61 protein-coding genes and 3 tRNA genes (1 of these 64 only partly in view) are annotated in these 57354 nt (G+C 48.1%); 17 read left to right on the forward strand and 47 right to left on the reverse strand.

Features of this window, described 5'->3' with window-relative positions:
• Positions 1-163 precede the first annotated feature (163 nt).
• Positions 164-460 carry a transcriptional regulator gene (locus tag VN23_RS12910; RefSeq protein ID WP_046352591.1) on the reverse strand — a complete coding sequence of 99 codons (297 nt, stop codon included), beginning with the start codon at positions 458-460 and terminating at the stop codon, positions 164-166.
• An 88-nt stretch (positions 461-548) separates the two neighbouring features.
• On the opposite strand from VN23_RS12910, the gene VN23_RS12915 reads away from it, so the two are divergent.
• The 4 genes from VN23_RS12915 to VN23_RS12920 all read left to right on the forward strand — a co-directional run bounded on the left by VN23_RS12915 (position 549) and on the right by VN23_RS12920 (position 2878).
• Complete coding sequence (locus VN23_RS12915) at positions 549-1244, forward strand: S24 family peptidase (protein ID WP_156455202.1); 696 nt, start codon at positions 549-551, stop codon at positions 1242-1244.
• 221 nt (positions 1245-1465) lie between these two features.
• On the forward strand, positions 1466-1612 hold the full coding sequence (locus tag VN23_RS21840; protein ID WP_156455203.1) for a hypothetical protein: 147 nt from the start codon (positions 1466-1468) through the stop codon (positions 1610-1612).
• A 40-nt stretch (positions 1613-1652) separates the two neighbouring features.
• The gene (locus VN23_RS21845) at positions 1653-1985 is read left to right on the forward strand and encodes a helix-turn-helix domain-containing protein (RefSeq protein WP_156455204.1); all 333 of its coding nucleotides are present in this window, start codon (positions 1653-1655) and stop codon (positions 1983-1985) included.
• A 152-nt stretch (positions 1986-2137) separates the two neighbouring features.
• Positions 2138-2878, forward strand: coding sequence for a tyrosine-type recombinase/integrase (locus VN23_RS12920; RefSeq protein WP_197432916.1), 741 nt, complete (start codon positions 2138-2140; stop codon positions 2876-2878).
• 19 nt (positions 2879-2897) lie between these two features.
• Here the strand turns inward: VN23_RS12920 and VN23_RS12925 are convergent, their stop codons facing one another.
• From VN23_RS12925 to thrS, 10 genes are all read right to left on the reverse strand, one after another.
• Positions 2898-3845 (reverse strand): hypothetical protein, encoded by a 948-nt coding sequence (locus VN23_RS12925; RefSeq protein ID WP_046352264.1) that lies wholly within the window; start codon positions 3843-3845, stop codon positions 2898-2900.
• 133 nt (positions 3846-3978) lie between these two features.
• A tRNA-Pro gene (locus VN23_RS12930) sits at positions 3979-4055 on the reverse strand.
• Positions 4056-4094: 39 nt separating this feature from the next.
• Complete coding sequence (locus VN23_RS12935) at positions 4095-4460, reverse strand: MerR family transcriptional regulator (protein WP_046352265.1); 366 nt, start codon at positions 4458-4460, stop codon at positions 4095-4097.
• Positions 4426-4767 carry an integration host factor subunit alpha gene (locus tag VN23_RS12940; protein WP_231743258.1) on the reverse strand — a complete coding sequence of 114 codons (342 nt, stop codon included), beginning with the start codon at positions 4765-4767 and terminating at the stop codon, positions 4426-4428. The genes VN23_RS12935 and VN23_RS12940 overlap by 35 nt, the downstream gene beginning before the upstream one ends.
• Positions 4768-4772: 5 nt before the next feature.
• Entirely contained in the window at positions 4773-7127 is a 2355-nt protein-coding gene (gene pheT, locus VN23_RS12945) for a phenylalanine--tRNA ligase subunit beta (protein WP_046352266.1), read from the reverse strand.
• 103 nt (positions 7128-7230) lie between these two features.
• A complete protein-coding gene (gene pheS / locus VN23_RS12950; RefSeq protein WP_046352267.1) occupies positions 7231-8217 on the reverse strand; it encodes a phenylalanine--tRNA ligase subunit alpha in 987 nt (328 codons plus the stop codon).
• A 139-nt stretch (positions 8218-8356) separates the two neighbouring features.
• Positions 8357-8716, reverse strand: coding sequence for a 50S ribosomal protein L20 (rplT, locus tag VN23_RS12955; RefSeq protein ID WP_046352268.1), 360 nt, complete (start codon positions 8714-8716; stop codon positions 8357-8359).
• A 16-nt stretch (positions 8717-8732) separates the two neighbouring features.
• Positions 8733-8930, reverse strand: coding sequence for a 50S ribosomal protein L35 (gene rpmI / locus VN23_RS12960; protein ID WP_046352269.1), 198 nt, complete (start codon positions 8928-8930; stop codon positions 8733-8735).
• Between the two features lie 169 nt (positions 8931-9099).
• Positions 9100-9645, reverse strand: a complete 546-nt coding sequence (gene infC, locus VN23_RS12965; RefSeq protein ID WP_046352270.1) for a translation initiation factor IF-3 — start codon at positions 9643-9645, stop codon at positions 9100-9102.
• 30 nt (positions 9646-9675) lie between these two features.
• Positions 9676-11580, reverse strand: coding sequence for a threonine--tRNA ligase (gene thrS, locus VN23_RS12970; protein ID WP_046352271.1), 1905 nt, complete (start codon positions 11578-11580; stop codon positions 9676-9678).
• On the opposite strand from thrS, the gene VN23_RS12975 reads away from it, so the two are divergent.
• Positions 11579-11830 (forward strand): hypothetical protein, encoded by a 252-nt coding sequence (locus tag VN23_RS12975; RefSeq protein ID WP_062654908.1) that lies wholly within the window; start codon positions 11579-11581, stop codon positions 11828-11830. The genes thrS and VN23_RS12975 overlap by 2 nt on opposite strands.
• Here the strand turns inward: VN23_RS12975 and VN23_RS12980 are convergent.
• Positions 11825-11901 (reverse strand) — tRNA-Val (locus VN23_RS12980). The two genes, VN23_RS12975 and VN23_RS12980, sit on opposite strands and share 6 nt — an antisense overlap.
• Positions 11902-12402: 501 nt before the next feature.
• On the opposite strand from VN23_RS12980, the gene VN23_RS12985 reads away from it, so the two are divergent.
• Both VN23_RS12985 and VN23_RS12990 read left to right on the forward strand, forming a co-directional pair.
• Positions 12403-13104, forward strand: coding sequence for an NF038120 family PEP-CTERM protein (locus VN23_RS12985; protein WP_046352272.1), 702 nt, complete (start codon positions 12403-12405; stop codon positions 13102-13104).
• On the forward strand, positions 13101-16238 hold the full coding sequence (locus VN23_RS12990; RefSeq protein ID WP_046352273.1) for a S8 family peptidase: 3138 nt from the start codon (positions 13101-13103) through the stop codon (positions 16236-16238). Before VN23_RS12985 ends, VN23_RS12990 begins: the two co-directional genes overlap by 4 nt.
• Before the next feature lie 66 nt (positions 16239-16304).
• Here the strand turns inward: VN23_RS12990 and VN23_RS12995 are convergent, their stop codons facing one another.
• The 19 genes from VN23_RS12995 to tpiA form a co-directional block, all read right to left on the reverse strand.
• A complete protein-coding gene (locus tag VN23_RS12995) occupies positions 16305-16661 on the reverse strand; it encodes a hypothetical protein (RefSeq protein WP_052746626.1) in 357 nt (118 codons plus the stop codon).
• Between the two features lie 90 nt (positions 16662-16751).
• Positions 16752-17048 (reverse strand): DUF2818 family protein, encoded by a 297-nt coding sequence (locus VN23_RS13000; RefSeq protein ID WP_046352274.1) that lies wholly within the window; start codon positions 17046-17048, stop codon positions 16752-16754.
• Positions 17048-18502, reverse strand: a complete 1455-nt coding sequence (gene nuoN, locus VN23_RS13005) for an NADH-quinone oxidoreductase subunit NuoN (protein WP_046352275.1) — start codon at positions 18500-18502, stop codon at positions 17048-17050. Before nuoN ends, VN23_RS13000 begins: the two co-directional genes overlap by 1 nt.
• Before the next feature lie 95 nt (positions 18503-18597).
• Complete coding sequence (locus VN23_RS13010; protein WP_046352276.1) at positions 18598-20097, reverse strand: NADH-quinone oxidoreductase subunit M; 1500 nt, start codon at positions 20095-20097, stop codon at positions 18598-18600.
• Positions 20098-20184: 87 nt separating this feature from the next.
• Positions 20185-22230: an NADH-quinone oxidoreductase subunit L gene (gene nuoL / locus VN23_RS13015; protein ID WP_046352277.1), complete on the reverse strand. Its 2046-nt coding sequence runs from the start codon at positions 22228-22230 to the stop codon at positions 20185-20187.
• A gap of 16 nt (positions 22231-22246) precedes the next feature.
• Entirely contained in the window at positions 22247-22552 is a 306-nt protein-coding gene (nuoK, locus tag VN23_RS13020) for an NADH-quinone oxidoreductase subunit NuoK (protein ID WP_046352278.1), read from the reverse strand.
• 12 nt (positions 22553-22564) lie between these two features.
• Positions 22565-23200, reverse strand: coding sequence for an NADH-quinone oxidoreductase subunit J (locus VN23_RS13025; RefSeq protein ID WP_046352279.1), 636 nt, complete (start codon positions 23198-23200; stop codon positions 22565-22567).
• A 108-nt stretch (positions 23201-23308) separates the two neighbouring features.
• Positions 23309-23797, reverse strand: coding sequence for an NADH-quinone oxidoreductase subunit NuoI (gene nuoI, locus VN23_RS13030; RefSeq protein WP_046352280.1), 489 nt, complete (start codon positions 23795-23797; stop codon positions 23309-23311).
• 12 nt (positions 23798-23809) lie between these two features.
• Positions 23810-24865 carry an NADH-quinone oxidoreductase subunit NuoH gene (gene nuoH / locus VN23_RS13035; RefSeq protein WP_046352281.1) on the reverse strand — a complete coding sequence of 352 codons (1056 nt, stop codon included), beginning with the start codon at positions 24863-24865 and terminating at the stop codon, positions 23810-23812.
• 12 nt (positions 24866-24877) lie between these two features.
• Complete coding sequence (gene nuoG, locus VN23_RS13040) at positions 24878-27175, reverse strand: NADH-quinone oxidoreductase subunit NuoG (RefSeq protein ID WP_046352282.1); 2298 nt, start codon at positions 27173-27175, stop codon at positions 24878-24880.
• A 22-nt stretch (positions 27176-27197) separates the two neighbouring features.
• Positions 27198-28487: an NADH-quinone oxidoreductase subunit NuoF gene (nuoF, locus tag VN23_RS13045; RefSeq protein WP_046352283.1), complete on the reverse strand. Its 1290-nt coding sequence runs from the start codon at positions 28485-28487 to the stop codon at positions 27198-27200.
• Positions 28487-28960: an NADH-quinone oxidoreductase subunit NuoE gene (gene nuoE / locus VN23_RS13050; RefSeq protein ID WP_046352284.1), complete on the reverse strand. Its 474-nt coding sequence runs from the start codon at positions 28958-28960 to the stop codon at positions 28487-28489. The genes nuoF and nuoE overlap by 1 nt, the downstream gene beginning before the upstream one ends.
• Positions 28960-30216 carry an NADH-quinone oxidoreductase subunit D gene (locus VN23_RS13055; protein WP_046352285.1) on the reverse strand — a complete coding sequence of 419 codons (1257 nt, stop codon included), beginning with the start codon at positions 30214-30216 and terminating at the stop codon, positions 28960-28962. Before VN23_RS13055 ends, nuoE begins: the two co-directional genes overlap by 1 nt.
• Positions 30206-30790, reverse strand: a complete 585-nt coding sequence (locus VN23_RS13060) for an NADH-quinone oxidoreductase subunit C (protein WP_046352286.1) — start codon at positions 30788-30790, stop codon at positions 30206-30208. The genes VN23_RS13055 and VN23_RS13060 overlap by 11 nt, the downstream gene beginning before the upstream one ends.
• 13 nt (positions 30791-30803) lie before the next feature.
• On the reverse strand, positions 30804-31334 hold the full coding sequence (locus VN23_RS13065) for a NuoB/complex I 20 kDa subunit family protein (protein ID WP_046352287.1): 531 nt from the start codon (positions 31332-31334) through the stop codon (positions 30804-30806).
• Between the two features lie 4 nt (positions 31335-31338).
• A complete protein-coding gene (locus VN23_RS13070) occupies positions 31339-31707 on the reverse strand; it encodes an NADH-quinone oxidoreductase subunit A (protein ID WP_046352288.1) in 369 nt (122 codons plus the stop codon).
• Between the two features lie 75 nt (positions 31708-31782).
• Positions 31783-31867, reverse strand: a tRNA-Leu gene (locus VN23_RS13075).
• A 36-nt stretch (positions 31868-31903) separates the two neighbouring features.
• Positions 31904-32224, reverse strand: a complete 321-nt coding sequence (gene secG, locus VN23_RS13080) for a preprotein translocase subunit SecG (protein WP_046352289.1) — start codon at positions 32222-32224, stop codon at positions 31904-31906.
• 52 nt (positions 32225-32276) lie between these two features.
• Positions 32277-32987 (reverse strand): triose-phosphate isomerase, encoded by a 711-nt coding sequence (tpiA, locus tag VN23_RS13085; RefSeq protein WP_046352290.1) that lies wholly within the window; start codon positions 32985-32987, stop codon positions 32277-32279.
• 199 nt (positions 32988-33186) lie between these two features.
• On the opposite strand from tpiA, the gene pstS reads away from it, so the two are divergent.
• The 4 genes from pstS to pstB all read left to right on the forward strand — a co-directional run bounded on the left by pstS (position 33187) and on the right by pstB (position 36930).
• Positions 33187-34227, forward strand: coding sequence for a phosphate ABC transporter substrate-binding protein PstS (gene pstS, locus VN23_RS13090; protein WP_046352291.1), 1041 nt, complete (start codon positions 33187-33189; stop codon positions 34225-34227).
• A 108-nt stretch (positions 34228-34335) separates the two neighbouring features.
• Complete coding sequence (pstC, locus tag VN23_RS13095; RefSeq protein ID WP_046352292.1) at positions 34336-35292, forward strand: phosphate ABC transporter permease subunit PstC; 957 nt, start codon at positions 34336-34338, stop codon at positions 35290-35292.
• A gap of 8 nt (positions 35293-35300) precedes the next feature.
• Positions 35301-36137, forward strand: a complete 837-nt coding sequence (gene pstA / locus VN23_RS13100) for a phosphate ABC transporter permease PstA (RefSeq protein ID WP_052746627.1) — start codon at positions 35301-35303, stop codon at positions 36135-36137.
• Between the two features lie 25 nt (positions 36138-36162).
• Positions 36163-36930 (forward strand): phosphate ABC transporter ATP-binding protein PstB, encoded by a 768-nt coding sequence (pstB, locus tag VN23_RS13105; RefSeq protein ID WP_046352294.1) that lies wholly within the window; start codon positions 36163-36165, stop codon positions 36928-36930.
• Positions 36931-37048: 118 nt separating this feature from the next.
• On the opposite strand, the gene VN23_RS13110 is transcribed toward pstB, so the two are convergent.
• The 5 genes from VN23_RS13110 to rlmE form a co-directional block, all read right to left on the reverse strand.
• Complete coding sequence (locus VN23_RS13110) at positions 37049-37360, reverse strand: BON domain-containing protein (RefSeq protein ID WP_052746628.1); 312 nt, start codon at positions 37358-37360, stop codon at positions 37049-37051.
• Positions 37361-37564: 204 nt separating this feature from the next.
• Positions 37565-38926 carry a phosphoglucosamine mutase gene (glmM, locus tag VN23_RS13115; RefSeq protein WP_046352295.1) on the reverse strand — a complete coding sequence of 454 codons (1362 nt, stop codon included), beginning with the start codon at positions 38924-38926 and terminating at the stop codon, positions 37565-37567.
• A gap of 81 nt (positions 38927-39007) precedes the next feature.
• Complete coding sequence (gene folP, locus VN23_RS13120; protein WP_046352296.1) at positions 39008-39832, reverse strand: dihydropteroate synthase; 825 nt, start codon at positions 39830-39832, stop codon at positions 39008-39010.
• Between the two features lie 118 nt (positions 39833-39950).
• A complete protein-coding gene (gene ftsH / locus VN23_RS13125; RefSeq protein WP_046352297.1) occupies positions 39951-41870 on the reverse strand; it encodes an ATP-dependent zinc metalloprotease FtsH in 1920 nt (639 codons plus the stop codon).
• A gap of 115 nt (positions 41871-41985) precedes the next feature.
• Complete coding sequence (gene rlmE / locus VN23_RS13130; protein ID WP_046352298.1) at positions 41986-42606, reverse strand: 23S rRNA (uridine(2552)-2'-O)-methyltransferase RlmE; 621 nt, start codon at positions 42604-42606, stop codon at positions 41986-41988.
• Positions 42607-42643: 37 nt separating this feature from the next.
• Between rlmE and yhbY the strand changes: the two genes are divergently transcribed.
• A complete protein-coding gene (gene yhbY / locus VN23_RS13135; protein ID WP_046352299.1) occupies positions 42644-42958 on the forward strand; it encodes a ribosome assembly RNA-binding protein YhbY in 315 nt (104 codons plus the stop codon).
• Positions 42959-43016: 58 nt separating this feature from the next.
• On the opposite strand, the gene VN23_RS13140 is transcribed toward yhbY, so the two are convergent.
• The 5 genes from VN23_RS13140 to VN23_RS13160 form a co-directional block, all read right to left on the reverse strand.
• Entirely contained in the window at positions 43017-43460 is a 444-nt protein-coding gene (locus VN23_RS13140; RefSeq protein WP_046352300.1) for a DUF4149 domain-containing protein, read from the reverse strand.
• A 142-nt stretch (positions 43461-43602) separates the two neighbouring features.
• The gene (gene greA / locus VN23_RS13145) at positions 43603-44085 is read right to left on the reverse strand and encodes a transcription elongation factor GreA (RefSeq protein ID WP_046352301.1); all 483 of its coding nucleotides are present in this window, start codon (positions 44083-44085) and stop codon (positions 43603-43605) included.
• 126 nt (positions 44086-44211) lie between these two features.
• The gene (gene carB, locus VN23_RS13150) at positions 44212-47433 is read right to left on the reverse strand and encodes a carbamoyl-phosphate synthase large subunit (protein WP_046352302.1); all 3222 of its coding nucleotides are present in this window, start codon (positions 47431-47433) and stop codon (positions 44212-44214) included.
• A 60-nt stretch (positions 47434-47493) separates the two neighbouring features.
• Positions 47494-48630: a glutamine-hydrolyzing carbamoyl-phosphate synthase small subunit gene (gene carA / locus VN23_RS13155; protein ID WP_046352303.1), complete on the reverse strand. Its 1137-nt coding sequence runs from the start codon at positions 48628-48630 to the stop codon at positions 47494-47496.
• A gap of 169 nt (positions 48631-48799) precedes the next feature.
• A complete protein-coding gene (locus tag VN23_RS13160) occupies positions 48800-49279 on the reverse strand; it encodes a glutathione peroxidase (RefSeq protein WP_046352304.1) in 480 nt (159 codons plus the stop codon).
• 23 nt (positions 49280-49302) lie between these two features.
• Between VN23_RS13160 and VN23_RS13165 the strand changes: the two genes are divergently transcribed.
• Positions 49303-49737, forward strand: a complete 435-nt coding sequence (locus VN23_RS13165) for a DUF1841 family protein (RefSeq protein ID WP_046352305.1) — start codon at positions 49303-49305, stop codon at positions 49735-49737.
• A gap of 12 nt (positions 49738-49749) precedes the next feature.
• On the opposite strand, the gene VN23_RS13170 is transcribed toward VN23_RS13165, so the two are convergent.
• Genes VN23_RS13170 through cyaY form a run of 3 tightly spaced genes read right to left on the reverse strand, consistent with a single transcriptional unit; the run spans position 49750 to position 51970 of the window.
• Entirely contained in the window at positions 49750-51183 is a 1434-nt protein-coding gene (locus tag VN23_RS13170) for a M48 family metalloprotease (RefSeq protein ID WP_046352595.1), read from the reverse strand.
• Positions 51184-51230: 47 nt separating this feature from the next.
• The gene (locus VN23_RS13175) at positions 51231-51662 is read right to left on the reverse strand and encodes a YqaA family protein (RefSeq protein WP_197432919.1); all 432 of its coding nucleotides are present in this window, start codon (positions 51660-51662) and stop codon (positions 51231-51233) included.
• Positions 51659-51970, reverse strand: a complete 312-nt coding sequence (cyaY, locus tag VN23_RS13180) for an iron donor protein CyaY (RefSeq protein WP_046352306.1) — start codon at positions 51968-51970, stop codon at positions 51659-51661. Before cyaY ends, VN23_RS13175 begins: the two co-directional genes overlap by 4 nt.
• Positions 51971-52032: 62 nt before the next feature.
• Here cyaY and lptM point away from each other — a divergent pair, with 62 nt between their 5' ends.
• Positions 52033-52158, forward strand: a complete 126-nt coding sequence (gene lptM / locus VN23_RS22460; RefSeq protein WP_156455205.1) for an LPS translocon maturation chaperone LptM — start codon at positions 52033-52035, stop codon at positions 52156-52158.
• Between the two features lie 79 nt (positions 52159-52237).
• Here lptM and VN23_RS13185 read toward each other — a convergent pair whose 3' ends face one another.
• A complete protein-coding gene (locus VN23_RS13185; protein WP_197432920.1) occupies positions 52238-52678 on the reverse strand; it encodes an Lrp/AsnC family transcriptional regulator in 441 nt (146 codons plus the stop codon).
• A 127-nt stretch (positions 52679-52805) separates the two neighbouring features.
• On the opposite strand from VN23_RS13185, the gene lysA reads away from it, so the two are divergent.
• The gene (lysA, locus tag VN23_RS13190) at positions 52806-54038 is read left to right on the forward strand and encodes a diaminopimelate decarboxylase (RefSeq protein WP_046352307.1); all 1233 of its coding nucleotides are present in this window, start codon (positions 52806-52808) and stop codon (positions 54036-54038) included.
• A gap of 20 nt (positions 54039-54058) precedes the next feature.
• Here lysA and VN23_RS13195 read toward each other — a convergent pair whose 3' ends face one another.
• Positions 54059-54559: a thermonuclease family protein gene (locus VN23_RS13195; protein WP_052746631.1), complete on the reverse strand. Its 501-nt coding sequence runs from the start codon at positions 54557-54559 to the stop codon at positions 54059-54061.
• Positions 54560-54769: 210 nt separating this feature from the next.
• On the opposite strand from VN23_RS13195, the gene VN23_RS13200 reads away from it, so the two are divergent.
• Positions 54770-56029 (forward strand): HD-GYP domain-containing protein, encoded by a 1260-nt coding sequence (locus VN23_RS13200; RefSeq protein ID WP_046352309.1) that lies wholly within the window; start codon positions 54770-54772, stop codon positions 56027-56029.
• 46 nt (positions 56030-56075) lie between these two features.
• Here VN23_RS13200 and hpnC read toward each other — a convergent pair whose 3' ends face one another.
• Positions 56076-56906: a squalene synthase HpnC gene (gene hpnC / locus VN23_RS13205; RefSeq protein ID WP_046352310.1), complete on the reverse strand. Its 831-nt coding sequence runs from the start codon at positions 56904-56906 to the stop codon at positions 56076-56078.
• Between the two features lie 116 nt (positions 56907-57022).
• Here hpnC and VN23_RS22250 point away from each other — a divergent pair, with 116 nt between their 5' ends.
• Positions 57023-57354, forward strand: partial view of a ComEA family DNA-binding protein gene (locus tag VN23_RS22250; RefSeq protein ID WP_046352311.1) — the 5' portion only. It continues 49 nt past the right edge of the window; only the first 332 of its 381 coding nucleotides appear in the window; the start codon lies at positions 57023-57025; its stop codon lies beyond the right edge, outside the window.

Below are 57354 nucleotides of genomic sequence, written 5' to 3' on the forward strand. Positions count from 1 at the left end.
AATCTGGCCAGCTTTCTCTTATCGAAAGAGAAAGAATCCAGTTACATTACTCATTGGGGAGGCGCAGACGCGCCGGTATAAAAAAGCCGATGGGGATCGGCAAAACCATCCAATGGGGATTGGGTGGCAGAGTAAATAGATAAACCAAGCATCCACATAAGCCTCATGCCCCCACTGCTATATGAATAAGGGCATGAGCTTCTGCGGCATGATGTGGTGATAAAACAGATTCCAAGAGCGGCTGGGTGCCGCGCAAATAAGCCCAATCCACATCGGGGCGCAACTCTTCACAAGTCACCGCACGATTAGATTCACGCTCAATAGCAATCGCTAGTTTTTCGCCCGAACTACGCGCGCCATATGCCACTTGTTGCAACATCCCCAATGAGGTGCCACAACTCTTTGCAAAGGCATTTCGCTCTGATTTTGGAATGGTGAGTATGTAAGCTCTAAGTTTCATGCCGACAATATAGCACATGCTATTTAAAATAGTATAGCAAACGTCAATTTATCATTTGCTATACAAACACCAGAATACAGATATGGACATGAACGCAATCAGAGTTGCCAACCTCACCCGCCTTGCTAGTGCGGAAAAGAACAAAGCTACTTTCGCAAGAAAGTACGGGCTGGACCCGACTTATCTGTCGCAAATTCTGACTGGACATCGTTCTATCGGTGAAAAATCAGCACGCAGCATGGAAGAGAAGCTCAACTTGGCTCCGTTTACGCTCGATAAATCTGAAGAGCATGAATCCACCAAATTAAGCTTAAGACCCGTACAGACATGGGAAAATGAAGATGAGCTGGATCCATCTCTGTATGTATTTCTGCCTGCGCTAAACATCAAGTTATCCGCAGGGAGTGGAAATCTTATTTGGGAAGTTGACCAGAAAGGCCAAAAACAAGCGTTTACCGCCAAATGGGTTAAACGCATGAGCATAGATCCAAGCTGTGCCGCAACAATGATTGCGGAAGGCAGTAGCATGGAGCCTCGGGTATTGGACGGGGATAGCCTTGTGGTGGATTACTGCCAGCAATCCATCAGAGACGGCAAAGTCTATGCAATTACCATAGGTGAGGAATATTTCGTCAAGCGCCTATTTAAAGAAATAGATAACAGCCTGCGCATCGTGAGTGACAATCCGGACAAGGCAAGATACCCAGACCGGCAAATCCCTCCCGAATTGACCCACCTTGTGAAAATCATAGGCAGAGTCGTCGCCATCAGCGGTTCCATGTAAACGGAAACGGCCAAATAAACGACTCCACCAGCCACTAAAAATATAAAGCAAGACCTGCTTCGGCAGGTTTTTTTGTGCCCGTTAAAAATTAATTTAGCTTTTGCTATTGTTTTAAACGTTAGCTTTTGCTAAATTAATAACCAGAACATTAGCACAGTGTCCAGAGAGGACTAGCAAGACTGATTCCTCTCCATTGACCACCTTCTGGCCGGGAGCCAACCATGCAAGAAATCAGACTGAATTACGCAACACTCAGCGAGTCACTTGATGAATTAAGCACGTTAAAAGCAGCAGGCTGGACCATGCGCTTTAGCAGCAATGGGGCTGAGATTATCGCTCGCAAGATAACTTCCCCACTCTCGAACTAACCCAACATATCGAAGTATAGACCTCAAAAAGAAGGCAAAAATGATTACCGCCGATGACATTATGACCACCGACATTGCTGCTCATTTTTTAAAACTCACACCCAAAGCACTCCGGCGAAAAGCCAAAGCCGGCCAAGTACCAGCAACAATTATCACCGGCAAATGGCTCTTTAATAAAATTGATTTAATTGATTGGCTACGCCAAAACTCAACTAAGCAAAGAACACCAATCCTTTACCTGGAGCAAAAACCTTGTCTATCAAAAAGCGTGGCAACATCTGGTGGGCTCGATTCACACATGATGGCCAAGAAATACAGCGATCTTCTGGGACTGAAGACAAAGCCGCTGCACAAGAATGGCACGATCAACTAAAAGCCAGCCTATGGCGCCAGGACAAGCTTAAAGAGCGTCCGGCATACATTTGGGAACAAGCTGTTGAGCGTTGGCTTACAGAGCGCCTGGATAAGCCCACTGCCTATATTTGGAAGCTGCAACTGCGCTGGTTACACCCCCACCTATCGGGAATGAAGCTCACAGATATCGGGCAAGAAAAGATTAACCAGATCAGGTTGCTGAAACAAAAAGACACGGTAAATGGCAAAACAGAAGTTAAGCCAAGAACCGTCAATGCCATTTTGAATTTAATACGCAGTATTTTACGTGCAGCCATCGAATGGGAATGGATCGACCGAGCCCCCGTATTCAAGCTGCTAGCCGAACCCACACGCCGCGTGCGCTATCTGTCGCAAGATGAAGAGCGGGCCTTACTCAATGAACTCCCATTGCACCTTAAGCAAATCTCAAGATTTGCACTAAGTACGGGCCTTAGAATGAGTAATATTTTAACGCTGGAATGGTCACAGATAGATATAGCGCGGGAAACCGCATGGATCCACGCTGATCAGGCTAAAGCGAATAAAGCCATTTCAATCCCGCTTAATACGGATGCAATGGCAATTATTAATGAGCAACTGGGGAAGCACACCAGCCATGTATTTAGCTACAAAGATAAGCCAATACTAAGAGCCAATGGCAGAGCATGGCGAGAAGCAGTAAAGCGAGCCAACATCCATGACTTTAACTTCCACTGCCTACGCCACACATGGGCCAGCAGACTAATACAGGCTGGTGTTCCCACTCATGCGCTAATGGAGCTGGGCGGCTGGTCAGATATCGCAATGGTCAGAAAGTATGCTCACTTTGGGGCAGAGCATTTAAGGGAATATGCAGATAAAATAGTAACGCAAAAAAACAACCTAGATTAACTACTAATTGAAACTGTGCTCAATTAGTAGTTTCCCGCCATTTCAAGTATTTATTCTTTATTTCTGGCTTATTTTTAAAAATTGGAATTGTTAAATCATTATCAGAATTAACTATCCAACTATATATTACAAATGATCCACTTACTAAATTCTTTATCCTATGATCCGTTCCAATATTGTTTTTGCATGACTGCTTCCAGATAACGTTAACTGATCGAACAAAGGAAGAATGAATTTCAGATTGATCTATGTTATAAACAATAGTCCGAACACAGTTATTTAAAGCCTTTTTTTTAAATTCTTCTTCGTTTTCAGGAAAGAAAACAAAATCTATATCCACCCCACTGGTCATACTATTACTGCTTTCAACAACTGCTAAGTTTTGACTTGCGACCAAATTTTCTCCCATTTGCAAATTTTTAGCAGAAAATAGAAAAATAATTGCCTGCGGAAGAAACCCTACAAATACAAAAAAACTAACAAAGAAATCCATCTTAATTTTTTCAACGAAATAATTAATTAAGAATGGCGAGAAAGATATAGAAAAAAATACAACAAACAAAATAACATATTTTATTTTTAAAAACTTTCTTTTTTCTTTACTTTTATATTTGTCTCTAAAAGAAATACATCCTTCACTCTCTAAATACTCCACATACTCCTGCCCAGCAGCAGCATATCTTTTTATCGCCTTTAATGAATTCCGCTGATTCAACAAATATGTAATTTCACTGAGCGTTGCCCCCTCTTTGCCTAAAATAACAGCTCCACCACTCTCAATAAGATAAGGGTGCAATGGGGAAAATGATTGAATATCGGCAAGAAACTCTTTCGCGAACTTATAATCATCACGACGCATTGGCTTCCAGCTTAAAGACGTGCCACGCCATATATTATAAATACTAAAAAGAACTCCCAGTATAGAAAAAAACTTAACTAAAACATCAAACCGAATAACATCAAGCATCTAAGCCCCTTCAAGTAGAGTCCCGAACAAAAAGTTATAGAGCTAATACTTAGTTTGACAACGGATACGTACAAAATCCGGTACACCATAAAGAAAAAGCCTCGCAGAAGCGAGGCTAAGTCTTTGATTCTATTGGTCGGAATGAGAGGATTCGAACCTCCGACCCCTTGCACCCCATGCAAGTGCGCTACCGGGCTGCGCCACATTCCGAACTCAGGGACGCATTATATCTTACGGCCCCTTGCTTGGCTAGTCATCCAGCCAAGCAAGTAATGCTTCTAATTCATGACGCAATTCTGTCACTGTAGTACCCTCTTCCGCACCATCAGCATCTCCTCGAAGCGCTGATAGTTGGTTGCGGGCACCGCTGATGGTAAAGCCTTGTTCGTAAAGTAGGGAGCGGATCCGACGCACCAGCAGCACTTCATGGTGCTGATAGTAGCGACGGTTGCCGCGCCGTTTTACAGGCTTTAATTGCGTGAATTCCTGCTCCCAGTAACGCAGCACATGTGGTTTTACACCACAAAGCTCGCTAACTTCACCAATGGTGAAGTAGCGCTTTGCCGGGATAGAGGGTAGATCACTGGTCGGTATGACGAGGCTGGTGCTTTGCATAGTGACTTTCGACCATTCCCTTCAGCTTTTGACTGGCGTGAAAAGTAACCACACGCCGGGCGGAGATTGGGATTTCTTCGCCTGTTTTAGGATTGCGCCCAGGACGTTGTGGCTTGTCTCTGAGCTGAAAATTGCCAAAGCCGGAGAGTTTTACCGAATCGCCCTCAGAAAGGGACGTGCGGATTTCCTCAAAGAAGGCTTCGACCATGTCTTTGGCTTCACGCTTATTTAAGCCAACCTTGTCGAATAACATATCGGCTAAGTCAGCTTTAGTAAGCGTCATCATTGTAGTGGGGGTGTACTGCATTAGCATTAGACTCTCAGCGTCGCACCGTTTGCTTCGGCAGCACGGATTACATCCGCGACAACGGCGTCGACTTCCTCATCAGTAAGAGTTTTGTGAGTATCTTGCATTAACATCTTGAAAGCAAGGCTTTTTTTACCTTCTGAAACACCTTTTCCACGGTAGACATCGAACACTTCTGATGCTATTAGGAGCGGGTTTTTCAGATTGGCGAATGCAGCTTGTAGTGTTGCCACAGACAAGCTTTCATCTGCCAGTAAGGCAAGGTCACGGCGAACAACTTGTAGCTTGGATACTGGCTTAGCTGTAAGCGTTTCAACACTTACAAGCGCTTCCACATCCAATTCAAACAAGACGGGCGCTGTGCCTAAATCGTACGATTGCACCCATTTAGGATGCAGCTCGCCAATCACTCCAACCACGATGCCATTCAGTAAAACTTCGGCAGCGCGGCCAGGATGTAGGGCCAGATGATCTACACGACGAAAATCTGCTTTGCGCGGAGCAAGCAATGCTTCTACATCGGCTTTTACATCATAAAAATCAACATGCTGCTTGGCTACGCCCCATTGCTCGGCGCTGCGGTGGCCCCAAGCCAAACCAGCGATTTTCTCTGGCTGAGCATCTGCTGCAGTGCCATTAAATACGCGGGCTAGCTCAAATAAGCGTACACGCTCTTGCTTACGCTTTTGATTGCCTTGCAGGGCCGAGATCAGGCCACCAAACAGACTGGAGCGCATGACGCTCATCTGGCTGGCAATAGGGTTAAGCAATTTAACCGGGCTGGTATTGCCCGCAAAATCGGCTTCCCATTTTTCTTCAACAAAAGCGTAGCTAATGGCTTCGAAATAGTCGCGGGAAACCATAATTGATTTCAGCGCAGCCTTTTCACGGCGATCGCCCTGCTGCGGCAGCATCACTTGGCGTGATGCAGAAGGTGCAACAGGAATATTGTCGTAGCCAAACAAGCGGGCAATTTCTTCAATCAGATCTTCTTCGATTTCGATATCAAAGCGAAATGATGGTGGCGTTACGGTAATCACATCACCAGCCAGCGATGTTGGCAGCGCCAAACGCGCCAACAAAGCGAGAATTTCATCTGCGGATAGCTGAATACCTAAGACTTTAGCCACGCGCGACACACGCAGCGCGACGGCTGGGCGAGCTGGTAGTTCAGCCTGTGCTTCGGTAACCGGGCCTGCTTCACCGCCGCAAATATCCAGAATCAGCTGTGTGGCACGCTCAAGCGCATTCACCACATTGGCAAAGTCGATACCGCGCTCAAAGCGATGCGAGCTATCTGAGCTAAAGCCAACACGGCGTGAGCGTCCTGCAATAATGCTCGGCGCAAAGAAGGCGGATTCTAAAAAGATATTGCGTGTGCCAGCCACTACAGACGACGCTAGGCCGCCCATAATTCCTGCTAGTGCTAAGGGCTGTACCGCATCCGCAATCACCAGCATATCAGCATCGAGGATCAGCTCTTTTTCATTCAGCAGCGTAATTTTTTCGCCCTGCTGAGCAAAACGAGCCTGAATGCCACCTTCCAGCTTATCTGCATCAAAGGCGTGCATAGGTTGACCGAGTTCCAACAAGACATAGTTGGTTACGTCAACAATCGCCGAGATAGAGCGTAAGCCTGAGCGCTCTAAGCGTTGCTTCATCCAATCTGGAGTTGCTGCCGCTTGATTTACATTTTTGATTACACGTCCAGCGTAGCGTGGACATGCAGCGCCGGCGTTCAGCGATACGGCAATCACATCGTCACACGTCGGTACAACGGCTTTAATTTCAACCGGATGAAGCACGGCTCCCGTTAAAGCAGCCACTTCGCGCGCAATCCCTTTAATGGACAAACAATCCGTGCGGTTCGGTGTGAGCTTTAAAGTCAGTAAGCGATCATCGAGCTGCAGGTATTCGCGAATCGGCATTCCAACAAGTGCGTCGCTTGGCAAAATCATCAGGCCATCGATATCGCTTGGCATGCCTAATTCGGTCCCAGAGCACAGCATGCCGAAGGACTCAACCCCACGAACCTTGGCTTTTTTGATATTAAAATCGCCAGGCAAAGCCGCGCCAACGCGGGCACAAGGCACTTTGATACCAGGGGCCACATTAGGTGCGCCACACACGATTTGCAGTGGCTCAGCCTCGCCCACATTCACGCTGCAAACATTCAGTTTATCGGCGTTTTCATGCTTAGTAACAGACAACACCTCTGCCACAAACACTTGAGTAAACTCAGGGGCAGCAGGGTCATTTTCTTCTACTTCTAAACCGGCCATCGTCAATAAATGAGCCAGCTGTTCAGAATTTAGTGCTGGGTTTACCCAGCTACGCAACCATTGTTCAGAAAATTTCATCACTCGCACCTACAGATGCGCGGACGGTACAACATCCGCTGTAGAAAGCCAGCCAAAACAGATCAATTAAAGAGCTGCTTTAGCTGCGCCACTTTTCAACTTATTACTTGAACTGTTCGAGGAAGGAAATATCGTTCTCGAAGAAGAGGCGTAAATCATTTACGCCATAGTAAAGCATCGCGAAACGATCCAGACCAATGCCAAAGGCAAAGCCGGTGAATTTTTCGCTATCGATGCCTACATTCTTCAGCACATTGGGGTGCACCATGCCGCAACCACCTACTTCCATCCAACCCTTGGACCACTTTACGTCGATCTCAGCCGAAGGCTCGGTAAAGGGAAAGAAAGAGGGGCGAAAGCGTACTTCCAGATCATCACGTTCAAAGAACTGACGCAGAAAGCTAACAATCACGCTTTTTAGATCGGCAAAGGAGACATCCTGATCAACCCACAGGCCTTCCATCTGATGGAACATCGGCGAATGAGTAGCGTCAGAATCAACACGGTAAACACGGCCCGGCGCGATGATTTTAATCGGCGGCTCTTGGCTTTCCATGTAACGCGCTTGAATCGGTGAAGTATGCGTGCGCAACACTTCGCCACCTTCTACATAAAAGGTGTCTTGCATGCCGCGGGCAGGATGATCTGGCGGCAGATTCAAGGCTTCAAAATTATAAAAATCTGTTTCGATTTCGGGGCCATCGGCCACAGCGAAACCCATGGAGTGAAACAATGCTTCGATGCGCTCACGCACCTTAGTCACCGGATGCAAACCACCCGCAGCAAGGCCACGGCCCGGCAAGGTGATATCCAATGCTTCAGCGGCCAGCTGCTTTGCTAATTTCTCATTAGCAATGGCTTCACGACGCGCATTCAGCGATGCTTCAAAAGCTTGCTTAGCCTGATTAACAATTGCACCAAAAGATTTTTTTTCTTCGGGTGGCAAGGTGGCTAACTGTTTTAAGAGCGCAGAAATCTCGCCCTGTTTGCCAATAAATTGCGCCTTGGCATTTTCAAGTTCGTTCGGGTCATTGGTTGCATTTAATGCAGCCAGGCCTTTTTCCAGAATCGCTTGTACGTTATCAACCATGATCTTGCGGCAATCTCAGGCAAATTGTTTTGCTTTGGCTGACACCTCAATAAAGAAAGTCAGAAAAAGCAGCCCCTTGGATAAACCAAAGGAATAAAAAAGGGAGGCCAGAAGCCTCCCCCTCTTGTCGACCAGCCGATTAGGCGGCTAGTTTCGCCTTAGCGATTTCAACAAACTGAGCAAAAGCTGGTTTGTCAAAAATTGCCATATCAGCGAGAACCTTACGGTCAACTTCAATACCTGCCTTCTTCAGACCGTTCATGAAACGGCTGTAGGCCAGACCGCACTCACGGGAAGCGGCGTTAATACGCGCAATCCATAGGCGACGGAACTGACGCTTCTTCTGACGACGGTCACGGTAAGCGTATTGACCTGCCTTCATGACAGCCTGTTTGGCTACACGATAGACATTTTTACGACGACCACGATAGCCTTTGGCCAGAGCGATGATTTTCTTATGACGGGCACGAGCTGTAACACCACGTTTAACGCGAGGCATGAGTCTTTTCCTTTAGTTATGCGTAGGGCAACATTGCACGGACAGAAGGCATGTTCGACGGATCGACCATACTTGTACCGCGCAGCTGGCGCTTAGTCTTAGTGGTTTTCTTGGTCAAGATGTGACGCTTGAAAGCGTGACTACGCTTAACGCCACCACCACCGAGAACCTTGAAGCGCTTTTTAGCGCCGCTCTTGGTCTTCATCTTAGGCATGATGAACTCCTACTACTGAGTTAGATAGGGCGACAGGCGCCATAGCGGTTACCCGCTCTGCACTTAATACCTGCCACCACGCTTTTATTACGGCTGCTAGCTGATTTCAAACAAACAATCAGCCTTACCAGGCGCAGCCGCTAGCCCGGTCGTTTTTTACAAAAGGGAATTAAGCGGCTTTCTTTTTAGGAGCCAGCATCATTACCATTTGACGCCCTTCCAGACGCGGATACTGCTCAACCACAACCAAATCGCCCAGATCAGCTTCAACGCGTTTCAGCTGAGCCATACCGATTTCTTGGTGAGCCATTTCACGACCACGGAAGCGCAAAGTAATCTTTGCCTTATCGCCATCGGCGAGGAAGCGGGTCAGATTACGCAGTTTGATCTGGTAATCATTCTCGTCCGTACCCGGGCGGAATTTAACTTCCTTGACCTGGACCTGCTTCTGGTTCTGCTTGGCGGCGTGTTTCTTTTTCGAGTCCTGATACTTAAATTTGCCGTAATCCATAATGCGGCAAACAGGCGGCTGTGCTGTTGGTGCGATTTCCACCAGATCAACATTGGCCTCTTCGGCCAGAGCCAAAGCCTCGGAAAGGCTGACGATACCAAGCTGCTCGCCATCCACACCCTGCAAACGTAACTCACGGGCGGTGATTTCACCGTTAATCCGTGGTTCTTTATCCTGAGAAGCTATTGTGATTCTCCAAGTCATTCAAAATCAAAACCGCGCTACAGCCTACGATTAAACCTTTGGCATTTCTGATTGCAGACGCTCAACAAGCGCCTCAATCGTCAGCTGACCAAGGTCTTCACCAGTACGGCTCCGCACGGCCACTAGGCCTGCCTCTTTCTCCTTATCACCAATAATTAGCTGATAAGGAAGACGTTGCAGACTATGTTCGCGAATTTTATAGGTAATCTTCTCATTTCTCAAGTCCGCTTGAACTCTAAAGCCCAATGACTTGAGTTTTTCGCACACTTCTACGGCATATTCACGCTGCGCGTCTGAAATATTCAGGACCACAAGCTGTGTTGGCGCAAGCCAAACAGGGAATGCACCTGCATGATTTTCAATCAGAATACCAATAAAACGTTCCATCGACCCCAATACCGCACGGTGCAGCATCAAAGGACGATGTTTTGCATTATCAATCCCGACATACTCAGCGCCTAAACGCTCTGGCAAATTCGGGTCGATCTGCAAAGTACCACATTGCCACACTCGGCCCAGACAATCTTTTAAAGAAAACTCAATTTTCGGGCCATAAAACGCACCTTCACCAGGCTGATACTCAAAAGCCAACCCCTTAGAATCCAGCGCAGCGGCCAATGCAGCCTCGGCATGATCCCAGCTTTCTTCTGTCCCAACACGTTTTTCCGGACGAGTGGAAAGCTTAACCAAAATTTCATTAAAGCCAAAGTCTGCATACACTTCTTGCAGCAAATCGATAAATGAAGCAGCTTCAGATTGAACTTGCTCTTCCGTACAGAAAATATGCGCATCATCCTGCACAAAGCCACGTACCCGCATAATGCCGTGCAAAGACCCCGAAGGCTCATTACGGTGGCAAGAGCCAAACTCTGAGAAACGCAATGGTAAATCGCGGTAAGAACGCAGGCCTTGATTAAAGACTTGAATATGCCCTGGGCAATTCATCGGTTTTACGGCGTAATCACGCTTTTCCGATTCTGTAGTAAACATCGCATCATGGTAGTTTTCCCAGTGACCCGATTTCTCCCACAAGGAGCGATCCATCACCATTGGAGTACGGATTTCCTGATAGCCATGCTGATCAAGCTTCTTACGCATATATTGCTCGATCGACTGCCAAAGCGCCCAGCCCTTAGGGTGCCAGAACACCATGCCCGGCGCTTCTTCTTGCATATGGAACAAATCAAGCTGCTTACCAATTTTACGGTGATCGCGCTTTTCTGATTCTTCCAACATATGCAAGTACTGCTCAAGCTCGTCTTTCTTTGCCCAAGCTGTGCCGTAAATACGAGTCAGCATTTCATTCTTGCTGTCACCGCGCCAGTAAGCGCCCGCAACTTTCATTAACTTAAATACTTTTAACTTGCCGGTAGACGGTACATGAGGACCACGACAGAGGTCAGTAAAATCACCTTCACGGTACAAACTTAAAACTTGATCAGCAGGAATCGACTCGATAATTTCGGCCTTGTAGGCTTCACCAATCGATTTAAAGTAAGCAACCGCTTCATCACGCGACTGCTCATAACGCTCAACAGGAATATCTTTTTTTGCCAACTCGAACATTTTCTTTTCGATGGCGACCAAGTCTTCTGGCGTAAATGGGCGTTTATAAGCAAAGTCGTAGTAAAAGCCATTTTCAATCACTGGGCCAATCGTGGCTTGTGCGTCAGGGAACAGCTGTTTTACCGCGTAAGCCAGTAAATGAGCGGCAGAATGGCGAATAATTTCTAAGCCATCCGCATCTTTATCCGTAATAATCGCCAGCTGAATATCACGATCGATGAGATAGCTGGTATCCACCAGCTTGCCATCAACCTTACCTGCCAAAGCGGCGCGAGCAAGGCCTGCACCAATACTGGCTGCTACATCACCCACGGTAAGCGGGGCGTCGAATTGTCGTTCAGAGCCGTCTGGCAGGGTCACGATAGGCATGGTTTATCCTGTGCTGCGTGTTTTAGATAAGGTTAGAAGGCTTTCAAAAAGAAAACAAACAGTAACAGATGCTGTAAAAAATGAACGAAAAAAAAGTGCGGCTTACGCCGCACTTTTTATAAATCAAGCCCCACGCACACGCCGCCAGAATTATTCTGCAGTGGTGCTAGTTCGATTCATGGGGCTTAACTCCGTTAAATACAGATATGATTTTATTTTTCAGATCATACCTTATGAATTTTTTTGGTAGGGTTGGTGAGATTCGAACTCACGACCTCTTGGATGTCGACCAAACGCTCTAACCAACTGAGCTACAACCCTAGCGCTTTTTCTGACTTGATACTTAACAGCAAGATCAGAGAGACAGCATTCTAAATGAGATCCCCAACCTGCACAAGCCTAAAATAAAAAAATTTGCATAACACCCGAAAAATCCAATTAATTTACAAAACAAGTCCTTGAATTAATTACGTTTATTAAAAAGCATGCGCGATATATTTCTACCAAAGCTGCAATAAAACATATCTACCGGCATCAATTTACTTTCAAAAAATGAAAGGAAAATACCAAAAGTATCAATACTGCTACATAACAGATACAAATAAATGATTTATGTCGCTGAAATATAGACGGCTTGGCATATTTTGTTATTATTCACGAGCTTGCTTAATAAATATGAAAGGCAAGCTGCATTTCTAAAAATAGCATACATAAAAAAAATCAGACAAAAGTAGTCAGAGTTTTTATTAGTAATGACACTTTATGTCTGAGCCTTGAGCACACCACGTTGTTCATTCAAATCCAAGACACACAGGGAGTTATATGAAGCAATCACTCAAGATGGCGCTGCTTGTTGCAGCCATTGGCTTATCCATGCCTGCAGCACAGGCTTCGATCATTAACTTTGATTCATTAAAAGGCGATATTTTTGAAGGTGGGGATATTGTAAAAGCAGATCCATTATTCAATTTAACCGTGCTTGGCGATGGCATGGCAGGGGCAATTGCCTCCGCCAGTACTTGCTCTATTCTTGATTGCCCAAGTGGCAATAACACGCCCTACTATCTTGGTTTAAATGATGGTGGCTTGCAGATTTCTAATCAACTTGGTTTTAAGCTCAGCAGCTTTTCTAGCAGCTTTGCCTCTCCCTTGGCTGCAAACCTTCCTTTCAGTGTTGCCAATCTGATTGTTTCCGGAACAGGGCTACGTGGGGAAACGTTCAGCGATCGCTTCACGCTTTCTGGCCAAAATACAAATGGCAACTGGACATTCAGCGATTTCCAATACACCGCGAGCAACCGTGTTTTTAAAACACTCAGCTTTGCTGCATGCCTGACGACGGTGACCGGCGAATGCGTACCCTTTAGCAATAATCAGGCTCAATTTGCGATCGACAATATTAATGTAGCCGCCGTACCTGAACCTGCGGAATGGTTGCTCATGGCTCTCGGTCTGGCGGGTATCACCATGGTGATGCGCCGTAAAAATAAAGCTCAAACTATCTCTGCAGGGATTGCATCATGATGAAACGCAGCATTATTAATCTCGCCATTACCGCCCTACTCACTGCAGGTGCTGCGGGCTTTGCCAGCGCTGAAGAAGCACGCTTACCTTATATTATTCAACTTGCAGATAAACCTGCGGCTTCTTATACCGGTGAAATTACTGGCTTAAAAGCCACCAAACCGGCAAGTGGTCAGCTGCTAGATGTCAATGCCTACGATGTACAGGCCTACATCAACTACATCGAAACCAAACAAAACAATGTGATTGCAAGCATCGGCAATGCACCGATCGTGCATAACTATAAAGTCGTTTTCAATGGCTTCTCAGCAATGCTGACTGATGCAGAAGTCAGAAAACTTAAAAATAGTGCCGACGTCATCGCCATTACCTTAGATGAGCCGCGCCAAGTGCAAACCAACTACACCCCCAAGTTTCTGGGTCTAGATAAGCCAGGTGTGGGCCTTTGGTCACAGCTAAATGGTGCAGCGAGTGCCGGTGAAAACATCATTATCGGTGTAATTGATACGGGTGTATGGCCAGAAGATCCTTCTTTTGCTGATCGGGTAAATGCCACAGGTGAAGCAAGCCATGATTTATCTGGTGCTCAAGTCTATGGTGCACCTCCTGCATCATGGAAGGGATCTTGCGATGACGGAGAAGGCTTCTCTGCGGCCCATTGCAATAACAAGCTGATTGGTGCAAAAAAATTCAGAACACAATATGAGGCCTTGGTTGCAAGTGGTGCAAAAGTGCCGCATTGGAGCGACTATAACTCTCCGCGAGACAGCGATAGCCATGGCTCACATACCGCCTCAACAGCGGGCGGCAATGGCAAAGTAGCCGGTGTCATTGGTGGCGCATCGATTGGTTATATTTCAGGGATTGCACCACGTGCACGCCTTGCAACATATAAAGTGTGCTGGACATCGAACGACCCGATACTCGCTGATGGCAAGAATAATTGTTACGGTGGTGATAGCTTAAAAGCCATTGAAACAGCAGTAAGCGATGGGGTGAATGTTCTTAATTACTCCATCAGCGGCGGAGAAACACTGAATGACCCTGTCGATCTGGCCTTTTTAGCGGCTAGCAACGCAGGCGTATTTGTTGCAGCCTCTGCAGGCAATAGTGGCCCGGCCAATATGGTTGCGCACATTGCGCCTTGGCTCACAACCGTTGCCGCTTCCACCCATGACCGTATTCAGGAAAGCTTAGTCACCTTAGGCAGTAAAGTATTAAAAGGCGGCTCCACCAATCCAGCCCCTATTACCGCGCCTTTAATTCTGGCAAAAGATGCAGGCATTACTGACTACGCTAATTTGTCTGCTGCAAGCAAAACAGCATTAGATCGTTGCTATGGCACGGCAGATAGTGTGCCGGCAGATGCAAAACTTGATGCGGCTAAAGTCGCAGGCAAGATCGTACTTTGCGATCGTGGCTCAAGTGCACTGGTTAATAAAAGCGCTGCTGTCAAAGAAGCCGGTGGTACAGGCATGTTGCTGGCCAATGTTGTTGGCGGATCTGCAACCATTACCGCGTTTTCTCATAGCATTCCAACCGTGCACATCAGTGCTGCCGATGGTGCAATTGCAAAAGCTTTTGCTGCAACGCCAGGTGCGTCGGCCAACTTTGCGGCATCCATTACCAGCTCCGCAGGCAATGCGCCTATGATGGCTGACTTTTCATCACGCGGGCCGAATCGTGCGGATGCAAATGTACTCAAGCCTGACCTTACCGCCCCTGGTGTGGATATTCTGGCCGCATCACGTCCACTCCTCAGCCCTGAGCAGCGCAACCAGATTGCAAACGGAGCCGTTGCCCCTGCTGAGTGGCAATCGATGCAAGGCACATCCATGTCCAGCCCACATGTAGCGGGCCTTGGTGCGCTCTTACACCAGCTGCACCCAACTTGGTCTCCTGCCGCCATTAAATCGGCCCTGATGACCAGCGTTTTCTCTACACTAAATGATGGGCAGCCGGGCTTACAAAACGGCTTGCTTCCTTGGGCTCAAGGCGCAGGGCATGTTAATCCCAACCTCGCAGCAAACCCAGGCTTGGTTTACGATATAACGCCACAGGACTACGACCGCTATCTGTGCGGCCAAAATCAACTGAGCCCGTCCAAGTGCAGTGTGATTGGCAGCATTCAACCTTATAACTTGAATTTGCCATCGCTCACCACCGCCAATGTGCTGGGCAAATTTACTTTTAACCGCAGCGTTACCAATGTCAGTGATCGCGCAGCAATCTACACAGCCCAAGCATCGATCAACGGTTTTGCTGCAACAGTCTCCCCCGCAACACTTAACCTTAATCCTGGTGAAAGCAAGTCGTTTACGGTGACATTAAGCCGTACCACCGCACCAAGAAATGTGTACCAGTATGGCTCGCTCGTTTGGTCAGACGGCACGCATACCGTTCGCTCCCCGATTACTGCCAAAGCCAGCCTGCTTGCCGCTATTTCACAGCTTAGTAGTGAAGAAACAAGCGGCAATAAAGTCGTGACCATTGCAACAGGCAGCGATGGTAAATTGACTTTAGTGAAAGGGGGTTTAAAAGAAGCAACGCTCACCAATGCTTCAATTGCCACTGATACAGGCGCAAAAGACGGTGTACGTGAATGCACAGCAGGAACAAGTACAGCGGGTGTGAAAGTGCATCAATTCAGCGTACCCGCTAATAATCTTGCAACCCGCTTTGCTCTCTACAATTCAGACACCGAGCATGGCGCTGCAGATGACTTAGATTTACTGGTCATGAATTCAGCAGGTGTAAAAGTAGGTGGCAGTGGTAGTGATGGCTCCAACGAAACAGTGCAGCTGGTTAATCTGCCTGCCGGCAACTACAAAGCTTGCGTTGTAGGCTATGCGACTAAAGGGGGTAATACCAATTACACCTTGTCGAGCTGGATCATTAATACGGGTGATGTTGGCGGCTCATTTAAAGCCCTTGCCCCAGGCAAAATCTACGTAGGTGGCACCGCTTCCGTAGGCTTTAGCTGGAAAGACTTGCCAGCTGGCAAACGCTATCTTGGCAATGTTGCTTATCAGATTGATGATGTAACACAAACCAATACCTCAATACTGGTTGAAACCAATGATCCGCTACCCACAGCCCCTTCCGTATCACGTGCGGAAAATGCGGGTGTTTAAATAATAAGCTTTAACGCAAACGGCGAACCTTGGTTCGCCGTTTTTTATGCTGCTAAGCATTTACAACTAATAGATAGCATCTTTACTCTGCAATACACACTGCTTTTGCTTACATACTGCCGCCGGATCAGCAACAAATTGGCAGGTAGATAACTCCCCGCTCTGTTTAATCTCAAGTAGTCGCTGATCTGTATATTTTTTTGCAAGCAAAGCTATCTTTTCGGCTCGCCCTTCTGCAATAGACCATGGTAAGTAAAACTCCGGGCCACCACACGATTTGGCACCCACCGCTACCGTGCGGCACTGGCTGTCCTGAGTACACTGAGCCGTGCCGATTTCTCCCTTAAGCTTCAGCAAAACATCACACCCCAAAGCTGTAGTACTGAGCAGAACTAACAAACTTGCAGCAAGTATCTTCATCATCCCTCCCCCTTTTTATGGGCCGCCAATTGCGGATCAGCAGAACATTAAACACAAAAAAGCCCAACAAATGTTGGGCTTTTTCTCTCAGCTTTAGATACCAGGCTTACGCCAGAAGTAGCGCCAGACAAATCCAGGCCAGGCAAATACGATAAACATCGCAAAAGTCGTGGCAAAGAAAGGCCAGTTTTGCGCATGAACCGGAGAAAGCCGTCCCTCCAGAACCCTTGCCAGCAAACCCAATGCCACATAAAGCAGAACCAGCTCTAGCAAGCGCCAATGAAAGCCCTTAACCTTTTTTGCCGGAATGCAAAAAATAATGCGTTCAAAGAAAAAAGGCAGATTGGCAGCAATCAGCGCCAATCCACAGAGCAGATACACATTATTCATTACATGGGCACAAGAGATGAAGAAACGGCCTGCGAGAGCACAGACATCAGGCGATCAGGCATCAAGCCCATCACCAGCAACAAGACACAGTTAACCGACAACACTACCTTGGTATCAAAGCCTGCGGCAATTGGGGCAGTATCTGTTGCTTCATCAAAGTACATAATCTTCACGATACGCAGGTAATAGAACGCCCCGACAAGCGAGAACATCACTGCAACCACGGCCAACCAGACATAGCCTAAATTCACCACGGCTTGTAATACCGATAACTTGGCAAAGAAGCCAACGAATACCGGAATACCTGCCATAGAGAACATCACAAACATCATCATGCAAGCAAACCATGGGCTACGTGCTGCCAAGCCTTTAAAGTCATCAATCTTATCCGCTTCAAAGCCTTCACGAGACAGCAACATCACCATACCGAAACCCGCCGCGGCAGTGAGTACATACACCATGGCGTAGAAGAATGATGCGGCGTAACCAATCGGGCTAGCGACCAAGATCCCTAAGAGCAAGAAGCCCATATGCGAGATAGTGGAATAAGCCATCATACGTTTCATACTGGTTTGAGCGATTGCAGTCAGATTACCGATACCCATCGAAAGCACCGACAACACCACTAGCATACCGCGCCAGTCAAAAGCGTAGCCTTCCATACCTTGCGCCAGTAAGCGGATTACAAACACAAACGCCGCTAACTTTGGAGCAGAACCAATCAACTGAGTAACCGGTGTTGGTGCGCCTTCGTAAACATCGGGCACCCACATATGAAACGGTACAGCGCCTAACTTAAAGCCAATACCTGTTACCAAGAACACCAAGCCAAAGGCCGCCAACATGCGGTTTGCTTCACCACTGGCAATTTTTTGTGCGATGACAAAAACATCCAGCGAGGCAGTCGCGCCGTAAATCATCGACATACCGTAAAGCAACATCCCGGAAGCTAAAGCACCCAAAATAAAGTACTTCATGGCCGCTTCTGTGGATTGCACTGAATCGCGCTGCAATGCCACCAAGGCATACAAAGACAAGGACAGCAGCTCAAGCCCCATATAAAGCGTTAAGAAGTTAACGCTAGAGGCCATGATCATCATGCCTGCCAAGGCAAACAGAGTCAGTGTAAACAACTCGCCACGGAACAAGCCGCGAACCATGCTGTATTCACGACCATAAATCAGCACCAAAGCCACACCCAAGATCATGCCAATCTTGGCGAAATCAGCGATTGGATCGCTAATAAACAGGCCATTAAATGCCAGACGCGGGAAGGGCTCATAGCCATTCACAACAAGGAAGGCCGTTATGGCCAACACAATCAGTGTGAGCACATAAGTAATATGGCGCTTGGCGTCAGACACAAACAAATCAAGCAAAAGTACCGCACAGCTGGCACATAGCAGGAAGATTTCCGGCATTGCCACCCAAGCATTAAGGCTGGTCCAGGTCATTATTCAACCCTATCTAATAATAGTATGGTGGTCCGAAGGTATGCTCTACCTCTGGATAAAATCGGGGATTGATCGTTATCCCCGACTATCGCGAATCAGTGCAATTTGCTCTGTGAAACATGCCAGATCAAATCATTAACCGACACATGCATCACATCCACAAATGGCTTCGGATACAGACCCATGCCAAGCACGGCAAGGGCTAACACAGCAAGGATCAGGAATTCACGCGAGTTAACGTCTTTCAGATGCTCAACATGATCATTGGCGACTTCACCGAATAACACCCGTTTGTACATCCACAGGGTATAGGCAGCACCAAAAATCAAGGTTGTAGCGCCCGCAAAGGCGTACCAGAAGTTCACTTGCACCGCGCCCAGAATCACCATAAATTCACCGGCAAAACCAGAAGTACCCGGCAGACCCGAATTGGCCATTGCAAATAGCATCATAAAGCTGGCGAAGATCGGCATTTTATTAGCCACGCCGCCGTAATCGGCAATCTTGCGGCTATGCACTCGGTCGTACATCACACCAATGCAGAAGAACATTGCGGCAGAAACAAAACCGTGCGAGATCATTTGCAATAAAGCGCCTTCAACCGCGTACTGGTTCAGCTGTGTACCACCGGCAAACATAAAGAAGCCCAGTGTTACAAAACCCATATGCGAGATCGAAGAATAAGCCACCAGCTTTTTCATATCGGTTTGCACAAGAGCAACTAAACCGATGTAAATCACCGCCACCAGAGACAGCACCACAAATACCCATGCGTATTCACGCGCGGCATCAGGGGCAATCGGCAGAGCAAATCGCAAGAAACCGTAAGCACCCAGCTTCAGGGTAATCGCCGCCAACACCATCGAACCACCGGTAGGCGCTTCAACGTGAGCATCAGGCAACCATGTGTGAACAGGCCACATCGGCACTTTCACGGCAAAGGCAAAGAAGAAAGCAATCAGTACCAATGTCTGTGCTGTCATGCCCAATGGCAGTCGTTGGAAATCAGCGATTTCAAAACTACCACCGGTTTGCTGATACAGGTAAATAAAGCCAACCAGCGTCAACAATGAACCAAGCAGGGTGTAAAGGAAAAATTTAATCGACGCATACACACGACGCGGGCCGCCCCAGATACCAATAATCAGGTACATCGGAATCAGCATCGCTTCAAAGAAGACATAGAACAAGATTGCATCCATGGCTGCAAAAGCGCCATTAATCAAGCCCGACATAATCAGAAAAGCAGCCATATACTGTGCAACACGCTTTTCAATAACCTGCCAGCCTGCAAGGATAACCATCAGGGTGATAAAGCTATTTAAAATCACAAATAGCATCGAAATGCCATCAACCCCAAGATGGTAGTTGATATTAAAAGATTCAATCCAAGGCTTCATTTCTTCGAACTGCATGCCGCCGTGCAAAGACTCAAATTGCGTATACAGCGGAATGGTTACCAAGAAACTTAGCAAAGCGCCGACCAGCGCCAACCAGCGCGCCGCCGTGGCGTTTTTGTCCCCGCCTGTCGCGAGTACTACAAGGCCTGCCACGATCGGCAGCCAGATCGCGAGGCTTAGAAGATTACCCGTCATAGTCAACCTACTTGTTAATTTAATTCGTAAGGGAGATTCGATCTATTTAAGACCTTCCCCCCCGATTCCCGGCAAGATGCCGGCTTTTTAGGCCAGCAGGCCAGCAATCCACCATGTCATCAGACCAATTGCACCGATAATCATGGCAAAAGCGTAATGGTAGATATAACCCGTTTGCAATTTACGCGCTGCTGCGGCAAACAAGCCCACCACCTTAGCCGTACCATTGACAAGCAAGCCATCAATAATGAAGGTATCGCCTACTTTCCAGAACAAAGTACCCAGCACTCGGCCACCTGCGGCAAAACCATTGATATACAGGTGATCCATGTAGTACTTCTCATCGAGTAATTTCTTGATACCGATTGAGGTAAAGAAACGATCGCATGCCGCAGGAATACTTGGCTTCACCAGATAGAAATACCAAGACACCACCACACCCGCTAATGCCAGCAAGAATGGCAAGGTAGTCAGCGAATGGATACCCATTGCCACTGCACCATGGAATTCTTCTTTCATGACTTCCATTGCAGGATGCGCTTCATGATTTACAAAAATCACACCCTTGAAGAAATCCCCATAAAGCATAGGATCAATCGCAAAGTAACCAATCACCAGCGACGGAATCGCCAGCATCACCAAAGGCAAAGTAACAACCCAAGGCGTTTCATGCGGTTTCTGCCCCGGAGCCAAGCCATGGTGGTGTTCATCAGCATGATGATCATCGTCATGTGCAGCACCGTGGCCGTGATGATCATGCGCTTTACCAAAACGCTCTTCGCCGTGGAACACCAAGAAGTACATACGGAAAGAGTAGAAAGCCGTTACAAACACACCTGCCACAACCGCGAAGTAAGCAAAACCAGCGCCTGGCAGATTAGAAGCGTGTACCGCCTCAATAATCGAATCTTTAGAGTAGAAACCCGACAAGAACGGTGTGCCGATCAATGCCAAGGAGCCAATCAAAGAAGTAATCCAGGTAATCGGCATGTATTTACGCAAGCCACCCATTTTGCGGATGTCCTGATCGTGATGCATACCAATAATCACCGAACCCGCAGCAAGGAATAACAGCGCTTTAAAGAAGGCGTGTGTCATCAGGTGGAATACCGCCACCGAGTAAGCCGATGCACCTAAAGCAACCGTCATATAACCTAGCTGCGATAGTGTTGAATACGCTACAACGCGCTTGATATCGTTCTGGATAATCCCGAGGAAACCCATAAACAGCGCGGTAATTGCACCAATCACCATCACGAAATTCAGCGCAGTATCGGATAGCTCAAACAATGGCGACATACGTGCCACCATAAAGATACCTGCCGTCACCATCGTTGCCGCGTGAATCAGAGCGGAAATCGGAGTTGGGCCTTCCATCGAATCCGGCAACCAGACATGTAACGGGAACTGAGCCGATTTACCCATCGCGCCAATAAACAGCAAGATGCAAGTGACCGACAACAAAGACCAAGTGACATTGGGGAACAAGCTGATGGTGGCATCTTTTAACTCAGGTGCTTTAGCAAACACATCTGCGTAATCAAGCGAGCCAAAGTAAGCCAGTACCAAGCCAATCCCTAATAGGAAACCAAAGTCACCTACGCGGTTCACTAAGAAAGCCTTCATATTGGCAAATGTTGCCGTAGGCTTTTTGAACCAGAAACCAATCAAGAGGTAAGAAACCAGACCCACCGCTTCCCAACCAAAGAAGAGCTGAACGAAGTTATTCGCCATCACCAGCATCAGCATCGAGAACGTAAATAGCGAGATATAACTAAAGAAGCGCTGATAGCCTGGATCTTCTGACATATAACCGATGGTATAGATATGCACCATCAAGGATACAAAAGTCACCACACACATCATCATTGCGGTGAGCTTATCAACCAAGAAACCAACGTTAAAATCAACGCCATTAACAGTCAGCCAAGTGTAAACCGTGCCGTTAAAGTTATCACCGCCTGAAACCAAGTGGTTCAGCGTATAAGCCGACAACAAGAAGGACACCGCCACACCACCAATGGTCACGACGTGCGATGCACGTCGTCCAATCGCCCAACCAAACAGCCCTGCGACTAGCGCACCAAATAACGGCGCCAGCGGGATTAAGAGATAAATCGTTTTCATATCCATTTGTAATCCAGTCCCCTTAACCCTTCAGGCTGTCGAGATCTTCGACGTTGATCGAACGCAGATTGCGGAATAACACAATCAGGATCGCGAGCCCAATGGCCGCTTCTGCCGCGGCTACCGTCAAGATAAAGAATACGAAAACCTGCCCTGCTGAATCGCCTAAAAACTGCGAGAAAGCAATAAAGTTCATATTCACCGCAAGCAACATCAACTCGATCGCCATTAAAAGCACGATTAAGTTTTTACGGTTCATAAAGATACCGAAAATACTGATGGCAAATAAACAAGCCGCCAGCACAAGATAATGCGTCAACTCAAGCATAGAAACTCTTCCTTAGGCAGCCGGTTTATCATCACTTGCAGGAACATCTGCAAGCACTTTCACTTCCGCGGCCATCTTCACGATACGCAGACGATCACTGGCTTTAACACGAACTTGATCACCAGGATTGATGTACTTAGTGCTCTTACGTTTACGTAGCGTCAGAGCAATGGCGGCAATCATACCCACCAACAAAATCACCGACGCTAGCTGAAATGGTAAGAAGTACTGGGTGTAAATCAAACGGCCTAACTCATGTACATTGCTGTAACCAGCAGGGCGCTCAACCAGCGCTGCGCCTTCTAGCTGGCTTGCGCCATGCGTAATAACCAGCGTCATTTCTACCAACATCGTGCCAGCGACCACGCCTGCAACCGGAGCAAATTTCCAGAAGCCTTTACGCAGCTCCTCAAAATTAATATCCAGCATCATCACCACAAACAGGAACAGCACCATGACTGCACCCACATAAATCAGCACAAGGGAAACAGCAAGGAATTCGGCTTTCATCAACATCCACAGCATGGCTGCAGTGAAGAAAGACAGAATCAGCAGCAAAGCAGCTTGTACCGGATTTTTGGTACTCACAACACCCAGTGCAGAAGCCAGCAGCACAAAGGCGAAGAAACTAAATAGTGCAATTGTCATTGGACACCTATCAATATTTGACCTTTAACAGTCGATAAAAAACGTAGCGGAAAATCCAAGGGAAAGCCAAGCTGCCCTTGGAGTTCGCAGTAGTTTGGTATCGAGCTATTAGCGGTATTTGGCATCTTGCGCTTTACGTTCAGCAATTTCGCTCTCGTACTTATCACCTACAGCCAACAACATTGGCTTGGTGTAGTAGAGGTCGCCCCGTTTTTCGCCGTGATATTCAAGGATATGCGTTTCCACGATGGCATCCACCGGGCAAGCTTCCTCACAAAAGCCACAGAAAATACATTTGGTCAGATCGATGTCGTAACGCGTGGTGCGACGTGTACCGTCCTCGCGCTTATCTGACTCAATCACAATCGCTTGAGCCGGGCAAACTGCTTCGCAAAGCTTACAGGCGATACAACGCTCTTCACCATTGGCGTAGCGACGTTGTGCGTGCAAACCGCGAAAACGCGGGCTGTACGGTGTTTTTTCTTCTGGGAACTGCACGGTGATCTTGGTCTGGAACATATGGCGGCCGGTAAGCATCAAGCCTTTTACCAGTTCCACGAGCAAGAACGTTTTAAAGAAATAAGCAATTTTTTCCATAACGGTTCCTGTTTATTTCCCTAGCGGCCAGATTGAGAACGGCGTCTGCATCCAAGCGCCCACGACCACAATCCAAATCAAGGTGACCGGGATGAAAATCTTCCAACCCAAACGCATAAGCTGATCGTAACGATAGCGAGGGAAAGTAGCGCGGAACCACAAGAAGCAGAACAGCATAAAGGCTACTTTTAATACCCACCACAGTACCGATGGCGTGCCCAAAATACCCCAGCTTGCAGGGAACGGGCTTAACCAGCCGCCAAGGAACATGATCGATGTCATTGCTGAAATCAAAATCATATTGGCGTATTCGGCAAGGAAGAACAGCGCGAAGCTCATGCCCGAGTATTCGACCATGTGACCCGCAACAATTTCTGATTCACCTTCGGTTACGTCAAATGGCGCACGGTTGGTTTCAGCCACACCAGAAATAAAGTACACAACGAACAAAGGCATCAAGGGGATCAGATTCCACGAAAGAATCGAGCCACCCGCCATACCTTGGCCTTGTTGATTGACGATTTCGGTCATATTTAAGCTGCCCGAAACCATCATCACACCCACCAAGGCAAAGCCCATTGCCAACTCATAAGAAATCACCTGAGCCGCAGCGCGCATTGCACCAAGGAAGGCATATTTAGAGTTAGAGGCCCAGCCCGCCAGAATCACACCGTAAACGCCCATCGAAGTGATGGCCATCACGTAGAGCAAGCCAACATTCACATCCGATAAAACATAGCCAGGATAAAACGGCACCACGGCCCAAGCCGCCAGTGCCGGTACCAGAACCATAATCGGCGCTAAAAAGAACAGACCAGTGCTGGCAGCAGATGGAGAAATAATTTCTTTCAGCAGCAGCTTTACACCGTCAGCAATCGGTTGCAGCAAACCAAACGGACCAACCCGATTCGGGCCGATACGAATCTGCATATAACCGATGACTTTACGCTCGGCCAATGTCAGGTAAGCCACCGCGCCCATCAAAGGCGCAACGATGCAAACAATCTTGATTAAGGTCCAGAGGACAAACGCGATCTCTGCGCCAAACCACCCTTGTAACATTTCCATATTGGGCGCCCTTTAAGCTTTAGAAACCGAGAGACTATCGAACATGCCTGCGAGCTCACGCGTCGCAGCATGCGCTGTAGCCACACGAATCACATTGTCTGCAAGGCCAGCATCCAGCTCAGCAAACAGCGATGCGGCTTGACCGCCCTGCTCTACTCGCGCCAGATCATTTGTTGCCAAACCTAAAGCCGCCAGTGTTGCCGCATTGGCTTTCAGCGCCGGAGCAGCTTGAGTCGCTTGCAAGCTTGGCGCACGACGAACCAAGGTATCTGCCTGATACATCGCCACTTCACCTAAGCGAACCAGACCGGAAGCGGCCTGAGCTTTAACTGCCACAGCAGCTACGGCTGCATTATTCAAGCGGGCAGCAGTATCACCTAGCAAGGCTTCATCACGAATCTGTTCTGACGATTCGTAATCAAAGCCATTAAAACCAAGCACATTGCCTAAGACGCGGAATACTTTCCAGGCCGGACGAGTCTCTCCTAATGGACGTACCACACCGTTAAAGCTTTGTGGCTTACCTTCCATATTGACGAAAGTACCGGAGGTTTCTGAGAACGGTGAGATCGGCAAGATCACATCGGCAAAATCTAGCGCACAGCTATTAAATGCCGACATCACCACGACCATTTCAGCCGCTTTCACTGCCGCCAAAGCTTGTGCGCCGTTGTGCGTATCAAACTCGGTTTCAGCATTTAAAAGAACATAAGCTTTTTTCGGGGAAGCGAAGACATTGCCACCCACCGTTGCACCGATCAGCTGAGCGCCCACGGTATTCGCCGCTTCGCTCATCACACCCAGTGTTGCGCCAGTTAGCTCGGCCAATGCAGCAGCTGCCGCGTGTAATTCTGCAGCGCGTGGATTGTGCGTTGCGATATTACCTAGCAATACGGCCGATTTACCGGTCAGGGTTGCGGCAATAGCGCGAGCTGAATCAGTCACTTCAACGCCAGCCAAATCGATATTCGCAGGAGTGGCCTTGCTTGAGTCTGCTTCAACAACAGCCTTAATCACGGCCAACACGCCTTCCACCAGCTGATCTGGGCGTACGACAGATTGTGCGGCTACTTTAGTCAGCAAATCATCGCTATGCACATTCACTAAGGAAAGCTTCAAGCCTTTCTTAACCGATTGACGCAGGCGCTGTGCCAACAAAGGCTGTTCTTGGCGTAATGATGAACCCACCACTAGCACCGCTTCAGATGCAGCCAAATCAGCAATCGATTGGCCCAAGTAAGTCGCGCCCACAGTATTCAGGCTGAAGTCTGCATTGCGTAAGCGAGTTTCGACACTTTCTACGCCTAAACCTGCCATGAGTTTACGCAGCATAAACAGCTCTTCAACCGTACTGTTTGGCGTTGCCACGGCAGCCACCGATGCAACACCGTGATCTGCAACGACTTGTTTTAAGCCGTTCGCCACGTATTCAAGTGCAGTCTGCCAATCAGTCACTTGCCAAACGCCGCCTTGCTTAATCATTGGCTTTTGCAGGCGATCTGCGCCGTTTAGGGCTTCGTAAGAGAAACGATCACGATCGGCCAACCAGCATTCATTAATGGCTTCGTTTTCTAGCGGTAATACACGCATCACCTTGTTGTTTTTCACTTGCACAACAAGATTGGAACCCAAGCCATCATGTGGGCTAACAGACTTGCGACGGGATAATTCCCATGTACGTGCTGAGTAGCGGAAAGGCTTGCTGGTCAGTGCGCCAACCGGGCAAAGATCAATCACATTGCCGGAAATTTCCGATTTAACTGTCTTGCCAATAAAGGACATGACTTCGGTAAATTCACCGCGACCTGCCATACCCAATTCCTGGAAACCGGCAATTTCTTCGGTAAAGCGAACGCAGCGGCTGCAATGAATACAACGCGTCATATCAGTAGAAATCAGCGGGCCAAGGTCTTTATTGGCGACAACGCGTTTTTCTTCTGTATAGCGGGAGCCGGATTGGCCGTAGCCTACCGCTAGATCCTGCAACTGACATTCGCCACCTTGATCGCAAATCGGGCAATCGAGTGGGTGATTAATCAGTAAGAATTCCATCACCCCCTGCTGCGCCTTCACGGCCTGATCAGAGTGGGTCCAGATTTTCATCCCGTCGGTGACGGGGGTTGCACAGGCAGGTAAAGGCTTAGGCGCTTTCTCAACCTGAACAAGGCACATACGGCAGTTTGCGGCTATAGACAGCTTTTTGTGATAGCAAAAATGCGGGATATGCACGCCAACCGAATTGGCTGCGTCCATTACCGTGCTACCACCTGGCACTGTCAGTTTCTTACCGTCGATTTCAATTTCCAGCATGCTCTACTCAATGGCTATTGAATCAAACCCAAGCCTGCAACGCAGTCTTGTGTTCGATAAGGTATTCGAATTCGCTACGGAAGTGCTTTAGCATTCCGCGCACCGGGAAAACAGCTGCGTCGCCGAGGGCACAAATGGTTCGCCCTGCGATGTTATTACCGACACTGTCTAAGAGTTCCAAATCTTCCGGAACGCCATGACCCTGTGCGATACGATGAACAATGCGATACAGCCAGCCGGTGCCTTCACGACACGGCGTACATTGGCCACACGATTCTTCGAAGTAGAAGTAGGACAAACGCTCTAGCGCTTGCACCATATTGACAGTTTCGTCCATCACGATCACCGCACCCGAACCCAACATCGACCCCGCTTTAGCGATCGAATCGTAGTCCATGGTGCATTGCATCATGATGTCAGCAGGCAAGACCGGCGAGGATGATCCACCTGGAATAACCGCTTTGAGTTTTTTGCCATCACGCATACCGCCACATAATTCCAGCAGCTCTGAAAACGGCATGCCGAGCGGCACTTCGTAATTTCCGGGGCGATTTACATGGCCAGAAACCGAAAATAACTTGGTGCCACCGTTATTAGGTTTACCTAGCTCAAGGAATTTCTGCCCGCCTTCGCGGATAATGTAAGGTACGGAGGCAAACGTCTCCGTATTATTAATAGTTGTTGGCTTACCGTAGAGGCCATAGCTAGCAGGGAAAGGAGGCTTAAAACGAGGCTGGCCTTTTTTGCCTTCCAAGGATTCAAGCAGCGCCGTTTCTTCACCGCAAATATAAGCACCGTAGCCATGATGCGCATGCAGCTCGAAGCTAAATTCTGAACCCAGAATTTTATCGCCTAAAAAGCCTGCCTTGCGTGCTTCTTCGAGTGCTTCTTCGAAACGCTCGTAAGCTTCAAACACCTCTCCATGGATATAGTTGTAACCCACGGTAATGCCCATAGCGTAAGCACCAATAATCATGCCTTCGATCAGCGCATGCGGATTAGACACAATAATGTCTAAATCCTTAAAGGTGCCCGGCTCGCCCTCATCAGTATTACAAACGAGGTATTTTTGCCCAGGGAAGCTCCGTGGCATAAACGACCACTTCAAGCCGGTAGGGAAGCCCGCACCGCCACGGCCACGCAGGCCAGAAGTTTTCATTTGCGCAATAATTTCATCCTGAGTGATATTTTCACTCAGGATTTTTTTGAGCGCATCATAGCCACCACGCTTAACGTATTCGTTAATGCGCCAGCAGTTAGGATCTTCAAAATTGACGTCATCAAATACAACGCCGGTTGTGTAGACGGTCATTATTCGAGCTCCGCCAGTTTCTTATCGATCGCCTCAGGCGTCATATGACTGCACATGGCGTGGTTATTCACCAGCATCACCGGTGCGTAACCACAGGCGCCCATGCACTCCCCTTCCTTCAGCGTAAACTTACCATCGGCGGTGGTTTCATTAAAACCAATGCCCAGCTTTTGCTTAATGTAATGCGCCGCAGTATAGCCGCCCGAAAGTGCACAGGGCAGATTGGTACACACGGTGATTTTGTGCTTACCAACTGGCTTTAAATCGTACATATTGTAGAAAGTAGCTACTTCAAGCGCCATCATTGGCGCAATGCCAAGATAGTTAGCTACAAATTCGATCATGTCATTGCTGAGGTAGCGATGCTCGGTCTGCGCAATACGCAGCGCCCCCATCACGGCAGAGCGCTTGTGCTCTGCTGGGTATTTCGCTACTTCACGATCAATCAATGCTAGGGATTGAGTAGTTAACATCAGCGATCAATCTCCCCGAATACAACGTCCTGTGTACCGATAATAGCCACCACATCAGACAGCATATGACCACGCGCCATTTCGTCTAAGGATGCTAAGTGGGCAAAACCCGGCGCACGAATTTTCATTCGATACGGTTTATTTGCACCATCGGACACCATGTAGATACCAAACTCGCCCTTAGGATGCTCAACCGCGGCGTAAGCTTCGCCCTCTGGAACGTGCATCCCTTCGGTAAACAGTTTGAAATGGTGAATCAGCTCTTCCATATTGGCTTTCATACCACCACGTGAAGGCGATGCCACTTTATGATTATCTACAATCACAGGGCCCGGATTGGCTTTCAGCCATGCCACGCACTGCTTGATAATGCGGTTGGACTGGCGCATTTCTTCAACGCGAACCAAATAGCGGTCATAACAATCGCCGTTTTTACCAACAGGAATATCAAAATCAAGAGCACCGTAAACTTCATACGGTTGTTTCTTACGCAAATCCCACTCCACACCTGAGCCACGCAACATGGGGCCAGTCAGCCCCAACGCTAGAGCGCGTTCAGGAGTGATAATGCCAATACCCACGGTACGCTGTTTCCAAATACGGTTATCTGTCAGCAGGGTTTCGTATTCATCCACATAAGTCGGGAAACGATTGGTGAAGTCTTCGATAAAATCGAGTAAAGAGCCTTCACGGTTACCATTTAATTTTTTGATCGCAGCGGCATTACGTACCTTAGAAGCTTGGTACTGCGGCATTTGATCAGGCAGATCACGGTAAACGCCACCCGGGCGATAGTAGGCCGCATGCATACGTGCGCCTGACACTGCTTCGTAGCAGTCCATCAAGTCTTCACGCTCACGGAAGGCGTACAAGAAGATAGTCATCGCGCCACAGTCAATGCCGTGCGCACCAATCCACATCAGGTGATTCAGAATACGAGTGATTTCGTCAAACATCACGCGGATATACTGAGCGCGTAGTGGTACTTCTAGTCCCACCATTTTTTCAATCGCCATACAATAGGCGTGCTCATTACACATCATCGATACGTAATCAAGCCGGTCCATGTATGGCAGGGATTGAATATAGGTTTTTGATTCAGCTAATTTTTCAGTGCCACGGTGTAAAAGACCAATATGTGGGTCAGCCCGTTCAACCACTTCACCATCAAGCTCAAGCACTAGGCGAAGTACGCCGTGCGCGGCAGGGTGTTGGGGCCCGAAGTTAAGCGTGTAGTTACGGATTTCAGCAGCCACCGTAGTTCTCCTCGCGGATGATACGCGGTGTTGTTTCTCGCGGATCGATAGTGACAGGCTGGTAGATAACACGGCCCTGTTCTGGGTCGTAACGCATTTCTACATAGCCAGAAAGCGGAAAATCCTTGCGGAAAGGATGACCAACAAAACCATAATCGGTCAGGATGCGACGTAAATCAGGGTGCCCCTGGAACATAATGCCGAATAAATCGAACGCTTCACGCTCAAACCAATTCAGGCCAGGCCAAACCGAAACCATAGACGGCACAACCGGGAAATCATCATCGGTACAGAACACGCGCACACGCAAGCGCACATTGTGTTTGTAAGACAAGAAGTGATATACCGCTGCAAAACGGTGGCCTTCCCATACTGCGTCTTTGTAAGTGCTGTAATCCACACCACAGACATCCAGACAGGATTCAAAGTGCAATGCGGCATCATCACGCAAAGCTAAAGCCACTTCGGACCAGACCGCTGCCGGCACTTCGATAGTGACTTCATCCAGAGCACAGACCAGCTTGGCAATATTTGCGCCACCTGCCTCACCCAGAACGGCCTTCAGGCTGTCCATCAGGACGCTAAGTTTACGATCCACTGTTTACCCTCTCACTCGCCAATACACCTGAACGCGCAATCGTGTTAGTACGCTTAATCTTATTCTGTAGCTGAATGATGCCGTAAAGCAAAGCTTCAGCAGTCGGCGGACAGCCCGGCACATAGATATCAACCGGCACAATGCGATCACAGCCACGGACAACAGAATAAGAGTAATGGTAGTAACCACCACCATTGGCACAGGATCCCATCGAGATCACCCAACGTGGCTCTGGCATCTGGTCGTAGACCTTACGCAGCGCAGGCGCCATCTTATTGCAAAGCGTTCCCGCAACAATCATCAAGTCAGATTGGCGCGGGCTTGGGCGGAACACGATACCGAAACGATCCAAGTCATAGCGCGCTGCGCCTGCATGCATCATTTCTACCGCGCAACAGGCCAGACCAAACGTCATTGGCCACAAAGAACCCGTGCGCGTCCAATTAATGACGGTATCCAGCGATGTGGTTACGAATCCTTTTTCTGAGGACCCAACACTTTCTAAGGATTGAGGATTCATTTCATTACTCCCATTCCAGTGCGCCCTTCTTCCATTCAAAGATAAAACCCACCACCAGTACGGTGAGGAAAATCATCATTGCAAGGAAGCCGAACATGCCGAGCTCTTTGAGCACAACAGCCCATGGCACAAGGAAGGCCACTTCGAGATCAAATAAGATAAACAGGATTGCAACGAGGTAGTAACGCACATCAAACTGCATGCGCGCGTCTTCGAAAGCTTCGAAGCCACACTCGTAAGGCGAGCGTTTTTCAGGATCAGGCCGATTGGTCCCGAGAATCTTGCCCACCCCCCAGCCAAGAACCAGCGGGGCTACGCCCACCAAGAGTCCTACAGCCAGAAACATCAGGATGGGGAAATAGTTAGCGAGCATGGCACTCCCCAGATTTGAAGGTTAAGGATATTTTTATATGTTGTATTCGCCCACATTGCGCGGGCGTTTTGAATCTGGTGCCGACAGAGAGACTCGAACTCTCACAACCGAAGTCACTACCCCCTCAAGATAGCGTGTCTACCAATTTCACCATGTCGGCATTAAAAACAAATTAATTATCCAAAATATTAAAAGCTTATTCCGGAATTTTACTCGGCTGTGCAGGCTGCTGTACCGCTGGTTTTTGCGTGCTCATCACACCCAAATCAGACTTCTTCGATGGGCTAACCAGCAGCACCAGAGCGAGGCAACTTGCGAAAAACAGCGTCGCTGTAACCGCAGTAGTACGGCTTAAAAAATTAGCCGAACCTGACGAGCCAAACAGACTACCCGCTGAGCCACTGCCAAAAGCAGCGCCCATATCGGCACCCTTACCGTGCTGCATCAGTACCAAAACGATGGTAGCGATCGCTGAAACCACGTTCAAAATGAGCACGAGTGATTGAATAAGTTCCATTAATTTCTCATTTCTATGCGGCGCGCATTCTAGCCGTTTTTGCTTACTTTGACTAGCGCGCTGCCATGCAGATTTCTAAAAACTCGGACGCTGATAAAGCGGCTCCGCCAACAAGTACACCATCTACCCCATCCACCGCCAACACCTCTTCAGCATTACTGCCTTTTACACTGCCGCCGTACAACACGCGGGTGCGAGGTTCTAAAGTTTCTTTGATAAATGCATGCATTTCAGCAATTTGCTCAGATGTTGCAATCACGCCGGTACCTACCGCCCATGATGGCTCGTAAGCAACGGCATAAAGCCCAATCGGCAAACCGCGTAATACGGCTAATTCTGCAGCAATAATTTCTTTATGCCGGCCACTGGCACGCTCTTCTGCATCCTCCCCAACGCAATAAACAGGGAAAAGACCCGCATCTAAGCAAGCACGCAACTTACGCGCGGCATTTTCGCTGCTCTCGCCAAAGTAACGGCGACGCTCTGAATGCCCCACAATAACCAGCTCGCAACCAATGTCAGCCAGCATAGAAGCAGAAACCGCTCCTGTGTAAGCCCCAACATGATACTCGCTGACGTCCTGAGCACCAACCTGAACCTGACTATCTTTCAGTAAACTTTTGGCCAACATGACATAAGGATAAGGAATACATACTGCAACATTCGGCCCCAGCTTGGCGCGAGCCAACTCGGGTAATACCGAACGAACCTTACCGATGCTGCCATGCATCTTCCAGTTACCAATCACAAGCTGTCTTGTCATACGACGTGAAGCGCCCACTTCAAAAGTCCCAGATTGTATTCCCACCCCTACCCCCAGTCAAACCGAGCCATTCGGTTTATTGATTTATGAAACTTGCAAACCTACACTATTGAGACTTGTAATATTTCAGCAACAATCAACAGCTAGCATAGGCACTATTCTTTTCGTCCAAACGTTTTAGCCTTCGGAGTTTCTAGTAATGGCACTTGCACGCAAACTAATTGTCACTATCGGCCTTACTGCCGGCCTGTTCACACATGCTATCGCGGCAGACATTACTGGCGCAGGTGCTACCTTCCCGTACCCGCTATACGCAAAATGGGCAGAAATGTACAAAGCCAAGACAGGCACCGGGCTAAATTATCAGTCGATCGGTTCAGGCGGTGGCATTAAGCAAATTCAAGCTAAAACGGTTGATTTTGGTGCTTCTGATATGCCATTGAAGCCTGAAGAGCTAAACAAGCAAGGCCTCATGCAGTTCCCTACCGTGATCGGTGGAGTTGTGCCTGTTGTGAATATTCCAGGCGTTAAACCTGGCCAGTTAAAGCTCAACCCGCAGGTTTTATCCGATATTTTCCTCGGCAAAATCAAAAAATGGAATGATCCAGCTATTGTTGCCCTGAATTCCGGTGTGGCTTTGCCAGAACAGAACATCACCGTTGTTCGCCGCTCTGATGGCTCAGGCACTACCTTTGTATTTGCTGATTACTTATCAAAAGTATCCGCAGAATGGAAAGAAAAAGTAGGCGCGAATACCTCAGTTCAATGGCCTGTAGGTGTAGGTGGCAAAGGAAACGAAGGCGTTTCTAACTACGTACAACGCATCAAAGGGGCAATCGGTTACGTTGAGTTTGCTTACGCCAAGCAAAACAAGCTTGCACACACCCAACTACAAAACCGTGACGGTGCTTTTGTAGAGCCTTCCGAAGAAGCTTTTGTTGCAGCCGCAGCGGGTGCGGATTGGAAAAATGCACCTGGTATGTATTTGCTAACCACAAACTCTGGCGGCAAAACATCCTGGCCAATTGCCAACCCAACTTTCATCCTGATGCACAAGAAGCAGGACAAGTCAGCTCAAGCCGCAGAAGTATTGAAATTTTTTGATTGGGCATATGGCAATGATGCAGACAAAGTTGCGCTTGATTTAGATTACATCCCAATGCCAGACAGCGTTGTGAATATGATCAAAGCAAACTGGAAAGCGCAAATAACCGATGGTACAAATCCAATCTGGAAATAATATATTCATTGCGGCGGCAGCAGTTTTGCTGCACGCCTAAACACACAACAGGAGCCGTGATGCTCCTGTTGTGTTGTTATGAAGCATCGGTGGAATGGAGATTTTATAATGCCGAATCAAACACAACGGATGAAACAGCAGCGTTTACAAGATGCTTTGTTCGTCGGTAGCACTCGTTTTTTTGCTTTTTTTGTACTTGCTTTACTTAGCGGTATTATTCTTTCTTTATTGTACGGCGCAATGCCAAGCATTAAACATTTTGGCTTAAGTTTTATTACATCAGAAGAGTGGAATCCTGTTACCGAGCAATTTGGTGCCTGGCCTTCTATTCGCGGCACTTTAATTTCTTCATTTATCGCCTTGATTATTGCCGTACCAGTTAGCTTTGGTATTGCTATTTTTCTGACTGAATTGTCACCTACTTGGCTACGCCGCCCTTTGGGCATTGCTATTGAATTGCTTGCGGGTGTCCCCTCCATTATTTATGGCATGTGGGGTTTATTTGTTTTTGCGCCGCTATTTGCAGATCATGTACAACCCTGGCTCACAGAAACAACAGAAGGCTGGCCACTTATTGGCGAGCTATTTGTGGGTGCCCCGATGGGTATTGGTATGTTCACAGCAGGGCTTATCCTTTCCATTATGGTCATTCCCTATGTTACATCAGTGATGCGAGATGTATTTGAAGTAGTGCCACCTATGCTTAAAGAATCGGCATATGGTCTTGGCTCTACTACTTGGGAAGTTGTCTGGAATATCGTTGTTCCATTTACTAAAAACGGAATTATTGGCGGAGTCATGCTAGGTTTGGGACGTGCACTCGGTGAAACAATGGCGATTACCTTTGTAATTGGTAATTCTCAAGCAAAAATGAATTCACTTTTTGACCCTGCAACCACAATTTCAGCCACCTTGGCCAATGAATTTACTGAAGCAAATGGCGAGCTTTATATCGCGTCATTGATTGAATTAGGCCTGTTACTTTTCTTTATCACCTTTGTGGTTCTGGTGCTCTCTAAATTATTACTGCTGCGCTTGCAGCGTAATGAAGGCGCAAACTCGTGAGGCATGCCATGAATATTTATAACCGTCGTCGCACTATCAATTATCTAAGCTTAACGCTTTCCATTATTGCTATGGCCTTTGGCTTATTCTGGCTTTTCTGGATTATGTTTACGCTATTCAAAAATGGCTTGCCCGGTTTGACGTTAGCCACCTTTACCCAAACCACTCCTGCCCCAGGGAGTGCTGGTGGTCTATCTAACGCTATTTTAGGTAGTTTACAAATGTCTATCGTCGGCGTTGCCATTGGAACACCGATTGGTATTTTAGCCGGTACTTATTTGGCTGAATTTGGAAACAAAGGCTGGTTAGCTCCAACCACACGATTTATTAATGATATTTTGCTCTCTGCTCCATCGATTGTAATTGGCTTGTTTATTTTTGAAATGTACGTTGCACACGCTCAGCATTTCTCTGGCTGGGCAGGCTCGTTTGCCTTAGCCATTCTGGTGATTCCGGTGGTACTTAGAACCACCGAAAACATGCTGCGTCTTGTACCTACAGCCATGCGTGAAGCCGCTTACGCTTTAGGCGCTCCGCAATGGAAAATGGTGCTTTTGGTGACATTGCGTGCAGCAAAAGCAGGTGTTGCAACCGGTATTTTGCTTGCCATTGCTCGTATTCTAGGTGAAACGGCGCCCCTGCTCTTTACTGCGCTCAATAACCAGTTCTATTCAAATATGAACCAGCCAATGTCTAATTTACCAGTGGTGATCTTCCAATTTGCGATGAGCCCCTATGAAGAATGGCATCAACTAGCTTGGACGGGTGCTTTATTAATTGGCCTCTTTGTACTCGGTTTAAATATTGTTGCGCGCGTCATGCTGCGTGAACCGAAACAAAACTAATAAATCAATACGGAATAGCTTAATTATGACAACCAAAAATCCAGCAAAACTTGCCATTAAAAACCTTAATTTTTATTACGGCAATTTTCATGCCCTAAAGAACGTCAATTTAGATATTCAGGAAGGTAAAGTGACTGCGTTTATCGGACCTTCGGGCTGCGGTAAATCAACACTATTACGCACATTCAACCGGATGTACGATCTTTATCCTAAATTACGTGCCGAGGGTGAGATCATTCTGAATGGCAAGAATGTTTTAGACAGCGATGTCGATTTAAATATGTTACGCGCAAAAGTAGGCATGGTATTTCAAAAGCCCACTCCGTTTCCAATGTCAATTTATGACAATATTGCGTTTGGTGTAAAGCTGTATGAAAACCTGCCAAAATCAGAAATGGACGATCGGGTTGAATGGGCACTGCAAAAAGCAGCACTGTGGAACGAGGCAAAAGATAAACTAAAACAATCAGGTTTAAGTTTATCGGGTGGCCAGCAGCAGCGGCTCTGTATTGCACGTGCTATTGCAGTTAAGCCTGAGATTTTATTACTCGATGAGCCCACTTCTGCGCTTGATCCTATTTCTACCGCGCATGTTGAAGAGCTGGTCCATGAATTAAAACAAGATTACACTATTGCTATGGTGACGCATAACATGCAACAAGCAGCTCGCGTATCCGATATCACCGCTTATATGTATTTAGGTGAGCTGATTGAAGTAGGCGAAACAGATACGATCTTTACCACGCCAAAAGTAAAAGCAACCGAAGATTATATTACGGGTAAATTTGGTTAATCCGCACTTACCCGCACAAAAAGGCAAGCCATGCGCTTGCCTTTTTTTATATCAAAATCAATGAAGATCATTAAAAAAGGCAGCCTAAGCTGCCTTTTTATATACCAATTAGGTGGTTTTAGTTTTTTGCATCAATCTTATTATCAACGTAACGAACGCCTTTCACTTTTTCTGCAATCATCCCCGCCAGTGCAATTTGCTCACCTTCATCAACAGCACCTTCGATCGTTACATCAGCGTCTTTCGCTTTTACTTTTAAATTGAATTTCTGCAATGCCAGATCGTTATCCAAACTACCTTTTACTGCGGCAGCCAATGCAACACCTGTCAATTTAGGATCAGAAGGCGCTTTTGCTTCCTGACCTGGTGTTGTGCTGCACGCTGTGAATAAGAAAACGCTGCACAGCAAAATCAGGCTGGTTTTTTTCATTGGTCGATTCTCTCTGATAAATATGGCGGTGGTTTGGCCCCGAACGGGCATTTAATTTAAGCAATTCTAAGAGTATTAAGTTACAGAATTGTTTAATTACCATGACAAATCATTAAAAGAATCTCTAAGTATCCTGATTGCAACTAAAGCTAAATATTTTTTATCTGAATAGCAGGATGAATAAACATCCACCCTGCTATTTCATTACTCGGCGTTCGCCTCAGCGCTCACAACTTTTGCAATACGCTCAGCCCAATCGCGGGCAATGACCATATCAATATGCTCAACCATCACCCGTACTACCGGCTCGGTGCCTGAAGGACGCAGTAAAACACGACCATCTTCACCCATTGCAGCCTCTGCCTTGCTCACTTCGGCCTTGATAAGCTCCGAAGCATGGCAATCAAAGCCTTTAGCGATACGCACGTTTTTGAGCACTTGTGTCGATAGCACCAGATCATGACAATACTGAGCCAGCGTCTTGCCGCTTTCTTTTAAGGCTTGCAACACTTGCAGGGCCGACACAATACCGTCCCCAGTGGAGTGTTTATCAAGACACAGCAAATGCCCCGAGCCTTCTCCGCCCACCAGCCAGTTATTGGCCAGCAGCTTTTCTAGCACATAACGATCACCAACTTTAGCTCGCTCAAAACCAATACCCCGCGCTTTTAAGCCATTTTCAACGCCTAAGTTGGTCATCAAAGTACCCACCACGCCAGCACCTAAAGTACCTTTATCCTGGCGATAGCAAGCCAGCGCATAGAGCAATTGATCGCCGTCGACAATCGTGCCATCCCGATCGATCATAATCAGACGATCGCCATCACCATCGAGTGAAATCCCAAAATCTGCACCTTCAGCCAGTACCGCTTTGCGCGCTGTTTCGGGGTGAGTGGCTCCAACTTCTTCGTTAATATTGTAACCATTCGGTGCCACACCGATCTTGATCACTTCTGCACCCAACTCATGAAATACATGCGGGGCAATATCATAAGTTGCACCGTGAGCACAATCAACCACCAGCTTTAAGCCACGCAAATCCAGCTCATTTGGAAAAGTGGATTTACAAAACTCGATATAGCGACCTGCTGCATCGTCTACACGCCAGGATTTACCAATGCGCTTGGGCGACACGCAAGGCTGGTTTTCATCGATTGCTGCTTCAATTGCTAATTCCACATCATCAGCCAGCTTTTTACCGCCTGCACCAAAAAACTTAATTCCATTATCGTGATAAGGGTTGTGCGATGCAGAAATCACAACACCCGCAGATAACCGTAGCGCACGAGTCAGATAAGCGATGCCTGGAGTAGGCAAAGGGCCGGTCAGGTAAACATCAACACCAGCGGCATTTAAACCCGCTTGTAACGCGGCCTCCAGCATATAGCCTGACACACGGGTATCTTTACCGATCAGTACCGCTGCATGATCCCCATTGCCACGCTTACTCTCTGCGGCAAGTACTTTGCCTGCGGCATAGCCCAGCTTCATCGCAAACTCAGGAGTAATCGGGTATTCACCCACCAAACCACGTACACCATCTGTTCCAAAATACTTGCGACCCATTCTTCACCCCAATGATTAATATGTATTTTGACTCACCTTTAGCAGGAGAGTATTGCTCAATAACAAACTACTAACTGGCAACTATTGTAAGGCATGCCAAATCTTTAAAGCATCCACTGTTTCCCTCACATCATGAACCCGAATTACCGCAGAACCTGCTTGTGCAGCCATCAACGCCGCAGCAATACTGGCAGGCATTCTGTCCGCCACGGCCTGACCAGTAATTTGGCCCAGCATACTTTTACGTGAAACCCCAATCAATAAAGGCGTTGCTAACTGACCCAGCAAATCTGGCAGGGCTTTAAACAAAGCGATATTGTGCTCCAGCGTTTTACCAAAACCAAACCCCGGATCAAGTAATAAGCGATGATGTGAGATCCCAGCCGCTAAAGCAGCATCGCGCCTTGCCGCTAAATAAGCCGACACTTGCACTACCACATCCAGATAATTAGGCGTGGCTTGCATATTATGCGGATCCCCTTGCATATGCATCAGGCAAATTGCCGCATTACTTTGGGCAACCAGCTCCAAAGCGCCTTTATCTTCCAGCGCAGAAATATCATTCACCAAATCAACGCCAGCATCTAGCGCTGCACGCATCACCACCGCTTTACGCGTATCAATAGATATGGGCACATTAAAGCTTTGTAGCGCTTTAATCACCGGGATCACCCGGCTTGTTTCTTCATCAGCAGGCACAAAAGCTGCACCTGGCCGGGTTGATTCGCCGCCGATATCCAGGATATCGGCACCATCAGCCAGTAGTTTTTCTGCATGGGCTAAAGCCGCATTAATTTGACAGTAATGCCCGCCGTCCGAAAAAGAATCGGGTGTGATATTCACAATTCCCATTAAGAGTGGGCGCTGCAAATCTAGCATAAAACGTCCGCATTGCAGTTTTTGCATTTTATTCCTTGTTGTTAAATTTTCCGCAACAATGGCCAAAGCACTTATTCGGTGAATTTGGCAAAAAAAAAGCGGCCTATAAATTAGGCCGCCTATTTTATTGATCACTATTGAGCAATTAAGCTTCTGTTGCTGGTGTAGTAATCACAGGTGTTGCTGGTGCTTCACCACTTGGACGATCGCCGCCACTGGGTGTATTTGGCTTCACAGGCAAAGCCTTAGGTGGCTTTGGTGTACGGCCTTGCATGATGTCTTCAATCTGCTCTGCATCAATGGTTTCCCATTCCAGCAAGGCTGCGGTCATGGCTTCGACTTTATCGCGATTCTCTTCAAGCAAGCGACGGGCTAAGCCGTATTGCTCATCGATAATGCGGCGAATTTCAGCATCTACCTGCATCATGGTCGCTTCAGACATATTCTTATGCGTCGTTACCGAGCGGCCCAAGAATACTTCGCCTTCGTTTTCGCCATAAACCATCGGGCCTAAAGCATCGGTCATGCCGTAACGAGTCACCATATCGCGTGCTAATGAAGTAGCACGTTCAAAGTCATTCGATGCGCCTGTCGTCATCTGATTCATAAACAATTCTTCGGCAATACGGCCACCAAACAGAATTGCAATTCTATCCATCAGATAACCACGATCATAAGCATAGCGATCGGCTTCTGGTAGCTGCATCGTTACACCCAGCGCACGGCCACGTGGAATAATAGTCACTTTATGCACAGGATCAGATTTAGGCAAGAGCTTAGCCACTACCGCATGACCCGATTCGTGGTACGCGGTATTGGTTTTTTCTTCTTCACTCATGACCATAGAGCGACGCTCCGACCCCATCATGATTTTATCTTTAGCCGATTCAAAATCGTCCATATCAACCAGACGCTTCACACGGCGAGCAGCAAACAACGCCGCTTCATTCACCAAGTTAGCCAAATCAGCACCAGAGAACCCTGGTGTACCACGCGCAATCACCTGGGCATCGACATCATTAGAGATCGGTACTTTGCGCATATGCACGCCAAGGATCTGCTCGCGACCACGAATATCCGGCAATGACACCATGACTTGGCGATCGAAACGACCTGGACGCAGCAAAGCAGGATCAAGCACATCAGGACGGTTGGTTGCCGCAATCACCATAATGCCGGAATTGCCTTCAAAACCATCCATCTCAACCAGCATCTGGTTCAGTGTTTGCTCGCGTTCATCATTACCACCGCCCATACCGGCACCGCGCTGACGACCCACCGCATCAATTTCATCGATAAAGATAATGCAAGGCGCATTTTTCTTAGCGTTTTCAAACATATCACGAACACGGGCAGCACCCACGCCCACGAACATTTCAACGAAATCTGAACCAGAGATGCTAAAGAACGGTACTTTGGCTTCGCCAGCAATCGCCTTAGCCAGCAAGGTTTTACCCGTCCCCGGAGGGCCTACCAGCAAGATACCGCGTGGCATGCGGCCACCTAAGCTTTGATATTTGCTAGGATCACGCAGGTAATCAACGATTTCTGATACATCAGCCTTGGCTTCATCGCAGCCAGCTACATCAGCAAAGGTAATCACATTGGTCGCTTCATCTAACAAGCGCGCCTTTGATTTACCAAAGCTAAATGCACCGCCTTTACCGCCGCCTTGCATCTGACGCATAAAGAACACCCACACACCAATCAATAGCAGCATAGGGAACCAATTGATGAATAAATTCATCAAGAAGCTCGGCTCTTCTTCAGCCTTTGCTGCAAACTTCACGTTGTGCTTGATCAGCGTATCAACCATACGGAAATCAAAAGGAGCCAGTGTAGAGAATGCCGTGCCGTCGTTACGCTTGCCTTTAATAATCTGGCCGCGAATCGGGTTGCCCTCGATTTCTGCACTAGCAATACGATCAGCCTCTACATCGGCCATAAATTGCGAATACGCCACTTGCCCACTTGCTTCTTGCTTGCGGGAAAATTGATTAAAGACTGTCATTAGTACCAGACCAATGACGAGCCAGATGGCGATGTTCTTGCCGAGATTGTTCACGGCGCTACTCCTGATTATCCCCGAGGGGATGAAAGAAAAAATTCTACGCGTTTAGGTTTAATAAGCTGTTGGCTTAACACTACCTGCTACAGGCACTGAAATCCAATATGCTCTATCAGGCTTTTTTCTGCTTGCCGAGCAAATAAGTTTCATTGCTACGATCACGCGAAGCCTTAGGGTTACGGGTTACCACACTGGAAAATGTCTCACGCATGGCAGACATATATTCGGTAAAACCATAACCTTGGAATACCTTGACCAGAAAATGCCCATTTGGTTTCAATTGCTCACGAACAAAATCTAAGGCCAGCTCACATAAAAGCATACTACGAGCCTGATCCATTACCGCATTACCCGTTATATTGGGGGCCATATCACAAATCACAAGGTCTACCTGACGACCAGCGAGTAATTCTGTGTAGTGAGCCAGTACTTCTTCATCACGGAAATCACCCTGAATAAAGTCCACGCCACGGATCGGCGTCATATCCAGTAAGTCTAGCGCAAAAACGCGACCAGACTCACCTACATTCTGACTAGCGACTTGCGACCAGCTTCCGGGCGCAGCGCCAAGATCAGCCACCCACAGGCCTTGTTTGAATAACTTATCTTTTTCATTAATCTCAAGCAGTTTATAAGCAGCGCGCGCGCGGTAGCCTTCTTTTTTTGCCTGATGAACATAATGATCGTTGACGTGTTCCTTCATCCACGCATTACTGGAATTGCTACGAGCCATGAGGTAAAATTGCCTGTTTAGTCAAGGATTTGAAACAATGGAACTCACATCGGATCAGCGTCGCCATCTAAAAAGTTTGGCTCATCATATCGATCCAGTCGTAATGATCGGCAATAATGGCTTGGCAGACGCGGTAATCCGCGAGATTGCTGTTAATTTAGACGCGCACGAACTCATTAAAATCCGAGTTCTGGGTGATGATCGCGCTCTGCGTGAAGAATACCTGCAAAAGATCTGTTCTGAACTAGGTGCATCTGCCGTTCAACACATTGGCAAGCTGTTAGTGATCTATCGCGCATCAAATAGCGATAAGCCACGGATCGTACTACCCAAGGCAAAAAAAGCCAAATAAACGGGTTTTACATGTATTAGGGCGGCTTAGGTCGCCCTAATCTTTGCGCCATGATGACTTAACGGTCACCATCAGACCAAATGTAAATTATACCAAACACACTCTGCAAAAGATAAATCAAGCTGGAAATGGTATGCCACTGAGCCAGACCACCGCCAAACATCCCTTCCGCAGCAGTGCTTACAGCAGGCTTTAAACTGGCAATCAGCGGAAAGATAGCAAACTGATTAACCAGCGTGCATAACAACATCCCCATTACCAGCCAGAATTTTCCACTCTGTAATCCGCGCATACCCATTTGCCAAACCCACCAAATGGCCAGATACACACCTGCAACAATCCCCACCCAGCCAATCGCGTGAAATAGCTTGCCTGCAACCATGCCTGCCGTGGCTTTATCTAAGCCAGCAAACAGCGCAGGCGCTGCGATCACACCAATGGTCCACATACCGCCAATCCACAGCACGGTGAGGAGGTTTTTTAAACCTGAACCTAAGCCCATTGCGTTTCCAGATAAAAAAGCAGTTAAACAATGTTGCGTGAAGCCTAAGGCTGAGCAAAAAAACTAAAAACCGACATTTATATTTATAAATGAAGGTTTAAAGCCCTTTCCTGGCAAAGCAAACTAGGCTTCGCAGCCATCTTTAAATGTATTTAACATCGAGAACTTCATACTCACGAATCCCGCCAGGCGCCATCACTTCGGCTACATCACCAGCATATTTGCCGATCAGTGCACGCGCAATTGGGCTGGATACGGAGATTTTAAATTCTTTGATTTCAGCTTCTTCATCACCGACGATCTGGTAAGTGACTTTGTTGCTAGTTTCTAAGTCTTCCAGATCAACCGTCGCGCCAAACACCACTCGGCCTTCGGCGGTTTCGGCAAGGCTGGCCGGCTCGATCAGCTGGGCATTAGAAAGCTTACTTTCCAGCTCAGCAATACGGCCTTCAACAAAGCCCTGCCTTTCTTTCGCTGCATCATACTCAGCGTTTTCTGATAAATCGCCGTGCGAACGTGCTTCGGCAATCGCTGCAATCACTGACGGGCGCTCTACGCTCTTGAGGTTTTGCAGTTCGGCTTTTAGTTTTACCGCACCTTGTACGGTGAGCGGAATTTTTATCATTTCTTTACAGTCTCCATCCAAAAAGAAGAGCCGCCGTCACGAGTGGACGGCGGCTTTTACTTAAGTTCTTGTGAATGATATTTCATCAGAATGAAACATCATTCAAGAACCTTAGGGCGTAAATTATCAGTGTTTGATCGTACGATGCAAGCCCTGCAGATCATAAACTCGCATTTCACCCAAATCACGCATCCCGATACACGCCGCTTTTGCACCTGCAATCGTTGTAAACACAGGTAAGCGGGCCTTCATGGCTTCATGGCGAATCGAGTAAGAATCCTGAATGGCTTGGCGACGTTCATCGACAGTATTCACTATCATGCCAATTTCGCCATTCTTGATCATATCAACGATATGCGGACGTCCTTCGGTCACTTTATTCACGCTTTGCACCACAACACCCGCGCCGCTGATTTCTGCGGCCGTGCCCTTAGTGGCAAATACCTTAAAGCCAAGACCTGTTAATACTTTAGCGCACTCAATTGCGCCTGTTTTATCCCCATCACGCACCGAGATAAATACATTGCCCTGAGTAGGTAAAGCAACACCAGCAGCAAGCTGTGATTTTACAAATGCTTCGGCAAAAGTATCGCCGACGCCCATCACTTCACCAGTTGATTTCATTTCCGGGCCAAGAATTGAATCTACGCCTGGGAATTTAATAAACGGGAACACGGCTTCTTTCACCGAGAAGTAAGGCGGAATCACTTCCTTAGTCATCCCTTGTGAAACAAGGCTCTGACCCGCCATACAACGCGCAGCGATCTTAGCAATCGGCAAGCTCGTGGCTTTTGATACATAAGGCACAGTACGGGACGCGCGTGGATTGACTTCCAGCACAAACACCACGGCATCATCACCCTTACCCTGAATCGCAAACTGCACATTCATCAGGCCAACCACGTTCAAGCCCTTAGCCATTAATACCGTCTGACGACGTAGCTCATCTTGAATTTCTTTCGACAAGCTAAATGGTGGCAAGGAGCATGCTGAGTCACCAGAGTGCACGCCAGCCTGTTCGATGTGCTCCATAATGCCGCCGATCAAGACATCGGTGCCATCACAAATTGCATCCACGTCTACTTCAATCGCATCGTTCAGGAAGCGATCAAGCAACACAGGGCTGTCGTTCGATACTTTCACAGCTTCACGCATATAGCGCTCTAAATCTGACTGCTGGTGCACGATTTCCATCGCACGGCCGCCCAATACATAGGACGGACGAACCACTAGCGGGTAGCCAATTTCAGCGGCCAAAATCAAGGCATCGCGCTCATTACGTGCAGTGCGATTAGGCGGCTGACGCAGACCTAATTCATGCAATAACTTTTGGAAGCGTTCACGATCTTCTGCGGCATCGATCATATCTGGCGTCGTACCAATAATCGGTACACCGTTGGCTTCGAGTGCGCGAGCTAATTTCAATGGCGTTTGGCCACCGTATTGCACGATCACGCCTTCAGGCTTTTCGATATTGACGATTTCTAACACGTCTTCCAGTGTGAGCGGCTCAAAGTACAGACGATCCGAGGTATCGTAATCAGTCGATACGGTTTCCGGATTGCAGTTCACCATGATGGTTTCAAAGCCATCTTCACGCAGTGCCAGCGCCGCATGTACGCAGCAGTAATCAAACTCAATCCCTTGGCCGATACGATTTGGGCCACCGCCAAGAATCATAATTTTGCGATTATTAGTCGGCTGCGCTTCGCACTCTTCTTCATAAGTCGAGTACATATAAGCGGTATCAGTAGAGAACTCGGCCGCACATGTATCCACACGCTTATAAACAGGGCGGATTTTAAGTGCGTGGCGCGCTTTACGCACCGCGGCTTGGTCGGTATCTAGCAATGAGGCTAAACGACGATCAGAGAAGCCTTTACGCTTAAGGCGACGCATGGTGGCATAGTCGATGGATTCAACCGACGTGCCACGAATCGCGTTTTCTTCGATTACAAGATCTTCGATCTGGCGCAGGAACCAAGGATCAATCTTAGTCAGATTAAATACTTCGTCCATGCTCATGCCAACGCGGAAAGCATCGGCCACATACCAAATGCGCTCTGGGCCTGGATTTGCAATTTCAGCTTCGATCAGGCTGCGATCTGTGGTCATTTCATCAAAACCAGACATGCCGGTTTCTAAGCCACGCAGGGCTTTTTGCATGGATTCTTGCACCGTGCGGCCAATCGCCATCACTTCGCCAACTGACTTCATTTGTGTTGTCAGTTTATTATTGGCTTGTGGGAATTTCTCGAAAGCAAAACGAGGAATTTTAGTCACAACGTAGTCAATCGAAGGCTCAAACGAGGCCGGTGTTTTGCCACCAGTGATTTCGTTTTGCAATTCATCCAAAGTAAAGCCTACTGCCAGCTTGGCAGCCACTTTAGCAATAGGGAAACCCGTTGCTTTAGAGGCCAATGCTGAAGAGCGGCTGACGCGTGGATTCATTTCAATAACGATCATCTCGCCATTTTCTGGGTTAGTAGCAAACTGAACGTTTGAACCACCCGTATCCACGCCAATCTCACGCAATACCGCCAAAGAGGCGTTACGCATGATTTGGTATTCTTTATCGGTCAGCGTTTGCGCGGGGGCCACGGTGATCGAATCACCGGTATGCACGCCCATCGGATCAAAGTTTTCGATTGAGCAGATGATGATGCAATTGTCGGCGCGATCGCGCACCACTTCCATCTCGTATTCTTTCCAGCCCAATACCGATTGCTCGATCAGCAATTCATTGGTTGGCGAGGCTTCAAAACCACGATCACAAATTTCGACGAACTCTTCACGGTTATAAGCAATACCACCGCCCGAGCCACCCATGGTAAACGAAGGGCGAATCAGCGTTGGATAGCCAACCGTCGCCTGCACTGCAAGCGCTTGTTCCATATTATGTGCAATGCCCGATTTAGGCGTAGACAGCCCAATCTTGGTCATTGCATCTTTAAATTTACCGCGATCTTCGGCCTTATCGATGGCATCTGGTTTTGCACCAATCATTTCTACGTTGTACTTTTCCAATACACCGTGACGCCACAGATCCAGCGCACAATTCAATGCCGTCTGGCCGCCCATCGTTGGCAGCAAGGCGCATGGACGCTCTTTCTCAATAATTTTTTCAACCATCTGCCAGGTAATTGGCTCGATGTAAGTCACATCCGCCATATTCGGGTCGGTCATGATGGTGGCAGGATTACTATTCACCAAAATAACGCGGTAACCCTCTTCACGTAGCGCCTTGCACGCTTGCGCTCCGGAATAGTCAAACTCACAAGCCTGGCCGATCACAATCGGACCAGCGCCAATAATCAGGATGCTTTTTAAATCTGTACGTTTTGGCATTGCTCTACCCTCAAACCACTTTTCGCTAGGCTGTGCAACCAAAGCTGCACAGTACGCCCTTTACACTGCTGCTTTTTGATCGCGCATCAAGCCGATAAACTTATCAAATAGATAAGCCACATCGGTAGGCCCCGGGCTTGCTTCCGGGTGCCCCTGGAAAGAAAACGCAGGTTTATCAGTCAAGGCAATTCCTTGCACTGTGCCGTCAAACAGGGAGCGATGCGTCACCGTCACATTGGCAGGCAAGCTGGTTTCATCCACCTGAAAGCCGTGATTCTGGCTGGTGATCATCACATGCTTGCTGGCTAAATCTTGCACAGGATGATTTGCGCCATGGTGACCAAACTTCATCTTGCTGGTTTTAGCGCCGCTAGCAAGGCCCAATAACTGATGGCCAAGACAGATACCAAATACAGGCAAATCTGCCGCTAGGATTTCTTTAATGGCACTAATGGCGTAATCACAAGGCTCGGGATCCCCTGGGCCATTAGATAAAAACACACCATCAGGCTTCAAAGCCAACACTTCACTGGCAGGTGTTTGAGCCGGCACAATAGTTAATTTGCAGCCGCGTTCAGCCAGCATGCGCAAAATGTTGTACTTCACGCCAAAATCGTAAGCAACAACGTGGAATTCTGGATGAGTTTGCTCGGTATAACCCGCGCCCAGCTTCCATTCACGCGTTGACCATGCGAATGATTCTTTGCAACTCACCACTTTCGCTAAATCTTGCCCAGCCATCGAGCCAAACGACTTGGCTTTTTCGACCGCTGCAGCAGCATCGATATTGTCGCCAGTCACAATACAACCTGGCTGAGCGCCTTTGCTGCGCAAAATACGAGTGAGCTTACGGGTATCAATATCTGCAATCGCCACAACATTATTCTTAACGAGGTACTCGCCAAGACTCATATCAGAGCGGAAATTAGAATGTAGGAGCGGCAGATCACGGATGATCAGGCCAGCGGCAAATACGGAATTCGACTCTACATCTTCCGGGCTTACGCCGTAATTACCGATATGTGGGTAGGTCAAAGTGACCATTTGCTTGGTGTACGAAGGGTCTGTCAGGATTTCCTGATAACCGGTCATCGACGTATTGAACACGACCTCACCAATGGTTGTGCCATCGCATCCGATGGAAATACCATGAAAGAGGGTGCCGTCGGCAAGCGCAAGAAGGGCTGGTTTTGACACAGGCGGCTCCTGGGCGTTGCGCCCACAAGATTGAGTTCGGATATTTCTGAGGATGGCAAAACGGGATAGCTTCCGCTATCCCGCATGCACAAAATTGAGCCACATTCTACCGCAAAAGCCCTTATCCATCAACGTAATAAGGCAAAGCTATCAGGAATAGCAGACATCCTTACAGCAGCTTTTCAATCTCGGCACTTAGATCTTCTGGTTTTGTCATCGGAGCAAAGCGATCAACCACTTTACCTTGCTTATCTAGTAAAAATTTACTGAAATTCCATTTCACCGCCTCAATGCCCAACAAACCCGGCTTCTCTTCCTTCAACCAAGTAAAGAGCGGCGAAGCGTTTTCACCGTTCACATCCAGCTTGGCAAACAGCGGAAAACTCACGTTAAATTTAGTCGTACAAAAATCCAGAATTTCCGCCTCACTACCCGGTTCTTGCGCACCGAACTGATTGCACGGAAAGCCCAGCACCACCAAGCCACGGTCTTTATACTGCTCATAGAGCGCTTGTAAACCTTCGTACTGCGGGGTAAAACCACATTGGCTTGCCACATTCACCACTAGAACCACTGAACCGGTGTACTGAGCCAAATCAACCGTTTCCCCTGCTATGCCTTGCACGCTAAAATTACCGATATTGCTCATCATTTATCCTTAGTAGAGAAAATATGTTATTTAACCCGTCCCGCGATGAAGCCCGCCGCTTTTTTATTCAAGCATGGCAAAAGCATCAGGCGAATGTGCCGCTGGCCGATATCGAAAAAATAATCGCGGGCATTTTGCTGCACCACCCCGAGTACCAGCCGATTCTATCTGAAGAATACTTAGATAAAGACTGGCCGCCAGAATATGGCGAAACCAATCCTTTTTTACATATCAGCATGCATCTGGCGATTGAAGAACAAATCTCGATCGACCAGCCTGTTGGCGTCAAAGCCTTATACCAGCAGCTCTGCGAAAAATTATCACTAGAGCACACGGCCCTGCACGCCATGATGGATGGTTTAGGTGAAATGATGTGGCAAGCCCAAAGAAACCAAACCCCACCCGACCCGGAAGTATATTTAGAAATACTGCGTTTTAAGGTGGGGCAGCTTAAGTAAGGAGTAACTTCCTCACTTAAGCGGTATCAGCTCTTGCTTTAGCTCTTTTAAACGCGCCTCAATCGCCGATAAAAGATAAAAATCACCACCACCTGCGTTTTGCGCCTGCTGCAGCTGCTCTATCGCGGCGGTATATTCGCCCAGACGGCTGTAATACTCAGCTTGAGCCTGATGCTGGCGTACCGCATCGCCTCGTGCATTTTGGATTTTAGAAATACGCTGCCAGATATAAGCATCAGAAGGATAAAGCTCGCTCGCGTATTGGGCGCTGGCTAAGGCCTCGCTCAATTGCTGATTAGCAATCAACGCGTCAATCTCACCATAAACCAGTGCGCGGCTGGCGGGAAAGCGTTTACTGGCCTCTTTAAATATTTGCAGCGCGTCACTGGGGCGCTTTTGCGCCAAACGGATGCTGCCCGCCAAATACTCTAATGAGGAGTGTGTTTTGCCCAAGGCTTGTTTGGATTGTTGCAATGTGGCCCATGCGGCGTCAGCATCAAATGCCCTTAGCTGCGCCAAAGCCAAGCCATATAAGTGCGAAGGCAAATGGCCGTACTTTTTTTCGCTCAATGTCTTACGGTAATATTCCAAGGCATCTTGCTCATCCATCTGCAAGAATCGCGCTTTTTCGCGCACAAATAAGAAATCTAAGGAATCTTTAAACTGCTGGTAAGGCTTATCTTTTAAGCGTGCTTGCGCGTCGCTAATCCGCTTATAAGTCACCGGGTGAGTACGCAAAAACTCCGGTGCATTGCCCTCCCCCAGCCGTGAGTTCTTTTGCATGCGATCAAAAAAAGTAGGCATCGCCGCCTGATCAAAACCAGCTTTTTGCAAAGTTTGCATGCCGATTCGGTCCGCCTCTTGCTCAAACATATAGGTGTAATCGAGCTGGCGCTGAATCATATAGGCTTGGCTGCCCATCAAGCCCGCCATTGCCACGTCCCCTTTGCCCGCACTCGCAGCCACAATGGCTAAACCTAAAGCGGCCAACGTAACCCAAGGTGCCATTTTTTGCCCTTCTAAAAGACGGGCAAAGTGATGCTGGGTGACGTGGGCAATTTCGTGCGACAGCACCGAAGCCAGCTCTGATTCATGCTGAGCCAGCACAATTAAGCCGGTATGCACCCCTACCAGACCGCCGGGTATGGCAAAAGCATTGATACTGCGATCGAGCATAGGAAAAAAAACAAATTGGACTCCAGTTTCACCACTGGCATCGAGTAAACGCCCGCCCAGCTGCCTTAGATAAGCAACCAGCTCCGGGTCTTCGCTCATTGCACCGCTGCGCCGTAACTCACGCATGGCCGACTCGCCAATTTGCCGTTCCTGCAAAGGGCTTAAGCCTTCTTGTGAAGATTCACCCAAATTGGGTAGCTGCACATCAGCCTGCAAGGGCGCAGAAATCAAGCTTGCAGCCAGAATCAATGCCAATAAACGTCGAGACAACAAATTAAGCTCCTACAGCCTGTCGGACTTTTTAGACTGATCTATATCTAAGTGAGCAATCTTGCAGGGCTGTCGACCAACCAGCTCGCTGCACCTACAAGCACCAGATAGCGTGCGACCTTACCCAACAACATCCACAGTGCAACTTGCCGCCAAGGCCAACGCAGCCAACCGGCCACACCACATAAAACATCGCCTACCACCGGCAGCCAAGTCAGCAACAAACTCACTGGGCCAATTCTCTGCGCCCAAGCTACAGCCTTGCCTTGGGGGGCAGCAGGCAGGCGACGCCCCATCCATACTGTGAGCAAGCCGCCCAAGGTATTACCCGCCGTAACTACCAATAAGGCAGGAATTAATCCCTGAGAATTAAAATGCAGATAAGCCAAGAGGGCCGCTTCAGAATTACCCGGCAACAAAGTGGCAGATAAAAAAGCCGAAGCAAATAAGCCCGATAGCCACGCTGGCTCAACAATCAAAAGCGAAAATCTTCTTTAGCATGAGCGCTGATTGCCGTGCTTAAGTCAGCAAAAAACTCTCCTGCTTCACGGGTGCTTTGCCAAACGCCACCCTGCAAGCGATAGTGATAACCGCCAGAGCGTGCTGCAATCCAAAGCTCCTGGTTGGCTGCGTGGCGATTTACAATAATTTTGCTACGATCTTCAAACTCGATTTCTAATACATTGCCAGAGAGCAAGGTATCTACATCCAGCTCGCTATCATCCAGTGCCGCTTCAATTTTTGCGAATACGCTATCGCTGAGGTCAAGAAACTCGGACTCGGTCATTCAATCTATTCCCTGCATGTTAGAATTGCGATTCTGCCACTAAATACTGACTAGTAGCCAAAATGATACGTGCGCTGTTATTACTATTGACCATTGCCACTCTTACAGCCTGCGGTTTTAAAGGTGGCCTTTATCTACCTGAAAAGCCTGCCAGCACCACGGCCAGTGCGCCAGCTGCATCCAAATAAACGAGCATAGCGACATATCGTGCCTACATGATGACCATACAATTCAATTCGACAGAGTGGGCACCAAAACGTGCCCGCCCTACACGATAGAAATCGTTTTCCCCAGCACATGGGTGGTTAAAACAATAGCGGTAGAGGTCGAACCAAAAGCATTCAGCTCATTAATAATGCGCTGCAAGTGCTCTACATCGGTGGCCAGCACCCGCATGACTGCGCCATCCTCACCCGTCACCGTATAGCAATCAATAATCTCAGGGCAATCTGCCACAAATTGCGCATAGGGCCTGCCTTGCTGGGTGGATAGCCGAATCATCGCGGTAATCTGATAGCCCAAAGCCTTGGGATTAATATCGGCCCGATAGCCGCGAATTACATTGCTGCTCTCTAATCTTTTAATTCGCTCGGAAACCGCAGGCTGGCTCAGGTGCACTTGCCGCCCTATTTCGGCGTGTGACATCCGTGCATCGGTCTGCAAAATTTGCAGGATTTTCTGGTCAAAAAGGTCGATTTTCGGATTCATAAGCATACTCGGTTTATTTCCAGTGAAACTCTGGGTAAATCTGGCATTTACTTATGAAATGCCCTGTATTCCAAACGAATACCTTGCTAAATTATAAGTCCATTATATCTACTTACTGCGCCAAGCCATGATATCAAATTGCCAGATTGCCCAGATTGCCGACCAATTTTCTACCCCTTGCTGGGCCTATGATGCGGCAACCATTCGGGCACAAATTGCTCGTCTGCGTCAATTTGATGTGATTCGCTTTGCGCAAAAAGCCTCCAGCAATATCCATTTACTCAAACTCATGCGTGAAGAAGGCGTGCTGGTAGATTCAGTTTCGCTGGGCGAAGTCGAGCGTGCGCTGGCGGCAGGCTTTGTACCTGATAGCCATGCCAAACATGCGCCGATTGTTTTTACCGCCGATCTTTTAGATAAAAAAGCACTGGCGCGCGTGGTTGAGCTCAATATTCCGGTGAACTGTGGCTCGCCACAAATGCTAGAACAACTAGGGCAAGCGCACGCGGGTCATTCAGTTTGGCTACGCATCAACCCCGGCTTTGGCCACGGGCACAGCCGTAAAACCAATACCGGTGGCGAGCAAAGTAAGCATGGCATCTGGTTTAAGCATTTAGCAGAAAGCCTAGCGCTGATCGCCCAGTACAAACTCAAGCTCATCGGCCTGCATATGCATATTGGTTCGGGCGTCGATTACGATCATTTGCAAAGCGTTTGCGATGCAATGATTGCCCAGGTAAAAACCTGCGCTCAGGATTTATCAGCGATTTCGATTGGCGGTGGCTTATCGATTCCCTACCAAGTAGGGGATGCGATTGTTGATACCGATCATTACTTCCAGATTTGGGATAAAGCGCGTCAGGAAATTGAAACGCATTTAGGCCACAAGATCAGCATGGAAATCGAACCTGGCCGCTTTTTAGTGGCGCAATCGGGCTGCTTGATTTCTGAACTACGCGCGCAAAAACAAGTGGGGAGCAACTTCTTTGCCTTGGTCGACGCAGGCTTTAATGATCTGGCCCGCCCAGCAATGTATGGCAGCTATCACCGCATCAGCAGCTATGCACCGGATGGCTCGCCACGCAGCGGCGCACTTCGCCCCACCGTTGTAGCCGGGCCTTTATGCGAATCAGGCGATGTATTTACCCAGATTGAAGGCGGGGAAGTCACTACTCAGGATTTACCAAGCTGCGAGATAGGCGATTTGCTGGTGTTTCACGACACCGGCGCATACGGCGCCAGCATGTCGTCCAATTACAACTCTCGGCCATTAATCCCTGAAGTGTTAGTCGATGGCGATCAAATCACCCAAATCCGCCGCCGCCAAACGGTGCAGGAATTGATTGCGCTGGAAATGTAAGCGCTTCATCACGGCCCTTTTTAATTCACCTTGTGCGCCTTGCGATAATCCCAAGGCGGCACAGGCCCACTTTCTTGCCAAAGCCCTATTTTGGCCTGCCGAGCTTGCTGCTCTAAACTTTGGTAGTGCTCAAAATCGACCGTGCTTTGCTTACCTTTAGCAAAGTGCTGATAGTGCCAGGCAAAGCCCGCCTTAATTTGCTCGCTATTTATATCTGTATTTTTTAAATGCAATACCACCACTCGGCGCTGATAACGATCGCTATCTATTACCTGCACTTGAACTCGCTTCTGATAAACCCATCGATCCAGATGACGCCGCGCCTCGCTACCAAAAGGCTGGCTGTATTCTGGCGCATCGATAAAAGCCAAGCGCAACTGATGCTCTTGATTTTTATCATCACGAATCACCAGCGAATCCCCATCCATCACCTTAATCACAAGACCAGATATCAATGTATTCGAGGCTTGCTCTGCCCTGCAGGCGCTGAGTAACAAAATCAGCAAACATCCTCGCCACATATCCCCTCCTTCTCCCAAGCATTCAATCTAAGCGATCACATAAAACATATCTGCATGGCAAGGCTGACTATTGCTTCCAGAGCACAGCCTACTAAGATATACAGTGCGCTGACACAAAGGCTTGGCTCGTAATCAGCAAGCCGAAGTATAAACATGCATCCACCTTGCTCATCTCCTACCCATCATTTTAGATAAAATGGCAATTTGCACATGAATGCCTTCAAAAAGCGTACTGCGATTCGAATTGCCGCTGTCAGTATTGCGCTCGCCTCTTTAGCCAGCCCCGTGGCGTGGTATGTAGAAAAAGAGAACGCCGAGGAAGGAATTGTTTCGCTGGCCATTGAAGAATCAGGGCGTTTACTTCATCACTACGACGCAATTAATTTAAGCGGCCCCAATACTGTAGAGCACGCCAAAAGCGCGGCTCAAACTATATCCGGCGGCTTATTTGATATTGCAGAGATTTATAACCATGCGGGGCAAAAATTAGCCGAATCCTTAACCAGCGAAGGCGAAGCTGTGGAGTCTTACCTAGCTGCACATGGCCAACCCAACTACAGCCAAGCTTCATATGAGAGTTTAAAGCTCCCAGGCAATCGCTGGGTTTTAAGAGTTTTTGTGCCACTGCGTGGCTCAAACAACACGATCACAGGCTATTTTGAAGGGGTGCGAGTCGTGCCGGCATGGCAGCACCGGCAAATACTTTATTCATCACTTACGGTTGCGCTAATGGTTTGCCTTGCAGCGCTCCTCTGTGGCACAGCACTTTATCCGGTCGTTGTGCATCTTTCTACAGATAATGCACGCAAAGCCCGCGAAGTGCTCGATTCGCATATTTCCATGATGGAAGCACTGGGCCGAGCCATTGCCAAACGAGACTCTGATACCGGCGCACACAACTACCGCGTAGCCTGGATTGCCGCCTTTATTGCCGAGCGAATAAAATCAGGGCCTTCAGGCAGAGAAATGCAAGGCTTAATTGCAGGAAGTTTTTTACATGATGTGGGCAAAATCGGCATCCCCGACGCCATCTTATTAAAACCCGGCAAGCTAGATGACGCCGAGCTGGCGATTATGCGAACGCATGTCAGCCAAGGCGAGCAAATTGTAAAAGGGATGGGCTGGCTAGATGGTGCTCATGAAGTGGTCGCCGCCCACCATGAAAAATGGGACGGATCCGGCTACCCGCGCCAGCTTCAAGGTGAAGAGATTCCGCTTTCAGCACGGATCTTTGCCGTAGCCGATGTATTTGACGCCCTATGCTCTAAACGCCCTTACAAAGAACCCATGGACTTTGATGAGGCGATGGACATTCTGGAACAAGGCAGAGCCAGCCACTTCGACCCCAGCGTGATGGACATTTTCCGCCCGCTGGCGGCAGGTATTTTTCAGAAGCTAGCCAATATCAGCGAAGCCGATGCGCATGACTTACTCAAAGAGCGCATCCGGCAGCATTTTGAAATGCAATAAGAAAAACCTCGCCACAGCCGACAAATCACACATTCAATGCACGCAGCTACTTCACCCGAATCGCCCGCCACAGTAAACGCGGCCAGTCTTGCCAAGTTAATACGGGACGATGGCGGAAAACATCAGGCTGTAGCTTCAACTTTTCCAAAATTGCATCGCCCCCCAAGATAGTCAGGCGGATTTCTAGGCCGATCCGGCCAGGTAAAATTTTGCCGAGCGGCGCGCCAGCGTGCAGCATTTTCTGGCTGCGCCGCACCTGAAACGCCATTAAGCGTCGCCAGTTTGCATCCACTTCACCTGCGGCAATTTGCGCTTCGCTCACCCCAAAGCGCTCTAAATCGGCTAGGGGAAAATAAACACGGCCATTGGCCCAGTCTTTTTCTACATCCTGCCAAAAATTAATCAGCTGCAAGGCACTGCAAATACCATCGGATAAGGCCAGATTACGCGGTGTAGCAAGGCCAAAGATATGGAGCAGAATGCGCCCAACCGGATTAGCTGAACGCCGGCAGTAATACATCAACTCGCCAAAATCGGCAAAGCGATGCTTAGTCACATCTTGTGTAAACGCATCAAGCAGATCGTGATAAAGCTGGATAGGGATGTGATATTGGTGCGTGGCTAGGGCAAGAGCTTGATAGCGCGCAGTAAGCGGCGTTTGCTTTGCCACGATTAAATCTAGCTCTGCCCGGCATGCTGCCAGTGCGCTTAAACGCTCTGCTGGTGCAGCATCACCTTCATCCGCCAAATCATCGGCATGGCGGGCAAAATGATAAACCGCCACCACCGCCTTACGGTATTTTCGAGGCAAAAGTAAAGAGGCCACGGGAAAATTCTCGTAATGCCCAACGGCTTGTTCGGGTGTAATTGCAACCATAAGCTGAACCTAATCTGACACGAAAAGCGCGCACCAACAAGGCATGCTATATTTAAGCCGCATTGCCTCAGTTGGGGCATTGGCCCGCGTGTTTATCTTAAATTAAAGGGAATCTCATGAAAAAATGGCTTATTGCCTTGCTAAGTGCCTTTGCTCTTAGTGGTATGACTCTTGCTGCTGTAGATATTAACACCGCCAGCCAAGAACAACTGGAAGCGGTTAACGGACTTGGGCCTGCTAAAGCCAAAGCGATTATCGAATATCGCAGTAAAAATGGCCCGTTTAAAAGCGCAGAAGACCTAAAGAAAGTCCCCGGCATTAAAGATGGCGTTTTCAATAAAGTAAAAGCAGAAGTATCAGTGGGCGGCAAAATGGCAGCGCCTGCAGCAGCCACCAAAGTAGAAAAGATGGAAAAGCCCATGAAAGCCAGCCAGGCCGCAAGCAAAAT

The organism is Janthinobacterium sp. B9-8, from assembly GCF_000969645.2.
Classification (GTDB): Bacteria; Pseudomonadota; Gammaproteobacteria; order Burkholderiales; family Chitinibacteraceae; genus Iodobacter.

Excerpts from the sequence above, each read along its gene's own strand:
- VN23_RS12910 (WP_046352591.1), bottom strand. The coding sequence starts at position 460 with ATGAAACTTAGAGCTTACATACTCACCATTCCAAAATCAGAGCGAAAT.
- VN23_RS12915 (WP_156455202.1), top strand. The coding sequence starts at position 549 with ATGAACGCAATCAGAGTTGCCAACCTCACCCGCCTTGCTAGTGCGGAA.
- VN23_RS21840 (WP_156455203.1), top strand. The coding sequence starts at position 1,466 with ATGCAAGAAATCAGACTGAATTACGCAACACTCAGCGAGTCACTTGAT.
- VN23_RS21845 (WP_156455204.1), top strand. The coding sequence starts at position 1,653 with ATGATTACCGCCGATGACATTATGACCACCGACATTGCTGCTCATTTT.
- VN23_RS12920 (WP_197432916.1), top strand. The coding sequence starts at position 2,138 with ATGAAGCTCACAGATATCGGGCAAGAAAAGATTAACCAGATCAGGTTG.
- VN23_RS12925 (WP_046352264.1), bottom strand. The coding sequence starts at position 3,845 with ATGCTTGATGTTATTCGGTTTGATGTTTTAGTTAAGTTTTTTTCTATA.
- VN23_RS12935 (WP_046352265.1), bottom strand. The coding sequence starts at position 4,460 with ATGCAAAGCACCAGCCTCGTCATACCGACCAGTGATCTACCCTCTATC.
- VN23_RS12940 (WP_231743258.1), bottom strand. The coding sequence starts at position 4,767 with ATGCAGTACACCCCCACTACAATGATGACGCTTACTAAAGCTGACTTA.
- pheT (WP_046352266.1), bottom strand. The coding sequence starts at position 7,127 with ATGAAATTTTCTGAACAATGGTTGCGTAGCTGGGTAAACCCAGCACTA.
- pheS (WP_046352267.1), bottom strand. The coding sequence starts at position 8,217 with ATGGTTGATAACGTACAAGCGATTCTGGAAAAAGGCCTGGCTGCATTA.
- rplT (WP_046352268.1), bottom strand. The coding sequence starts at position 8,716 with ATGCCTCGCGTTAAACGTGGTGTTACAGCTCGTGCCCGTCATAAGAAA.
- rpmI (WP_046352269.1), bottom strand. The coding sequence starts at position 8,930 with ATGCCTAAGATGAAGACCAAGAGCGGCGCTAAAAAGCGCTTCAAGGTT.
- infC (WP_046352270.1), bottom strand. The coding sequence starts at position 9,645 with ATGACTTGGAGAATCACAATAGCTTCTCAGGATAAAGAACCACGGATT.
- VN23_RS12975 (WP_062654908.1), top strand. The coding sequence starts at position 11,579 with ATGGTTTATCCTGTGCTGCGTGTTTTAGATAAGGTTAGAAGGCTTTCA.
- thrS (WP_046352271.1), bottom strand. The coding sequence starts at position 11,580 with ATGCCTATCGTGACCCTGCCAGACGGCTCTGAACGACAATTCGACGCC.
- VN23_RS12985 (WP_046352272.1), top strand. The coding sequence starts at position 12,403 with ATGAAGCAATCACTCAAGATGGCGCTGCTTGTTGCAGCCATTGGCTTA.
- VN23_RS12990 (WP_046352273.1), top strand. The coding sequence starts at position 13,101 with ATGATGAAACGCAGCATTATTAATCTCGCCATTACCGCCCTACTCACT.
- VN23_RS12995 (WP_052746626.1), bottom strand. The coding sequence starts at position 16,661 with ATGATGAAGATACTTGCTGCAAGTTTGTTAGTTCTGCTCAGTACTACA.
- VN23_RS13000 (WP_046352274.1), bottom strand. The coding sequence starts at position 17,048 with ATGAATAATGTGTATCTGCTCTGTGGATTGGCGCTGATTGCTGCCAAT.
- nuoN (WP_046352275.1), bottom strand. The coding sequence starts at position 18,502 with ATGACCTGGACCAGCCTTAATGCTTGGGTGGCAATGCCGGAAATCTTC.
- VN23_RS13010 (WP_046352276.1), bottom strand. The coding sequence starts at position 20,097 with ATGACGGGTAATCTTCTAAGCCTCGCGATCTGGCTGCCGATCGTGGCA.
- nuoL (WP_046352277.1), bottom strand. The coding sequence starts at position 22,230 with ATGGATATGAAAACGATTTATCTCTTAATCCCGCTGGCGCCGTTATTT.
- nuoK (WP_046352278.1), bottom strand. The coding sequence starts at position 22,552 with ATGCTTGAGTTGACGCATTATCTTGTGCTGGCGGCTTGTTTATTTGCC.
- VN23_RS13025 (WP_046352279.1), bottom strand. The coding sequence starts at position 23,200 with ATGACAATTGCACTATTTAGTTTCTTCGCCTTTGTGCTGCTGGCTTCT.
- nuoI (WP_046352280.1), bottom strand. The coding sequence starts at position 23,797 with ATGGAAAAAATTGCTTATTTCTTTAAAACGTTCTTGCTCGTGGAACTG.
- nuoH (WP_046352281.1), bottom strand. The coding sequence starts at position 24,865 with ATGGAAATGTTACAAGGGTGGTTTGGCGCAGAGATCGCGTTTGTCCTC.
- nuoG (WP_046352282.1), bottom strand. The coding sequence starts at position 27,175 with ATGCTGGAAATTGAAATCGACGGTAAGAAACTGACAGTGCCAGGTGGT.
- nuoF (WP_046352283.1), bottom strand. The coding sequence starts at position 28,487 with ATGACCGTCTACACAACCGGCGTTGTATTTGATGACGTCAATTTTGAA.
- nuoE (WP_046352284.1), bottom strand. The coding sequence starts at position 28,960 with ATGTTAACTACTCAATCCCTAGCATTGATTGATCGTGAAGTAGCGAAA.
- VN23_RS13060 (WP_046352286.1), bottom strand. The coding sequence starts at position 30,790 with ATGGACAGCCTGAAGGCCGTTCTGGGTGAGGCAGGTGGCGCAAATATT.
- VN23_RS13065 (WP_046352287.1), bottom strand. The coding sequence starts at position 31,334 with ATGAATCCTCAATCCTTAGAAAGTGTTGGGTCCTCAGAAAAAGGATTC.
- VN23_RS13070 (WP_046352288.1), bottom strand. The coding sequence starts at position 31,707 with ATGCTCGCTAACTATTTCCCCATCCTGATGTTTCTGGCTGTAGGACTC.
- secG (WP_046352289.1), bottom strand. The coding sequence starts at position 32,224 with ATGGAACTTATTCAATCACTCGTGCTCATTTTGAACGTGGTTTCAGCG.
- tpiA (WP_046352290.1), bottom strand. The coding sequence starts at position 32,987 with ATGACAAGACAGCTTGTGATTGGTAACTGGAAGATGCATGGCAGCATC.
- pstS (WP_046352291.1), top strand. The coding sequence starts at position 33,187 with ATGGCACTTGCACGCAAACTAATTGTCACTATCGGCCTTACTGCCGGC.
- pstC (WP_046352292.1), top strand. The coding sequence starts at position 34,336 with ATGCCGAATCAAACACAACGGATGAAACAGCAGCGTTTACAAGATGCT.
- pstA (WP_052746627.1), top strand. The coding sequence starts at position 35,301 with ATGAATATTTATAACCGTCGTCGCACTATCAATTATCTAAGCTTAACG.
- pstB (WP_046352294.1), top strand. The coding sequence starts at position 36,163 with ATGACAACCAAAAATCCAGCAAAACTTGCCATTAAAAACCTTAATTTT.
- VN23_RS13110 (WP_052746628.1), bottom strand. The coding sequence starts at position 37,360 with ATGAAAAAAACCAGCCTGATTTTGCTGTGCAGCGTTTTCTTATTCACA.
- glmM (WP_046352295.1), bottom strand. The coding sequence starts at position 38,926 with ATGGGTCGCAAGTATTTTGGAACAGATGGTGTACGTGGTTTGGTGGGT.
- folP (WP_046352296.1), bottom strand. The coding sequence starts at position 39,832 with ATGCAAAAACTGCAATGCGGACGTTTTATGCTAGATTTGCAGCGCCCA.
- rlmE (WP_046352298.1), bottom strand. The coding sequence starts at position 42,606 with ATGGCTCGTAGCAATTCCAGTAATGCGTGGATGAAGGAACACGTCAAC.
- yhbY (WP_046352299.1), top strand. The coding sequence starts at position 42,644 with ATGGAACTCACATCGGATCAGCGTCGCCATCTAAAAAGTTTGGCTCAT.
- VN23_RS13140 (WP_046352300.1), bottom strand. The coding sequence starts at position 43,460 with ATGGGCTTAGGTTCAGGTTTAAAAAACCTCCTCACCGTGCTGTGGATT.
- greA (WP_046352301.1), bottom strand. The coding sequence starts at position 44,085 with ATGATAAAAATTCCGCTCACCGTACAAGGTGCGGTAAAACTAAAAGCC.
- carB (WP_046352302.1), bottom strand. The coding sequence starts at position 47,433 with ATGCCAAAACGTACAGATTTAAAAAGCATCCTGATTATTGGCGCTGGT.
- VN23_RS13160 (WP_046352304.1), bottom strand. The coding sequence starts at position 49,279 with ATGAGCAATATCGGTAATTTTAGCGTGCAAGGCATAGCAGGGGAAACG.
- VN23_RS13165 (WP_046352305.1), top strand. The coding sequence starts at position 49,303 with ATGTTATTTAACCCGTCCCGCGATGAAGCCCGCCGCTTTTTTATTCAA.
- cyaY (WP_046352306.1), bottom strand. The coding sequence starts at position 51,970 with ATGACCGAGTCCGAGTTTCTTGACCTCAGCGATAGCGTATTCGCAAAA.
- lptM (WP_156455205.1), top strand. The coding sequence starts at position 52,033 with ATGATACGTGCGCTGTTATTACTATTGACCATTGCCACTCTTACAGCC.
- VN23_RS13185 (WP_197432920.1), bottom strand. The coding sequence starts at position 52,678 with ATGAATCCGAAAATCGACCTTTTTGACCAGAAAATCCTGCAAATTTTG.
- lysA (WP_046352307.1), top strand. The coding sequence starts at position 52,806 with ATGATATCAAATTGCCAGATTGCCCAGATTGCCGACCAATTTTCTACC.
- VN23_RS13195 (WP_052746631.1), bottom strand. The coding sequence starts at position 54,559 with ATGTGGCGAGGATGTTTGCTGATTTTGTTACTCAGCGCCTGCAGGGCA.
- VN23_RS13200 (WP_046352309.1), top strand. The coding sequence starts at position 54,770 with ATGAATGCCTTCAAAAAGCGTACTGCGATTCGAATTGCCGCTGTCAGT.
- hpnC (WP_046352310.1), bottom strand. The coding sequence starts at position 56,906 with ATGGTTGCAATTACACCCGAACAAGCCGTTGGGCATTACGAGAATTTT.